Raw genomic sequence first — 57,671 nt, 5'->3', positions numbered from 1 at the left:
GTGCGCAGGGATAGCCGATTCCATATACGCCTCCGATGTTTCGTCAAATTGGGTCGAAGTCATTCACTATAGACGTCACCAGGCTCTCCCTTTCCGAGATGAAGGTAGTGCAGACCCCTTCTCCGTTTTCAGTTTGATCACTTCACCCGGTTCATGGCCGAAGAACGCAAAAACCGGGCAGACCCGGTTTTTGCTAAACGCTTGTGAATCAACCGCCTCAGGCTTGGAAGTCCGTGGACAGAGCCAGCTCTTTCCACTCAGCCAGTTCGGCCTCCACAAAGCGGTTCTTCTCGCCGATGCGCGCTACAGTGTCGCTGCCCAGTGCCAGACGCTGTGGCGGCTTCGGTGCGTTTACCAGGGCCAAAATCGCTTCCGCGAACTTAACCGGATCGCCAGGCTGTGCATGGTTCGCAGCTTCTGCGTGCTTGCGCATCACGCCTACGGTGTCGTCGTAATCCGACAACTCCAGAGCAGTCTTGATCAGTGACTGCTCATCGAGAAAATCGGTGCGGAAAAAGCCTGGTTCAACAACGGTCGCGTGAATACCCAGCGGCGCCAGTTCCTGGTGCATGGCTTCGGTAATGCCTTCCACCGCAAACTTGGTGGAACCGTAGACACCCCAGCCCATGTAAGCCTGGTAGCCGCCGATCGAAGAGATGTTGATGATGTGTCCACTGCGCTCACGACGCATGTGCGGCAGTACAGCGCGAGTGACATTCAGCACACCGAAAACGTTGGTGGCGAACAGACGTTCAGTTTCGCTGGCACTGGTTTCTTCTACTGCACCCAGCACACCGAAACCGGCATTGTTGACCACCACATCGATGCGGCCGAAACGCTTGATCCCTTCCGCTACCGCCTGCTGCGATTCTGTCTCGCTGGTGACATCCAGACGTACTGCCAGAAGGTTCGGGTGGCTGCCCAAACGATCCGTGATGTCTTGTGGGTTACGAGCGGTGGCAATCACTGCGTCGCCGGCACGCAGAGCGTGTTCTGCGATGAGGGTACCAAAACCACGGGAAGCTCCAGTAATGAACCAAGTACGCATTTCAACTCCTCCTGTCAGCGACCCGAGCGTTATTGCCGGGCCTTCTCGATGAGTTGACGCTACTTTAAATCTGCATTACTGATGTGATAATCCCAGGTATTTTGCATGACTTTGTGAAAGGTGCTCACAAATGAAATCCCCCTCTACCGCCGACCTGTCGATCTTTCTCTGCATAGCCCATCATCTGAATTTCAGCCGCGCGGCGGTGGAGCTAGGCCTTACTCCCTCAGCTCTGAGCCACTCCTTGCGAGCTCTGGAAAACCGACTGGGCGTGCGTTTGTTCAATCGCACCACACGTAGTGTTGCGATGACAGAAGCCGGGGAGCGTCTTTACACCCGGCTCAAACCGGCTTTTCGAGACATCGATGATGCGCTTGAAGATCTCAATAGCTTCCGCGACAAGCCATCAGGCAATCTGCGCCTCACGGCAGGCCGTCAGGCGTGCGAGCTGGTGCTGCTGCCGATTGTCAGCCAGTTTCTCCAGATGTATCCGGATATCCGGCTGGAAGTCGTAGATAGCGATGCGCTGGTGGACGTGGTGGCGGGCGGATTTGACGCTGGAGTTAGATTCGGTAATCGCCTGGAAGCAGATATGGTGTCGCTTCCCATAGGGCCAAACATGCGCTCAGTGGTCGTGGGAGCCCCGGCGTTTTTCGAACGGCACGCCGTACCACAAAAGCCAGAGGATCTTCATGGTATCCCGTGCATTCGCCATCGATTCCCCAGCGGCTCGATGTACCGCTGGGAATTTGAAAGAGGTGGAATTGCCCAGGAGATCGAAATCAACGGCCCGCTCACCCTTGGCGATGTGAGCCTGATGGTCGGCCCCGCGCAGCAGGGCCTCGGCCTGGCGTATGTTTTCGAAAACATGGTCACTGGCGCTCTGGCCGACGGTAGCTTGATCCAGGTTCTGGCGGATTGGTGCCCCTACTACCCGGGCCTGCACCTTTATTACCCAAGTCGCCGCCATGTTCCTGCACCGCTCAAAGCCTTCATAGATTTCGCCCGGTCTGCTCGTCAGCAGGCGACGTAGTTTCACGATCTGCTGGAAAGGGTCACTTCGAGCAACATCCGGTAAGAATCTATTGGGCGGCTGCTTTTGCAGCGCCAGGTGGATGGTGCTAAACGTTGTTTCTTGGCCACCGTGGTGGGAGAACAATCATGCGTCAGGATCACCTGGATGGATTGGTAACCTTCATGACGGTGGCTGAAGAAAAGGGCTTCTCAAACGCCGCTATAAAACTAGGTATTTCCCCTTCAGCTGTCAGCCAAAGCATTCGAGGGCTTGAACAGCGATTGGGGCTGGTGTTGTTCAATCGAACCACCCGCAGTGTCTGTCTGACCGAGATTGGTGAGCGATATTTGGAGCGAGTGCAACCTGCACTGGAACAACTCTCCTCTGCCTCACAAGAGCTCGGCCGGGAGGCCAGCCTTCCCGCAGGCCTGTTGCGTATCAATGTTCCGCGTGCCGCGTACTTGATTCTGCTGCAACCGATACTTCAACGTTTCATGACCATATACCCCGAAATCAATCTGGAAATACGTGTCGAGAATCAGTTGGTGGATATCGTCAGCCAGGGGTTCGACGCGGGTATCCGGTTTGGTAGCGCCGTCGAGAAAGATATGGTGGCCTTACCGATCGGCCCCGCCTTGAAGGCGCAGATCATAGCCGCTCCCGAATATGTAGCGCGATTTGGTCAGCCCGAACATCCCCGTGATTTATTGATGCACAATTGCATTGGCTTTCGACAATCCAGCACGGGGCAGATTGAGCGCTGGGAGTTCGATAACGGTGAAGAAAAAATCGACTTGCAGATCAAGGGTCGACTGATCCTCAACGACTCGGAGATCCTGGTTCGTTCTGCGATGGACGGATTAGGCATCGCTTACATGATCAATGGCTATATCGAGCCCTTCCTGCGGCAAGGACGGCTAGTAAGAGTGCTGGAGGAATGGTGCCCGGTCATTCCTTCCTTGCACCTTTACTATCCTGACCGACGCCGGGTACCCGCAAAGTTGCGCGTCCTGATCGACTTCCTACGCAGCGATTACGCTGCTCCACCACTCGAAAATCTGATTCTGTAACCCGCAGTCAAATGACACAACTGGCTGCGGTTTCGAATGCCGCCCCCTGCTCCAGCCAGAGCACTCTGTCCGCTGCAAGAATGGCCGCTGGACGATGAGCAATAACAATCCGTGTTTGCTGTGGCCGAAAAGCGACGATGCTAGCCAATACCCGTGCCTCGGTTTGCGTGTCCAGAGCCGAGGTGGCTTCGTCCAGTACCAGTACAGGAGCATCTGCCAATACTGCCCTGGCCAGCGCAATGCGCTGCCGCTGCCCACCTGACAACAACGCCCCATAACTACCGACATGGGTGTTATAGCCTTCGGGGAGGGCCATGATGAATTCATGCGCACACGCAGCAGTGGCGGCTGCGACAATTTCTTCCAGACTGGCGTTGGGTCTTGAATAGCTGATGTTGTCGCGTATGGAGCGACTCAACAGCACCGCGTCCTGTCCTACCATGGAAACGTTGCGCCGAAGCACGTCCAGGGGCAACGTCGAGATGTCACGTCCATCCAGCATGACCTGCCCACCGTGGGGTTCGTAGAAGCGCTGCAACAACTTGGATACCGTTGATTTTCCTGAACCACTGGCACCAGCAATGGCGACGGTCTCACCGGACAGCACGTGCAGACTGAACCCTTCCAGGACGGGTGCGTCCGTCCCTGGGTAAGTGAACCCGATGTTGTCGAACACCACCTCCCCGCGCCGGTCATCCACAATCGCCAGCGTTTCACTGGAGCCGGATTCCTCCTGGGGCAACCCGGTCAAGAACAGAGCGTCCGCAGCATCCTCAAGCCCCGACTGAGCCGCCCGAAGGTTTTCACCAAACCCACGCAGATAGCCTGCCATCAGTAGAAACGACGTGACGGCAAATGCAACGTCACCCGGGCGAGTGGCCCCTTTTGACCAGGCAAGCAGTGCGACGCCACTGAGCCCTGCAAGCAGTAACAACAGCAGCAGGTTCTGCATCAACCCCAAGTCGACAACACGCCGCCAAGCTTTCGAAGATGCCAGCCCCCACTCCTGCGCGACCTCTTCCATGCGTGCACGCTCGCGCGTCTCCGCTCTGAAACTCTTGATGGTTGTGGCAGCAGCCAGCACATCAGCGGCCAGTCCGCTCAACTGTCCGTCGTTAAAGTTTGCGTTCAGGTGAGCCGGGCGTATCCACTGCATGCCGACCACCAGGTTACTGACGATAAACGCGATCGCTACCAGCAAAGCAAACAGGCCAGCCAGTGGCTCACGCCAACCGATCATCACGACGAGTCCCAGCAACACCATCAAGGCCGGCCCCAAATGCACCGTGACCGCATCAGTTACCTTGTCATATCCCGACATCGACCGACGTAAGCGTCGCAACGTATCACCGGAGGACTGCACCGCATGCCAGTGGGCAGGTGCGGACAGCACATGTTCAAAACTTTTCAGCAAGACCGCCTGCATGTTTCGCGACGCCAGCGGAATCCACAAGCGATGGGCGAGATTACGGCTGATGGCGAATCCTGCGAAGGCGCCCAGGAGGATGAACCAGTTCTGCCACACGGTGGGCGCATCAGTATTCAAAGCGACGCTTTCGATCAGCCTTGCTGACGCCCAAGGCAACAACAGATCGAACCCTGTAGCGGCGAGAGTCAGCAAAGTACCCGAGATAAAAAAACCACGTCGCCGCATCCACATTCTGGCCACGAAGCCGAGCACCTGGCTGTAGGGGTAAGGACGAAATTGTTCATTCATCACGGCACCTTCACGTCCACGCCAACGCGGGCGAGGTCATCTTCAATAGCGTGGCACTCGGGAGACTCGAGTATCGGCAGATGCGGCGCATCGCTGTCTCCAAAGTGAGCGGGTAGTCGGAGCATTGCCGCTGAGATCAGGGCATGCACATGGTGAGTTTCCCGAAGGGTTCGAACAAGATGCCTCCCCCCCTCACCCTTTGAAGCTGCACTTACTAATCCAGCGGATTGACCACAAAAACGAAAAGGCCGCCCGTTTCGGGGCGGCCTTCGAGGACAATTTTACGTTTAACGCAGCGGTTGTCCCTTCATCTCAGACATTCGCAGGTAAACGATGCCGCTGATCAAACTGATCGCCGCCAGGTAAATCCAGAACAAATGGCCGTACCCACCGCCAGTCATTGCCGTCATCAGGTACGGAGAGGTACCGCCAAAGACAGTAACGGACAAAGCATATGGAAGTGCGATCCCGGTTACCCGAACCTCTGCCGGGAACTGCTCGGCCATGGTCACCGCTGAGGCTGCACCGAAGCCGGTCAGAATCACCATCGATACAGTTTGAATCATCGCCACTTCAGCCAGGCTGATGCCTTGATACAGCAAACCAAAACTCGGCCAGGCCCACAATGCTGCACTGAAAGCGAACACAATCAGGACAGGGCGACGACCGACACGGTCGGCCAGCATGCCAACGAAGGGCATGAGCAACAACGAGACCCCAACTGCAATGGATCCGGCCAGCAACGTGTCACGAATAGACATGCCAGTAATCAAATGCACTTGCGACGGATAACTCACCATCCACACGTAGTTCAGCAGATTGCCTGCCATCGCCACGCCGATCACGCGCAGCACATCCTTGCGGTGAGTGGTAAAGATCTCGCGCAGTGGGCTCTTTTTTACCGTTTTCTTGGCAACTCTGGACTGGAACACTTCAGTCTCACGGACAGAAAGACGAATCCACAAGGTCAACAACCCCATCAGAGCGGCGATCACAAAAGCCACGCGCCAGCCCCAATCCTCCAGAGCGGTGTCACTCCCGATCGATGCCAGCATATAACCCAACAGGAATGACACTAACGTACCGGCATTTATCGCAAACCATTGCCAGGAGCCTGCGAAAGCCCGGCGATTCGAGGGTGCGGACTCGATCAGGAAAGCCGAAGCAGAACCGAACTCGCCGCCGGCGGAAAAGCCTTGGGTGAGACGCGCAAGTACCAGGATGATCGGAGCAGCGATGCCGATGCTTTCGTAGTTGGGGCAGATACCGATAACGAGCGAGGCAAGCGACATCAGGAGGATGGACAGGGTCAGCCCTTTTTTCCGTCCGTAACGGTCAGCGAATGTTCCCAATACCGCACCGCCGATTGGTCGCATCAGAAATCCGACAGCGAATACAGCAAGTACCGACAGCAACGCAGTCAGGCTGTTGCCGCTGGGGAAAAACTGACGGGCCAGGATTGTGGAGAACGTCGCGTAAATCACCCAGTCGGTGTATTCCACAATCGTTCCGAGTGTGGCGGCCACCATGGCCTTACGCTCGGTTTTGCTTAACTTTCGTCCATTGGTGTTCGAACTGCTTTCCAGTTCGGGCAGGTGATGCAGGGCCGCATTACTCTCATTGTTCATAGCATTGTTCCCGTAAGCACATTTCTTGTTGTGACGGAAACGATGGCATCGCTTTTCTGCGCAGTGAAGCGAGTTTAATGCCCTACTCAGTTGACGTTTGATCAACCGGGTTCGAAATCCCATGCCGCAGGTGCTTGCGTTCCATAAGCTCAGCGTCAGCTGAGTTTTTCTCAAGCGAAGGACGCTGAAAACTCCCTTGAACAACCTATGCATAAAGGTCGAATCTGCCGCCAGTCATCAAAGTTCAGACAACAAGAGGCGCACCGACATTGTCTGTCGCGTGCACCGAGGAGACACCCGATGTTAAAAGTTGAAAGTTACATTGCCGGCGCCACCCTGCCACCGTGCACCGGTCACTTCGTGGACAAACTGGATCCGCGCAGCGGCGAAAAAATGGGCGAAGTCGCTAACAGTGGCCCGCAAGACGTCGAATTTGCCATCGAAAACGCTCACCAGGCCGTACCCGCCTGGCGCGATATGCGCCCTTCCGAACGTGGTCGTATTCTCATTGAGCTGGCCCGTATCGTGCGCACTGGCGTTAACCGTATTGGCACGCTGGAAAGTGCCGAGACCGGCAAGCCTGGCCAGGAAATGGCGGCCTTGATGGATCTGACCGCCCAGTACTTTGAATACTATGCCGGGCTGGTCAACGTCATGGACGGTGAAGTCATCAATCAGGGCCCTGACTATCACGTATACACCCGACGCGATCCGTTCGGTGTTATCGGCGTCATTCTGCCGTGGAACGCCCCGCTACATCAGGCCGCTCGCGCCATTGCGCCTGCGTTGGCTACCGGCAATACCGTGGTGGCCAAGCCGTCGGAACACACCTCCGCTTCGCTTGTAGAACTGGCAAGAATCGCCGTTGAAGAAGCGGGCCTGCCACCCGGTGTTTTCAACGTAATTGTGGGCAAGGGCAGCGTCATTGGCCCCGTCATGGCGCGTCACCCGCTGATGCGTAAAATTTCGTTCACCGGCGGCCTGACTGCCGGCCAGGAGCTGGGACGTATCGCAGCAGAACGCATCTTGCCGCTGACGCTGGAACTGGGTGGCAAGTCCGCCAACATCGTGTTTGACGATGCCGATCTGGCTGCCGCTGCCAAGGGTGCCACTCGCGCCTTTACCTGGAACAGCGGTCAGTGGTGTGCAGCTGGCACTCGCCTGCTGGTTCAGGAAAACATTCACGATCAGTTTGTTGAAAAATTCATCAGTGAAGTAGCGGCGCTGCGCGTGGGCCCAGACTTCGACTCCACCTCGGGGCCGATTACCACCAAGGCACAGTTCGAGAAAATCAAAAGCTATTTCGAAGTCGCAGAACGTGAAGGCCTCAAGCCTGCTATCGGCGGTAAGGTCGGTACTGGCGAGCATCTGGGTACGGGCTGGTACATCGAACCGACGGTATACACCGGTGTAACCAATGACATGACCTTGGCCAAGGAAGAGATTTTCGGGCCGATCGTCTGCGTGATCCCATTCAAAGATGAGGCGGATGCCCTGCGCATCGCCAACGACAGTGAGTTCGGCCTCGGCGCCGGTATCTGGAGCCGCGACATTGGTCGGGTTCACCGAGTCGCTGCTGGTCTTGAAGCCGGCCGAATCGTGGTCAACGAATACAGCGGCGGGTTCGTGCAGACGCCTTGCGGTGGATTTAAACAGAGCGGCTACGGGCGCGAGCAAGGCATCGATGCCTTGTCTCACTACACCCAGCTGAAGTCGGTCATCATCCGCCTCTGACGCGTCCCTCCCCTACCAACCCAAGCACCCTGCCGTGGATCAAACCGCGGCGGGGTGTTGGCGTTTGACAATCCGGCTCACTTGAGCTTTTGTCATCCTCATCCAGGGCCATTTATGTCGTACAAGAAGATCCCCATGAAGGACAGACTACCTCCACTCAACGCCATTCGCGCCTTCGAAGCTGTCGCGCGTCACTTGAGCATTACCTTGGCCGCCGAGGAACTGAATGTCACTCCAGGTGCTGTATCCAGGCAGATTCGCTCGCTGGAGGACTACATGGAGCAGCCCCTTTTCACGCGAGGCCATCGACAGGTCAGCCTCACGGCAGCCGGTGAACAATATTTCAATGCCGTGGCACGAATCATTGAAGAACTGCGCAGCGCTACACGGCAACTGAAGCGTCCAACTAAACGTCGGCAGATCAAGGTTCGCGCTTACACCACGTTTGCCATGCAGTGGCTGATCCCGCGCCTGGCAAGCTTTCACCATGAAAATCCAAAGATTGAGGTATTGCTCACCGCTTCCCTGGATCCGGTGGATTTTCAGAAAGAGGATCTGGATGCGGCGATTCGGCTTGGCGCAGGAGACTGGCCTAATTGCAACAGTTATGTACTGAGCGAGAACTTACTGGCCCCGGTGTGCAGCCCTGCTTTGTTGAACACTGAACCCGGCTTGCATTCGCCTGTCGACGTTGCCGAATACACCATGCTTCATTCCATAGCCCGCCCTGACGATTGGGCCTATTGGCTTGAGGAAACGGGCGTCATCAGTCAGGTCGATTCGCGCGCAGGCATGATTTATCAGAGCTCATCCATGGTCTATGCCGCCGCCATCGGTGGGCAAGGGATTGCCATGGCTCAGTTGTTTCTGGTGGGAAAGGAATTACGTGAAGGCACGCTGGTGCGCCCATTCGAGCAAACCGTTGACCGTGGTGCCTACACGTACTATTTACTGACGCCCAAGCATCGTCCCGAGCGAGAGGACATGACGATATTCCGCCAATGGATACTGGAACAGGCGCGACTGAGCCGCACAGCAGAATGAAAAAATCCCGGCCTGAGCCGGGATTGATTTTTACCTACCGAGGAGCTTTGGGCTCCCTGGATTCGCGGACAGCGCCGCCCTGCAAGTACCGGTCGATTTCTTCATCGCTGAACGCAAAGTCTCTCAAAACACTACGCGAATGCTCACCCAGATCGGGTGCCGGCCTGTAGGGCTCAGCCGCTGCGGCAGCGCTGTTGACCGGGAAACCAACCGTACGCAACGTGCCGTGTCGTGGATGTTCGATGCTCGCCAGCAATGCATTGTCAGCCAGTTGCGGATGCACCAGCAGGTCACTGTAGTCGGCGACCTTTGCACACAGGATGTCGGCTTTGCGCAGGGCTTCCAGCCAGTGCGTCGTAGGACGCGTGACAAAAACCGAATCGAGCATTGCCTGCATCAACGCCCGGTGCTTGACCCGATTACCCGAGCTGTCGAAACGCGGGTCCTGCACCCACTCCCCATGCCCGAGCACCGCGCACAAACGCTCCCAGCGATTGCCGTTGTAAGCCGCAACCATGATCCAGCCATCCTCAGTGCGGAAGGCTTCGTTGGGCGCCGCGTACGGCGCCGCGCTGCCGATAGGCTTGGGCAACTGCCCATCCTGCAGGTAGCTGGTGATGGAAGACTGCTGCAAAGCCAAGGCGCTGTTCATAAGACTGACGTCCAGATGACCGCCCTTGCCGTCGACATGACGCGCCTGCAGCTTTGCCAGAATCGACATGCTGGCCATGTAGCCCGTCACCACATCGACTACCGGTGCCTGCACCTTGCACGGCGGCGAGTCCGGCAAGCCAATCAGACTCATCAAACCTGAGTCCGCCTGCAGGATACCGTCCACACCTGCCCGCTCAGCGTAAGGGCCCTGCTGTCCGTAGGCGGAAATGGAGCAGTAAATCAGCTTCGGGTTAACCTCAGCCACCGCCTCATACCCGAGCCCCAGGCGCGCCATGACACCGGGACGCATGCTTTCAATGAGCACGTCAGCTTCGGCCACCATGCGCATCAAGATAGCCAGGCTATCGGGATGCTTGAGGTCGAGACAAACACCCAGTTTGCCACGGTTGAAGCCGTGGTAGAGCGCACTGTCTTCACCGACCCAGGCCGGGCCAAGGGTGCGCCCCAACTCGCCTTCCGGAGGCTCGACCTTGATGACCTGCGCCCCCATATCGGCGAGCAGCATGGTGCAGGTAGGGCCTGCAGCAATCTGGGTGAAGTCCAGCACCGTCAAGCCTTTCAATGCGTCACGCAACATGCTGTAGTCCTCCCGCTTTGAACGTGTCGGGATTTTTTATTGTCATGATGGCCTCCAGGCCTTAGCGGCCCTGGTACTGCGGTGAGCGCTTCTCGGAGAATGCCGCCCGCCCTTCAAGCCTGTCCTCGGTATCGCGCAGAACGCCCCAGTACAACTCGGTCAGCCGCTGCGCATCACGATCGGACAGGTGAGCGGTTTGCGTTGACAGAGATTGCAACGCCTGGATGGCCAAAGGTGCAGCGCAGGCGATGCGTTCAGCCAGCTCAAAAGAACGCTCGACCAGTTGCTCCTGGCTATCGACAACTTCCGACACCAGGCCGATCACCGACGCGTGCAGCGCATCAATGCGCTGTCCGGTCAGGGCCATCTGCATCGCATGAGCAGAAGGGACCGCCCGCAGCAACCGATGCAGGCCGGAAACTGCCGGGATCGAACCCACTACGGCTTCGGGCAAGCCGAAACTGGCATTGCTCGACGCGATGCGCAGACTGCACTGCAAGGCCAGCTCCAGGCCGCCGCCCAGGCAGTGGCCATTGACTGCAGCGATCAGCGGCTTACGCAGATCAAGATCACTCAGATCCATCAGGCGAATGTAGAGCCCTGCGTCGGCAGCCGCTTCGTTTTCCAGAAACAGCGATTCTGCATAGGAGGCCGACGATTCCCGGGTACTTTTCAGGTCGGCTCCGACGCAAAACGCCCGATTGCCGCCGCCGGTGATAATGGCTGTGCGAATTTCACGCCGGTCACGCACCTCCACCAGACAAGCACGCAGCACTCGCAGGGAATCCAGGTTCAGCGCATTCAAGGCTTCGGGGCGATCGAGCGTAATTCGCGCTACCGCCCCTTGAATTTCCATCGTTACTGGCATGGTAATTCCCTCAAACGCTGGCCGAAGACAGGCTTCGGCCACCGCAGACGTACAAGGTTTGTCCGGTGACGTAGCTGCTCGCCGGGTCGAGGAAAAACTCCACGGCATTAGCGATATCGTCTGGCGTGCCAATGCGTTTGACCGGCACGGTATCTTTCAGGCGCGCCTGAACAGCTTCCTCGAAACTCTGGAACAGCGGGGTGTCAACGATCCCGGGAGCAATCGTGTTGACCGTGATGCCTTTGGCGGCAAACTCGATGGCCAGGCTGCGGGTCAGACTGACCACACCACCTTTGGCAGCCGAGTAGTTCGCCTGACCAAAACCACCCAGCCAGGCGCGAGACGACAGGTTGACGATGCGCCCGAAGTTACGCTCCAGCATCAGTGGCAATGCAGCCTTGCAGCAGAGAAACTGCGCACGCAGGTTGGTGTTCACCACCAGATCCCAGTCTTCCTCGGTCATTTTCAGGAAGCGTTTGTCGCGCACCACACCGGCGTTGTTCACCAGAAAATCCAGGGCTCCATAAGCCTCGCCGATTTCGGCGAAAGCTCGTTCAACCGCCGAGGCTTCAGTCAGATCCAGCGCAATACCATGGACGGGCAAACCATCTGCGGTCAGGCGTTCAACAGCCTCGTTGAGCACTAGCTCGTCACGATCCAGCAAATAGGTGATGACGCCGGCCTCTGCCAGACGTTGTGCGATGCGCAAGCCGATACCACGCGCTGCGCCGGTGACCGCCGCAACCTGACCGCTTTGAAAACGTTGTGCAGACATGTCACACCCCCAGTACGTGAACGGACGACGCCGCGTGATCAACACCTGCGATGCCGCCGCCTGTGCACTGAGCGACGCCGATGCGCGGTGCGTTGGATTGACGCTTACCGGCGCGGCCCTGCAACTGCCACATCAACTCAACCATTTGCGCCACACCCGTGGCACCCAATGGATGACCTTTGGCGAGCAAGCCGCCGCTTGGGTTGACCGCCACGCGTCCACCGATTTGGGTAGCGCCGGACTTCAGCAAGGACACCGCCTCGCCGTGCGCAGCCAGTCCAAGGGCTTCGTAGTAGATCAACTCTGCGATGGTAAAGGCGTCGTGCAACTCAACCACACCGATGTCGCGTGGATCGATCCCTGCCTGTTCGTACGCTTGGCGCGCAGCACGTGCAGTAATTTCTGCGTCAAGAATGTCATCGCGGGCTCCTTCAGCCAGGCCCGATACTACGGTGGAGCCGAGAACACGCACATCTTTGGCATGAGGGCCGGCACGTTTGCTCAGAACCAGCGCTGCGGCGCCATCCACTTGAGATGGGCAGCACTGCAACAGCGTCAGAGGGTCGGCAATCATGCGAGAAGCCAACACTTCTTCCAGGGTCACGGTGGTTTGCTGCTGGGCAAATTCGTTCAGCGAGCCGTGGTAACGGTTCTTCACGGCAATCGCCGCAAGATCGGCTGGCTGAGCATCGCGCTCGTGCAGGAAACGAGTGCCGCGCATCGCGTAGATCGCTGGCAGCACCATGCCAGCCTGGGCGAAGAGGTCGGTTTTCTCATCATTGCGCTGCATCGGGATGGTGCCACCGCCCAGTTGGGTCAGTTGCTCAATCCCGAACACCAGGACAGTGTCGTACTGATCTGCCAACAAGGCATGGCGAGCCAAGTGAACAGCAGTGGCGCCACTGGCGCAGGCGTTTTCGATGTTGTAGACCGGAATACCCGCCAGACCGAGGTCACGCAGGATGACCTGTCCAAGAATCATCCCGCCCAGGACGTTGGCACAGTAGATGGCCTGGATATCCTTGAGCTCAACACCGGCATCGGCCACGGCCGCCAGGATCGCCTGTTGCGCCAGTTCCGGAGCCTTCACACCCGGGTGCTTGCCGAAGCGGGTCATCGCCCCGCCCATCACGTGCATGCTCGTCATTGCCCATCCTCCACCAGTTCAAATACATAGCCGTAGGTGTCATCTGGCAACACCCGGCAGACATCACCAATCACAGGTCGCCGTTGACCATTCACACGGCCGAACAAACGAGCCGGGCCAGGCAAATCCACATAGCCAAGGGCGAACGGCTGCAACCCGCTCTTCGGACTCGGATGGATGATGGTGTAGCTGTACAGAGCACCTTCATCGGCCAGGGTGACCGCGTCGTATTGCTCAGCCAGTGGGGAATGGACAGAAACAGGCGGGAAGACCAGCTCGCCCGATACACGATGTTGGGATGCGAGCAGACGCACAGGGGCCTCGCTGCTCCACAGGGACGTATTCATTGTTCGACCTCCAGTAACAGATGCCGCGATCGCGGCGCCATGGAGGTCATGTTCAACAGTCCATGCAAGCTGGACAAACGATATAAAAAAGCCTCTCCCTTGAGAAAAAATCAAAGAAAGAAACTCAGGAGGTTTCGAACGCCTGTCTGTACGGCTTCTGGAGGGGACTCGAAGATGAAATGAAGTCGTGTAGTGGAGTGACCACCACCACGCAGGTGACAGTCACTCTCTCTGGATCTCAGACTTTACGCAGCGCTTGCGGGTCAATCGGCAGGGTACGGAGTCGCTTTCCTGTTGCGGCAAATATCGCATTGACCACGGCCGGAGCGATCGTCACCGTCGAAACCTCTCCAAGCCCACCCGGCGCTTCTTTGCTATCCACTCGCCATGTGTCGATTTGTGGAACCTCATTGATGCGCAACACCCGATAGGTGTCGAAGTTTCCCTGCTCAACCTTGCCATCCTTGAACGTTATATTGCCGAATAACGCCGCGCTCAATCCGAACACTGTTCCGCCTTGTACCTGCGCAACGACACTGTCCGGGTTGATGGCAATACCGCAATCAACCACCGTGGTCACCTTGTGCACTTTCACATCACCACTGTCGCTGACACTGACTTCCGCCACTTGAGCTGCATAGGTGCTAAAACATGAAGTCAGCGCCAGACCGCGACCATGCCCAGGTGCCAGTGGCGTATCCCAACCGGATTTTTCCCTGAGCATTTGCAGTACCTTGATGGCTCGGGGATGTTTTTCCAGCAAAGGGTACCGATACTCAAACGGGTTCGAGTTGTTCAGTTGAGCGAGCTCATCAAGCAGACCTTCAACCATGAACGCGTTTTGAGTATGCCCAACCCCTCGCCAGAACGCGGGAGTGATGCCTGTCGGCGGTTCGTGACGAACGTATTGGACGTTCACATTGGGAAAAGCGTAGGGGCCGAATGCATCGCGAGTCGCATCACCGTCTATTCCATTCTTGAATACAGCCGGTGCCCATCGGGCGAGGATCGACCCACCCGTTACTTTGTGAGTCCAAGCGACAGGCTTGCCCGAGTCATCCAGCGCGGCACTGAGATGGTTGTAGTGAAACGGTCTGAGGGTACTGTGGCGAGTGTCTTCTTCCCGTGACCAAATCACCTTCAACGGATAATCGACCTGACGGGCGAGCTTCACAGCATCTTCAACGAAATCGACCTCCAGACGCCTGCCGAAACCTCCGCCGATCAAATGGTTATGCACCTGTATCGAATCTTCGGGAAGTCCGGTAATTTTTGCAGCAACCGCTTTAGCGCGTGCCGGCACCTGGATGCCCAACCACAGATCACAACTGTCCTTGCGCACATGCACCGTACAGTTGACGGGTTCGAGGCAGGCGTGGGCCAGAAACGGTACTTGATAGACCACCTCGACTTTCTTCCTGGCCTGAGCCATGGCCGCCGTCACGTCACCGTCGTTACGCACTTCAAGACCCGGCCCAAGGGATGCCTCTCTGATGTTTTTGAGCATCGACTCGCTGGAGACCGTGGCGTTGGCCCCGCCATTCCATTTGATTTGTAGCGCCGCCAGCCCCTTGCGCGCAGCTCCCATATGGTCGGCGACCACTGCAACCGAGTTGTCAGTACGTAATACCTGCCGCACACCCTTGACTGCCATGGCGGGTGCCGGGTCGACAGACTCCAATGTTCCCCCAACGACAGGGCTCAGCATTACAGCGGCCACTTTCAAACCTTCAGGACGCACATCTATTCCGAAGACTGCAGTGCCATTGACCTTGGAAGGCGAATCCGTGCGTTTGGCCGACGTTCCAATCAACTTGAATTGGCTCGGATCCTTCAAAGGGATGTTTTCCGGCAAGGGCAGTTTGGCCGCAGCGTCAACCAATTCGCCGTAGCCCAAGCGACGACCGCTTTCGGCGTGCAACACCACGCCCTTATCGGCGGTACAGCTGTTTGCAGGCACTTTCCATTGCTGGGCTGCGGCGCTGATCAGCAGGACTCGGGCGACGGCACCGGCTTCTCGAAGCGGTTTCCAGTTACCTGGCACTGATGTCGAGCCACCAGTTACCTGGAAGCCAAGCATGGGATTGGCATAACGTTTGTCATCGGCAGGAGCGTGTTCAATGACGACCTGATCTAGGCCGACCTCCAGCTCTTCAGCGATCAATGCCGGCATGGACGTGTAAGTCCCCTGCCCCATTTCCACCGGCTGAATAGTCAGGAAAATGCGTCCATCGCGATCAATACGAATATAGGCATTCGGGTTGAACCCGCTCTCTTGCGCCTGCGCCCCACGCATCGAAATTGGCAGTGCAAAACTGATCAACAAGCCACCACCAATAGCGGCGCCCGCCTTGATGAAACTCCGTCTGCTGATACCTTCAGACTCCTCCAATGAGCTTTTTGGTGGAGCGCAATGGGGAGTGTTCATGAAGATTGCTCCGCAGTGGAAGACGTCGCCTGACCTGAAGCAATCTTGATTGCCTCCCGTATCCTCACGTAGGTGCCGCAGCGACAGATGTTGCCTGACATTGCACCATCGATGGCCGCATCGTCGGGCTTCGCGTTGCTCGTCAGTAGCGCCGTGGCAGACATGATTTGTCCAGACTGGCAGTAACCACACTGCACCACTTCATGTGCCAGCCACGCCTCTTGAACACGCTTGCCAACATCGGTCGCGCCCACACCCTCTATGGTTGTTATCTTCGCCGTCGCCAAGGCGCTTATGGGCATCAAGCACGAACGTATGGCCGTTCCATCCATGAGTACCGTACAGGCTCCGCAGAGCGCCATACCGCAGCCAAACTTGGTACCGTACATTCCCAAGACATCGCGCAAGACCCATAAAAGTGGCGTGTCCGCTTCGACATCCACCTCGTAGATGGATCCATTGATATTGAGACTCTGGCTCATGTCTGCTCCTCGCCTTTACACGTTTTTGGTCACATGCTGGGAAGAAGGACTCAGCCTCCCGCCGATTGAATGCACGTTTGGCAGGCTAATGACTGGAGAGTATCCACTGGGTGACTGTCGCAAGATCCGCATCGTTGAGTTGCGCTTGGGGTGGCATCGGCACAGGCCCCCATTGACCCGTGCTGCCCTTCTTCACACTCTCGCCAAGTTCAGCAGCCGTTTTACTACCGTCCCGGTAGCGATTGGCGACGTCTTGCCATGACGGCCCTACCGTTTTGACCGTGGCCTGGTGACATGCGGTGCAAGCATTGCGCTGCAAAATCTGGAGCGTTGCAGCCTGATCAGCTTTGACCCCTTCCAGGGTGAACAACCCCAACACCGCTACTGCATAGTGAAGTTTGCGCATATGACGGTCTCAGATAATTTCTTTTCCCCAAGATTAGTCAGGGTATGCCATGGAATTAGCGCGATTTCATGCATGAGCTTTGAAGGAAAAGTTAAAACTGACGGCTTGGACAGGATCCGCAGCAGCATCACTCAACGACGATCCGTTCACGCCTCTACTGCGGCGTGGCGCAAATGATCAATGAGCAATCGAAGACGATTGGAAATGCTGCGACGATCCGGGAAATAGAGCATGTAGGGTGAAACAGTCGGACTCCAATCACTTAGCAAGCGGGTTAGTTGTCCCTTTTGAAGCAGGGCACTCAAGTGCCCATCCGGCATATAGGCGATTCCAAGACCATCAACAGCCGCTTGCATCAGCGCGATAGGACTGTTGTAAACCAATCGACTCTTCACCCTTATATGATGAGACTCTTGGCCATTCTCAAATGACCAGCGCTCCAGCGCTCCACGATCGCCGAGCCGATAACCAATGCAGTCGTGTTGATAAAGATCACTTGGATGATTTGGCGCGGTGCGACGAGCGAGATAATCCGGAGACGCAAATGCCCCCATTCGCAGTTCAGATCCAACGCTGACTGCCACAAGATCGCGCTCTACCTGCGCTGCCAAACCCAGCCCTGCATCAAAACCCTCCAGCACCAAATCAACTTTCGACTCACGTAAGACCACATCCACATCGATCGCGGGATAGAGCTTGAGGAAGCTGCTCAATGCTGGCCGCAGTACAGCCAAATAGGCTGATGTTGTCGCGATCAAACGCAGCTCGCCAGAGGGGACAGACGCGTTCTCGGAAATGTGTTGTGCCGCTTTTGCCAACTCCTCGACGAGAGGCTCTATCTGCCTGAGAAACTGCGCGCCCGCTTCCGTCAGATTGACACTTCGCGTTGTACGTTTGAACAACACCACACCAAGTTTGCGTTCCAGGCTTCTCACCACTTGACTGACAGCCGAAGGCGAAACGCCCAACTGCTGTGAAGCCCAGGTGAAACTGCGCTGTCTCGCTACCTGTACAAAGGTCACCAGACCATCCAGTTGATCCTGGCGCATAGCCTCGCTCCGAATGTCTGCTGACAATTGCCGCATTAGCCAAAAGATTGAAATGCAAAGATCAGTCTGCGGTGAATGCTCGACAAGCGAATAAAACGGACGACTGGGTTTCGTTTTAATCAATCCATCTTTTCAATGTCGAAAAGAAGTCTCTGACTCACAAAAGCCGCCCGAAGGCGGCATCGCACGAGTTCCTGGTGATATGAAAACGCGATTTATGCGGGCAGCAAGAACGTCCAGAGTTCATTAGACGAACTCTTTGCCGACTGCCCATAAGCGCTCAACATGATTTAGCGATCACCACAACGCCAGCGTGTAAGTCAGGATCAGACGATTCTCGTCGATGTCGTTGGTGAAGTTGCTGCGCATGGTGGCGTTCTTCCAGCGCAGACCGAGATTTTTCAGTGGGCCGCTCTGGATCACATAACCCAACTCGCTGTCACGCTCCCACTCTTGACCTACCCCGCTCCTTCCTCGCACCACAACATCGTCGCCAGAGATGTAGCGCGTCATGAAGGTCAATCCCGGGAGACCCAACGCAGCGAAGTTGTAGTCATAGCGGGCCTGCCATGACCTTTCCTCTTGATTACCGAAATCGTTGATCTGCACCAGGTTAATCAGGTAAGCGTCGGTACCGTTGATGTTGGCGAACCCCGTATCACCATCCATGCGTTGATAACCGAGTCCGAATGCATGTCCTCCCAGGCTGTAAGTAAACATTGCCTGCAGTGCGCGGTTGTCTACGTTACTGCCTCCATCATCGAGACTGCGCGCCCAGCGCAGATCGGACTTTAACGTTTGCCCCGCCGTGACGTTCCACACATGGTTGAGAGTCAGGTAATGCTGTTTGTAGATACCCTCCAGACCACCGTAGTAATAGCTGGTACTCAGATCCGGCAACCATTTGTACGTGGCGCCACCAAAGTCGAACTTGTCGCTGTCTGAATGCCGTCCCAATCGGATATTGCGAGACACGCCGTTGTAGACCGCCATGGGCTCATTGTCGGACGAGTTGCGCAGGTTGATTCGATCGAGTCTTCCCAGATCCACAGAAAGATCCTTGACCTGCGAGCTGTTCAACCAACCACCTCGAAAAGTCTGTGACAGCAGGCGGCTGTCGTTGGAGAGCGCTACCGGCAACTTCGGCATCAACGTGCCAACCTTCAGGGTGTTTTTTGACACTTTGAACTTACCTGTCACGCCCACCTCACCGTATTCATCCTCTGCCCGATGCGGCGCCTCTCGATCGGATTTGAGTAGACCTGTTCCCGTACGATCCGGGCTGGAGTCCAGCTTGATGCCCAGCAGGCCGATGGCATCCACCCCCACTCCAATAACCCCTTCGGTGTAGCCAGACTCATAACGCAATAACAGGCCTTGAGCCCACTCCTCCGCCTTGTTTTGAGCCGCGCCGGACTGCCTGAAATCGCGGTTGAAATAATAATTGCGCGCTTCCAGACTGGCCTTGCTGTCGCTGAGAAAATCGGCACTGGCGCTCTGCGAAACACCCGCCATAACACCGCAGATCAGCACTGGCCAAACCCGAACTGAATGGTGGATACGGTTGAATACAGGGAATTCCGGCCACGACGAAGCGTTGACCGGGATGATCGGATGGGACAATTTCATGACGTGCTCTCTTGTTCTTGTTGTGCCCGGTGCATTGACCGGATCGCTGTGTGCGGAGCTGATCGTAGAAATCGTCCAAAGCCACTGACAATCGATTAAAACGGTCGTCACGCCTGAGTTTTTATCAAATTGGGAGGGCCTCCAGAATCCTTGCGTATAGCGGAATACGCTTTGATTTTTTCTCAAGCCGGTGTGTCGAAAAAGTGCTTTGTTGCCCAGAGTCAGCTCTGCCTAGGATGTGCGCCTGTTCCTCGCAGAAGCCGAAAACAGTGGATCACCTGCCTTCACCTGTGCCGTGGTTAAGTGGCCGTAGCCTCTATTTCGTTCAGGGGACATTGGTCTCTGACCAAGGGGAGTTGCTCGCAACGGCCCAGGGAACGTTCAAACGCAGGTAGCCGCACGTTTGCTCACTACGTAACTCCATTCCCGGGACGAATTGTTTTTTGCAAGATTGTGTGACACAGACGCGCTGGTCTGTGGCCGCACAATCAGCTTAACTATTGCGAACCAATCATTGGGCTTGGGAGAGTGACCGCATGTCTTCCTCTACCGCTGCTAACGTCCTGCCTCAGGACGGTATCGACCTACGACGCACCGAACTGGCGACCCTGATCAAAAAATTCGCCCCGGATTTTGGTATTCACCCCACGGCGATCAAGAATTTAAACCTGATCCGCAGCGACCATCCGACTGAAGACTTGCATCAAATACTCAAGCCCGCATTGTGCGTGGTCATCGATGGCCGCAAAGAAGTACGCCTGGCCAACGAAACCTACATCTACGACCCGCTCAATTATCTAGTGGTCTCAGTGACGCTCCCCATCGTCGGCAAGGTAATTGAAGCCAGTCCGGAGCGCCCCTATCTATGCATGCGTCTCGACATTGATCCGGCGCAGATTTGTCGCTTGATCGCCGATGCCAGCCCGATCGGAGTGCCTGTCGCGCGAGACGGCGAACGAGGGTTGTTCCTGGAGCGCACCGACATATCCTTGCTGGATGCCGTACTGCGCTTGCTGAGGCTACTCGAAACTCCGGATGACATATCCGCCCTCGCCCCCTTCGCCATACAGGAAATTTTTTATCGGTTGTTGAAGGGGCAACAGGGGCAGCGTTTGCACGAAATCGCCATCCCGGACTCCCAAGCTCATCGCGTCAACCGCGCGATCGAGTGGCTGAACAATCATTACGCCGAGCCGTTGAGCATCGACAACCTGGCCCAGTTGATCAACCTCAGCGCATCAGCCCTCCATCATCGCTTCAAGTCTGTAACGGCCATGAGCCCACTGCAGTACCAGAAGCAATTACGTTTGCAGGAGGCACGACGGCTACTGCTCTCGGAAAAAAGTGACGTTTCATCAATCGGCTACAAGAAGGGCTATGAAAGTCTTTCTCAATTCAGCCGAGAATACAGCCGTCTATTTGGCGCTTCGCCGAGCAAAGACATGGCCCGCCTGCGTGCAAACGCTGGATAACGGTTGTGTGCAAGCAAACAGAATTGAGCAAATCGAGAACAGGAATCGACTAACTTCGGCGCAAGCCTCGGCCCTAATCTGAACCCATGCAGAAACACAACTGCACGGGTTAAGCAGATTGACGATGATCTGAACGACCCGGCCCTAAACCCTTGATTACGACCGGAGTCACCGCCATGAAAACTGTTAGCCAACTGATCGCCGTTGCCACTTTTGCTCTGAGCGCTACCGCATTCGCGGTACCGAGCAATCAGGAAGATCGCTTCTTTACCCAGGTTTCTGAACAACAGCACACCATTGCTGCAGACGGCTCGGATCGCACCCCAGGGATGCAAGTCGCTGCCGATGGCTCCGACCGCACCCCGGGCATGCAGGTCGCTGCCGATGGCTCCGACCGCACCCCGGGCATGCAAGTCGCCGCCGATGGCTCCGATCGTACTCTTGGCCGCAGACTGGCATGAATACATTTGGTGGTCATCGCCCGAATGGGCCTTAAGATCGAACAGATCAGCCCTGCAAAATTGAACCTTGCAGGGCTTTTTCTTTTTTCAAGGAGGGAAATCGCAAGCCCAACGCCCGGGTGTCCATGAAATCGCCTGCACCTGCTTCGGTCGTTTACGCGCCAGGGTGGGAGAGCACATCCTTGAGCGAGTCGACAATCGGCTTGATGTAGTTCAAGCGTCAGCCCGACCGCAGGGGCTCGTGGGACTCGCTTTCGAGCCTCACCATGCTTTGCCAATCCTATCGCCCCCCTTGCTGATACTCCCGAGGCGTACACCCGAACTCCCGCCGAAACACCGTGTGCAGATACTGCGCAGATTTAAACCCACACGCTCTCGCAACGTCGGCAATCGCCGTATCGCTATTCTTCAGGCCACTGGTAGCCGCCGCCAGTTTGAAGCGCAGGATCTCGTCGTGCACGCTGCAGCCGCGCTCGGTGCGGAAATGCGATTCCAGTGACGAGCGCGATATGCCGACATAGGCCGCGACCTGCGCCGTCTTGATGCCCTGGCAGGCGTATTGGCGGATGAACAGCAGCGCCTGCATGACATGGGGGTTGCCCAATGGCTGGTGCAAGCTGGACACCTGCACGTTGACGGCGTCAGGCGGAATCAGGATTTGCGTGCCGGTGGACGGCATGCCGTGGAGCATCTGGTGGAGTAATTGGGCGGCGGTTCGGCCCATGGTTTCAGTGCCCTGGATGACCGAACTCAAGGGTACGCGGGTCAGGCTGCGGGTCAGCGGGTCGTTGTCGATGCCAATCAGTGCCACCTGTTCCGGTACGGCAATGCCGGCGGTCAGGCAGGCTTGCAGCAACTGTCGAGCGCGGGCGTCACTGACCGCGATGATTCCGATGGGCTTGGGCAAGCTTTGCAACCAGGCGATCAACTGTTCGACGGCGCTGTCCCAGAGCGGCGCGCTGGTACCCATGCCGCGATAGATTTCGGCGTGCAGGCCGTCGCGCTGCATCAGTCTGCGAAAGGCTTTCTCCCGCTCTTGGGCCCAACGATTGGCCTGTGCTTCAGGCAGGCTGAAGCAGGCAAAACGCTGCAACCCCGCTTCGATCAGGTGCCTGTAAGCAAGGGTAATCAGTGCGTTGTTATCGGTAGCGACGTAGGGAATCGTTTTCGGATAGGCCCCCTTCTCCTCATATGACCCGCCTACCGCTACCACCGGCAACTTGATGTCGGCCAGCGCCTCGCCAATCAACGGATCATCGAAGTCGGCAATGATCCCGTCACCCTGCCAGCGCTCGATGCCTTTCAAGCGACACAGAAAGTCCTCCTCCAGGAACAAATCCCAGGACGCGCGCGTGCTGCTCAGGTAGTTGCCGATGCCGCTGATGATGCCGCGGTCGTAGATCTTGCTGCCGTTGAACAACAAGGCAATGCGGTGAACAGGCGGTACTGTTTTCATTGTTTTACGCAGGTTCGGGGCCTCTTCCACAGAGGCGATGTGCACAGACTAGGCCCGTGGGCGGCGAAGCTCAATACGCAAAATCGCACTCTGTGTTGGTGTTTTTCATAATCAGCAGGCAGGGAGCCGTTGCTAGTATCGGGACACCGCCAAGAACAACAAGGACATGGTCAATGCAGTACTTTCCCGAAGTCGATCCGATCCGCTACGAAGGTCCGAACAGCGATTCTCCCCTTGCCTTCCGTCATTACGATGCCGACAAAATCATCCTCGGCAAACCGATGCGCGAACATCTGCGCATGGCCGCCTGCTACTGGCACACCTTCGTCTGGCCAGGTTCCGATGTGTTCGGTGCCGGTACGTTCAAGCGCCCGTGGCATCACGCCGGCGACCCGATGGAACTCGCCATCGGCAAGGCGGCAGCCGCGTTCGAGTTCTTCTCCAAACTGGGTATCGATTACTACTGCTTTCACGACACGGACGTCGCCCCCGAAGGCAACTCGCTGAAGGAATATCGCAATAACTTCGCGCAGATGGTTGATCACCTGGAGCGACATCAGGAACAAAGCGGCCTCAAGCTGCTGTGGGGCACCGCCAACTGCTTCAGCAATCCGCGATTTGCGGCGGGTGCCGCGAGCAACCCGGATCCCGAAGTGTTCGCCTGCGCCGCAGCCCAGGTGTTCAGCGCCATGAACGCGACCCATCGCCTCAAAGGCTCCAACTACGTGTTGTGGGGCGGTCGCGAAGGCTACGAAACCTTGCTCAACACGGACTTGAAGCGCGAACGCGAGCAACTGGGCCGCTTCATGCGCATGGTGGTCGAACACAAGCACAAGATCGGTTTCACGGGCGATCTGCTGATCGAACCCAAACCGCAGGAGCCGACCAAGCACCAGTACGATTACGACAGCGCCACTGTGTTCGGTTTTCTCCAGCAATTCGGGCTGGAACACGAAATCAAGGTCAACATCGAGGCCAACCACGCCACCCTCGCCGGCCACAGTTTTCATCATGAGATCGCGACGGCAGCCTCGCTGGGCATTTTCGGCAGCATCGACGCCAACCGCGGTGACCCGCAAAACGGCTGGGACACCGATCAATTCCCCAACAGCGTCGAAGAAATGACCCTGGCCATCTATGAAATTCTCAAGGCCGGCGGGTTCAGCAATGGCGGATTCAACTTCGACTCCAAAGTTCGCCGCCAGAGCCTGGATCAGATCGACCTGTTCCATGGCCACGTCGGTGCCATGGACGTGCTCGCCCAGTCCCTGGAACGCGCAGCCGCCATGCTGCAGAACGACCCGTTGCAGAAGCTCAAGGATCAACGTTACGCCGGGTGGCAGCAGCCGTTAGGCCTGGCGATGCTGTCGGGTGAATTCACCCTTGAGTCACTGGCCGAGCACGCCTTCGTCAACGAACTGAACCCGCAGGCCGTCAGCGGCCGGCAGGAAATGCTCGAGAACATCGTCAACCGGTTCATCTATCGCTGATGACCCACGCAGCCTGCGAGCGCTGTGACATTTCTACGACAAAACAGTGCTTGCGGCGCCTGCGGTTTCTCTACAGTTTTACCCAGCCCGATACTCATCGTCAGGCCGTTTCTTCAAACAACAATAAAAGGACGCCCCACAATGAAGAACCTGAAACGTACGCTACTGGCCTCTGCCCTGGCCCTGCTGTCATTGCCGGTGATGGCTGACGCCGCCCACCCGAAAATCGGCTTTTCCATCGATGACCTGCGCCTGGAACGCTGGTCACGCGACCGTGATTACTTTGTCGCGGCGGCGGAAAAAATGGATGCCAAGGTGTTCGTGCAATCGGCGGATGCCAACGAACAGAAACAGATTTCGCAGATCGAAAACCTCATTTCCCGGGGCGTCGATGTCATCGTCATCGTGCCGTTCAACGCCACGGTTCTGACCAACGCGGTGGCCGAAGCGAAGAAAGCCGGGATCAAGGTCGTGTCCTATGATCGGCTGATCCTCAACGCAGACGTCGACGCCTACATTTCCTTCGACAACGAAAAAGTCGGCGAGATGCAGGCCGGCGGCGTGATGCAAGCAGCGCCCAAGGGCAATTACTTTTTGCTGGGCGGTGCACCCACCGACAACAACGCGAAGATCCTGCGCGAAGGCCAGATGAAAGTGCTGCAGCCGGCCATCGACAAGGGCGATATCAAAATCGTCGGCCAACAATGGGTCAAGGAATGGAACCCGACCGAAGCGCTGAGCATTGTTGAAAACGCCCTGACCCGCAACGACAACAAAATCGACGGCATCGTCGCCTCCAACGACGCAACCGCCGGCGGCGCGATCCAGGCACTGGCCGCTCAGCAACTGGCCGGCAAGGTGCCGATTTCGGGTCAGGACGCCGACCTCGCCGCAATCAAGCGAGTGATCGCCGGTACCCAGACCATGACCGTCTACAAGCCGCTGAAACTCATTGCCTCCGAGGCCGCCAAGCTCTCGGTGCAACTGGCGCGCAACGAAAAACCCGCCTACAGCTCGCAGTACGACAACGGCAGCAAAAAAGTCGACACCATCCTGCTCACGCCCACGGCGTTGACTAAGGACAACATCGACCTGCTCGAACAGGACGGCTTCTACACCAAGGCGCAAATTGCCGGTAAGTGATCAAGGCATCACTTTCTGGTCATGCGCAAAACCTTGTGGGAGCGAGCCTGCTCGCGAAAGCGTCAGCACATTCAAAAGCGATGCAAGCTGAACCACCGCCTTCGCGAGCAGGCTCGCTCCCACACCGGTTTCATGATGTCTGAGTTCCTGTTTTGCGAGCCTCTCCATGCCCGACTATCTGCTGCAAATGAACGCAATCGTCAAAACCTTCGGCGGTGTCAAAGCACTCAACGGCATCGATCTCAAGGTCAAACCAGGTGAATGCGTGGGACTGTGCGGCGAGAACGGCGCCGGCAAGTCCACGCTGATGAAAGTCCTCTCGGCGGTCTACCCGCATGGCACCTGGGACGGTGAAATCCTCTGGGACGGACAACCGCTCACGGCACAATCGATCAGCGAAACGGAAGCCGCCGGCATCGTCATCATTCACCAGGAGCTCGCGCTGGTTCCGGACTTGTCGGTGGCCGAAAACATCTTCATGGGCCATGAACTGACCCTGCCCGGCGGACGGATGAATTACCCGGCGATGATCCACCGCGCCGAAGCTCTGATGCGCGAACTGAAAGTCCCCGACATGAACGTATCGCTGCCGGTTTCGCAGTACGGCGGCGGTTATCAGCAATTGGTGGAAATCGCCAAGGCCCTGAACAAGAAAGCGCGCCTGCTGATCCTCGATGAGCCATCCTCGGCCTTGAGCCGTTCGGAAATCGAGGTGTTGCTGGACATCATCCGCGACCTCAAGGCCAAGGGCGTTGCCTGTGTCTACATCTCCCACAAGCTCGATGAAGTGGCCGCGGTATGCGACACCATTTCAGTGATCCGTGACGGCAAACACATCGCTACCACGGCCATGGCCGACATGGACATTGCACAGATCATCACCCAGATGGTCGGCCGGGAAATGAGCAACCTCTACCCGACGCAGCCCCACGACATTGGCGAAGTGATCTTCGAGGCCCGTCACATCACCTGTTACGACGTCGATAATCCCAGGCGCAAACGCGTCGACAACGTTTCGTTCGTCCTTAAGCGTGGCGAGATCCTCGGCATCGCCGGGCTGGTCGGCGCAGGCCGCACGGAACTGGTGACCGCGCTGTTCGGCGCCTACCCCGGTCGCCACGAGGGCGAAGTCTGGCTGGAGGGGCAACGCATCGACACCCGCACGCCCCTCAAAGCCATTCGTGCAGGTGTCTGCCTGGTGCCAGAAGACCGCAAGCGCCAAGGCATCATTCCGGACCTGGGGGTCGGCCAGAACATCACCTTGGCCGTGCTGGACAGCTATTCGAAACTGACCCGCATCGACGCCGAAGCCGAGCTGGGTAGCATCGATCGGGAAATCTCGCGGCTGCACCTCAAGACCGCCAGCCCTTTCCTGCCGATCACCAGCCTGTCGGGCGGCAATCAACAGAAAGCCGTTTTGGCGAAGATGCTGCTGGCTCAACCCCGGGTACTGATACTCGATGAGCCCACCCGGGGTGTGGATGTCGGCGCCAAGTACGAAATCTACAAGTTGATGGGCGCGCTGGCCGCTTCAGGCGTGTCGATCATCATGGTGTCGTCGGAGCTGGCCGAGGTGCTCGGCGTCTCCGACCGCGTGCTGGTGATCGGCGAAGGCAAGTTGCAGGGCGATTTCGTCAACCATGAACTCACGCAGGAGCAGGTGCTCGCCGCCGCCCTCAGCCAGCCTGGCAGCCATAACAATAATGATCGGAAATCCGCGTAAATGAATCAGGTTAAACAACTGTTCACCCGCTACAAGATGCTCGCGCTGGTGTTTGCCGTGGTGTTGATCTGGCTGTTTTTCAGCTGGCAGACCGAAGGCGGGTTTCTGACCCCGCGCAACCTTTCCAATCTGCTGCGCCAGATGTCCATCACCGGCATCCTCGCCTGTGGCATGGTGCTGGTGATCATCAGCGGCGAGATCGATTTGTCGGTCGGCTCATTGCTGGGTCTGCTCGGCGGGTTGGCGGCCATTCTCGATGTGATCTACCACGTTCCACTGCTGGCGAACCTGAGCCTGGTTGTCCTATGCGGGCTGTTGATCGGCCTGGCCAACGGCTACATGGCGGCATATCTGCGCATACCCTCCTTCATCGTCGGCCTGGGTGGCATGCTGGCTTTCCGCGGCATTTTGCTGGGGATCACCGGTGGCACGACCATCGCTCCGGTATCGCCGCCGCTGGTGTACATCGGTCAGGGTTATTTGCCCCACTCCATCGGCGCCGGCCTGGGCGTCGTGTTGTTCGCGCTGACGGTGTTCCTGACCTGGAAACAACGGCGCAATCGCGCTCTTCATGGTCTGGCGGCGCATTCCCTGGCACGTGACGTGATACGTGTGTTGTTGATCGGCGCCGTGCTGGCCGGCTTCGTCCAAACGCTCAACAGCTATGACGGCATTCCCGTGCCGGTTCTGCTACTGCTGATTCTGCTGGGCGTGTTCAGCTACGTTGCCAGTCAGACCGTCTTCGGTCGACGCATCTACGCCGTGGGCAGCAACATGGAAGCCACGCGCCTGTCCGGTATCAACGTGCAGGCCGTGAAACTGTGGATCTTCGGGATCATGGGCGTGATGTGCGCCCTCGCCGGCGTCGTCAATACCGCGCGCCTGGCCGCCGGTTCGCCTTCGGCCGGCAGCATGGGCGAACTCGACGCCATTGCCGCCTGTTTCATCGGCGGCACCTCCATGCGCGGCGGTTCCGGCACCGTCTACGGCGCCCTTCTCGGCGCGCTGGTCATCACCAGCCTGGACAACGGCATGTCCATGCTCGATGTCGACAGCTATTGGCAGATGATCGTCAAGGGCAGCATTCTGGTGCTGGCGGTGTGGGTGGATGTGAGTACGCGTACCGGGCGACGTTGAGCAGCGGCGCGGCCTATCTGCAGGAACAAAAGGGAGCCCGGAGCGATAAACACCGGGCTTTCTGTCCATATCGAATTTCAACGGCTGTAAACCCTCCAAAGTTGATCTACCCGAGTCGTGAAGCTCTGGCTCATCATCTCCCGGCGCATTCCCCAGTCGGGATCGCCCGGCACACTCGCCAGACGCATCGTCCCTCTGCCCCAGCGCTCATTGATTGAATCCAGAACGCCCATGACTTTCTCCGTCGCAACCGGTTGCGAAATCGAGAACAGGTCATCGGTGTATTCACCTTTCTGGCACAGGTTGACCAGCAGCACCTCAGCCTTGCTGTACTTGAAGCCCGGGCGGAAAACCCGGTTTACCGCTTCCATGGAAGCCTTTGTCATGAGCCGTACGTCATCGGTCGGGTATGGCAGCTCAACCAGCACGCCGTTGGCGTATTTCGCTTCCTCCGGATTGAACATGCCCGTGCGTATGCTCACGCGAATCTTTTTGCACAGTGATTGCTGTGCCCGCAGTTTCTCCGTGGCACGCATCATGTAGGTGGCCACCGCTTCCTTGATCGGTGCGATTTCAGTGAGACGTGTGCCGAACATTCGGCTGCAGCAAATCTCCTGCTTGGGCGGATCGGGCTCGTCGAGTTCAAGGCACGCTACGCCGGCCAGTTCACGCGCGGTCTTTTCGATCACCACGCTGAATTTTCTGCGCAGCGTCCAGGCATCGGCTTGCGCCAGATCCATGGCCGTGTTGATGCCCATGCCCTGCAAATGCGCTTTCATCCGCTTGCCGACGCCCCACACCTCTCCCACATCCGTGTTGCGCAGCGTCCAGTCGCGCTTGAATGGATCGCAGAGATCGACCACCCCGCCCGTTTTATCGAGCAGGCGCTTGGCGGTGTGGTTCGCAAGCTTGGCCAGGGTTTTGGTTCCGGCAATACCGACACCGACGGGAATGCCAGTGCGCTTGTAGATCGTTGCCCGCAATTTGCGACCGAAAACGGTCAGGTCGCCAGGGACTCCCGTGAGATCGGCGAACGCCTCGTCGATGTAAAGGAAAGGTGTCAACCCATGGACATAGGCTGGAGCGTAATGATCATGCGGTTTTAGAGTTGGTTTCGGATGTCCATAGAACACACGCGTTTTGCACGTAGATAGCCCACGTAAGTCCATGCCAAAAAAGCTCGTTTCATGTGCCAAACACTGCCTGCGTGACCCAAATGTGCGAAATTGCACTCCACCTGACCACTCTCTCACCTTCGACCTGACCAGCAATTTGCGTTCGTTCGGACCGCCGATTCCATCAGAATGTCCACCACGCTCAGTAGCCATGAACGACAGAGAGCGGCCGATTCTGTTGAAAAATTCGGTTTTTCCAGATTGGCCCTATGATGACGGCTGAAAAGGCTTTTTTTGCACGTCGCTACGCGAAATTTGAGCCCCGACTACTCTGCTCAAAGGAAAGATTTCAATCTCACGCGCGTACTTTTCTGTCGAGGAAACCATGGCCGACTTTTTCAACAGAGTCGGCCAGAAGCAGCCCTTCATACTAGCGGAGAAGGCTGCATCTCACTACGCTCGAGTAACCGCATGGAAGGAACAGTTTGAATGGATTACCTAATTCGGAATGCATTGAATGCGGATGCCCCAGCTATCAGTCGGGTCATCATTGATACCCTGCGAGAGTCCAATGCTCAGGACTATTCACCCGAAGTTATCAATCAAGTGGAGCAAAGCTTTTCTCCACAGGCGATCCTTCGTTTGTTGATGCAACGTCAGGTGTTAGTAGCAACACTCGGAAGTCATGTCGTTGCAACGGCCAGTCTTGAACAGGACGTTGTGCGAAGTGTGTTTGTCGACCCTGTCTATCAAGGGAGGGGCATCGGACGTCAGCTGATGACAAGAATTCAATCAATCGCCATATCCGGAAGAATCAACGAGCTGCGCATCCCCTCTTCTATCACTGCTGAAGGTTTTTATGCTTCGCTTGGCTTTAAAAAAGTTCGAGACGTATTTCACGAGTCCGAGCGTACGATCATCATGTCGAAGACATTGGCTCAGTAGTTTTACTGTCTGTATTTAGATGGCTGCTTTGGGTCGACTTCTGCCTGCCACGAAGGATGGGGGTCTACCCAAAGCTGACGTTATCCAAGAACTGCTATCGCCCAGAAATTGAGAAATCCAGACGATCAGCCGTAACATTCGGTGCCGGTCTGGTCGGCGCAGGCAGAACGGATGTCATCGAATGCTGGAACGTTCACTCTCCGAAGAGACCGTTAGCGTCTACGAGAGGCTCAGAGACAACCGCTGCCTCGTTGCTTTTGCCGCAAACAACATCGAGCGAATCCGCAACAAGCGCGTCGTCCGTGGCTGCGAGATCACCGAGCCGGGCGAGAAGAAAAGTGCGGACAATGTTTCCAGCTTGATCGACATGAAAGGCATAGAGGGGAGTGATTGATCGAGCTTCGCACCTAGCCATAGCCCATGTGACCGAATATTTTCGCCCAGTTTCTTTGTCTGAAAGCTTTGTGATAGATGTCTCCCGATACAACACATTCTGAGCATTGGAAGTAACCACTGATGCATAAACCGCTATAGCTGGACTGTATGAGACTCGATAGGTTGGAGCTAAAGGCGAGATATTTGGCGTGCTCTCTCTAAGTGCACTCAAGGTCAACTTGTCAAAGTCAGTGCGAGTTTTCCCTGATAGTGCGTTGGAAATCTCATCGATCACTACTTGGTCGAAGATAATTGATTCTTTTGGATGCTCAGGGCCAGCAGCAAGGGCGATTGGGGGCAGTCCAGCGAACAAGAATGCAGATAGTAATGTCAACAAACGCATTGGAAACTTCCTTGGATATTCAACAGTGGTTGAGTGGTTTGCGCTTCTTATCGCGATGTAGTGTTTTAGGGCTTCTTTGTCACTCCGTAAGTCCTTGCACGGCGCAGTAGTGTCTACGGCAAATGCGACAATGCTTAAAGAAGACCGTACTATGTGTGATGGCAAGGGCTGCTGCTCACTGATGAAGTTACTTATTTGCCATCACCGTGTCCACCGTCCACTTTTGGCCGATTTGTGCCGCTCACGACAGGCAGAAACCGGCCGAGAGTGTGTAAAAATACTTCTGCGAACCCTTGATATGATTTCTGAGGATTTCATCGTAGGGATCGCCCATGATGCGCTTTATCCAAGGTGAACACCGAGGCCAAGGCACCGTACTTCCCGAAAGCCTCGACGACTTCGTCAGCGATACTAATCCGGCGCACTCGTAGTGGCTGGCCAGCAAGTAGAGCTGGTGCTCCTACAGCCGCGCCTCTGCCCGCAACGGTGGAATGTTGATGCCAGCGTATCGGAGAGTTGGACTACGGCATTGTCGGTATCAACCACGGCGAGCCGTCGACATCTCAAGCACCGTATCACCGTTTGGTGGGCAGAAAATGAGTGGCCTGGGCCGTGAAGGTGGTGTCTGGGGCATTCAGGAGTGCCTCGATACCAAATTCATTTCCCCTGGCTCTGAAAGATCGGTAAGCCGACCCTGCAAAGCCTGCCATCGACAACTGGGAAACCGGTCGTCACGCTTTGTTCTAAACCTCTGTTGTGTTGACCCGCCCTTTCAGGTGCTTTCCCGATCCACCAGGGTAAACCCAGTATCAACTCGCACCGTCTTACCGCCGTCGGGATGCTTAAAACGCTCCAGCAGTGCACGGGCAACCTGGTCACCGATGCGCTTGCCGTCCACCCGCACGGTGGACAGCGCAGGATGCACATGAGCAGCGCTGCTCAGGTCGCCGAAGCCCATCACAGCGATATCCTCGGGAACGCGCATGCCTCGGCTGGCTGCTTCGGCGAGCACACCCTGTGCGACGGTGTCAGAGCTGCATACCACAACATCCGGGGCTTCACCGGCCTCCAGCAGTTGCTTTAGGCCCTGGCGGCCGACTTCCAGCGTGGCCGGCGGGGTCAACACCTGCATGGGCACGCTGGTAATACCGTGGCGTGCCAGTTCGCCAACCAGGCTGTTGCAGCGGCGCAGGCCGCGAGGGTCGCTGATGCTGACAACGGAGAAACGCTGGTAGCCTTTGCCGAGCAGGTGTTTGGCGATGGCCGCTCCGACGCCCTCATGGGAAAAACCAACCAGCATGTCGAGAGGGTCTTCACTCAGGTCCCAAGCTTCGACCACTGGAATGCCCGACTGGGCCAGGCGCAAGCGGCTGGATTCGGTGTGCAGTGTGCCGGTCAGCACGATGCCGTCCGGGCGTCGCCCCAGCACGGCTTCGAGCAGCTTCTCCTCCTGTTCGGCCGAATAGCCCGTCAGGCCCAGCAGGGTCTGATAACCGGCTTCGGTCAGGCGGTCCATGAGGGCCTGGACGGTGTCGGCGAAGATCGAGTTGGCGATGGTGGGCAGGAAAATTGCCACCAGGCGGGTTTTTTTGCTGGCCAGCGCGCCGGCCAGCATGTTGGAGACGTAGCCCGTCTGGCGCACCGCCGCGAGCACTTTTTCACGCATTTCTTCGCTGACCACCTCTGGGCGGTGCAAGGCACGCGACACGGTAATCGGGGATACACCCGCGACCTTGGCCACATCGACCAGTGTCGGGCTGCCCGCTTTTTTAACTGCCTGCGCATCGGCCGTCGACGACGGCTTCGCGATTTGTCTTGCCATGCTGATTCCGAGGCTATTCGACTGACCGAGTACGCGGCCCCAGGCAAGTATTGCCCCGGGCCGCACTGTGGGCAAGATACCCGGTAGGCCGGCGAACTGCCAGATCAGCGCTGCTTCTGCTATTGCCCGTCGATGGCAGCCGGCTGCCCGTCGAAGCATGCATGCAGGCTGGCCAGGACCATTTCACCCATTGCCAGGCGCGTCTGCTGCGTGGCGCTGCCGCGATGCGGCTGCAGCACTACGTTGTCCAGCTCGCGCAGGGCCTGCGGCACGTTTGGCTCGTCGACGAACACATCCAGCCCGGCGCCGGCTATCACTCGGTCGCGGAGCGCGGCCACCAGTGCCTGCTCATCGACCAGTTTGCCTCTCGCCACGTTGATCAGGTATCCCTGCGGCCCCAGGGCCTGCAGCACCTTGGCGGTGATGATCGCCTCGCCGTTGTCCGCCGACGCGGCCAGCACCAGAACATCGCTGCAGCGTGCCAGCGCCTCGATATCCCTGACATATTCATGACCGCTCTCAGGCTGCTCCTTGCGGTCGTGGTAACGGATGGTCATGCCGAATGCCTGCGCGCGATGGGCGATGGCGTGCCCGACCCGGCCCAGGCCGACAATGCCCAGCGAGATACCCGAGACTTTTCGAGCCAGAGGTTGCGGCGTCTTGCCCCAAGCGCCGGCACGTACGATTCGCTCGCCGGTGCCAAGCTCGCGCAGGGTCATGATCAGCAGGCCGATGGCCATGTCGGCGACGTCGTCAGTGAGCACGCCTGGCGTGGTGCTCACCTGCACGCCACGGCTGGCAGCATGGACAAGGTCCACAGCGTCGGTACCGATACCGCTGATGGCGATCAGGCGCAGCGCGGGCAGGCGGTCCATGACCGGGTTGGCCAGGCCCTTCGCGCCACCGGTCACCACTGCCTGGATGGACTTGCCATGGCAGGCCAGAAATGCGTTCGGGTCTGCTGCCTCGTAAAGCCGGTGGACGCTATAGCGTCGCAGCAGCTCGCGGTCGATGTCGTCGGGCACGGGTTGGGTCAGAAGAATGTTGATCATGGTGTTCATACCTCAGGGGCGTGATTGCAACGGAAGTGGGGGTCATGCACGTTCAAGTGCCAGCTTGCGCAGCGTGCCCATGCTCAGGAACGCCAGCGCGCCCAGCAGCGCGTGGCCTGCGACCACGTAAAGCGCGCCTTCGAACGAGCCCGTCGCATGCACGATGTAACCGATGATGATCGGCGTGATGATCCCCGAGATGTTGCCGAACATGTTGAACAGCCCGCCCGCCATGCCGGTAATCTGCTTGGGCGCGGTGTCGGACACCAGGGTCCAGTCCACCGCCACCACGCCCTTGCCGAAGATCGCCAGGGACATCAGCAGGGTGACAATCCAGATCGAGTCGGTGAAGTTGCACAGCACCAAGGTGACGCCGATGCTCATCCCGCACACCAGCGGGATCTTGCGCGCCAGGGTCAGCGAGAAACCACGACGCAGCAGGAAGTCGCATACGGCGCCTCCGCACAGCGCACCGAGCAGGCCGCAGATGCCGGGGATTGCTGCAATCGCACCAGCCTCCATGATGTTCAGCCCGCGGCCCTTGACCAGATAGATGGGGAACCAGGTCAGGAAGAAATATTGCAGCGAGGTGTCGCAGTATTTGCCCAGGTAGATCGACCACATCATCGGGCTGCGCAACAGCACCTTGAGATCGGAGAAGCGTGGTTGGAACGCGCCTTTCTCCCGCGCCTTGTCCATGTCGATCTCGGCACCGCCGCTGCGGATATGTTCAAGCTCCGCATCGTTGACCAGGCCATGCTCGGCTGGGGCCTTGACGAACTTGAACCATAGCGCGCTGATCGCGATACCAAGCCCGCCCATGAACCAGTAGACATGCTCCCAGCCGAAACGGTGGGCGATAAAGCCCATCAACGGCGCCAGCAGGACCACCGACAAGTACTGCGACGAGTTGTAGATTACCGTTGCCAGGCCTCGCTCCTGCATGGGGAACCAGGCTGCGACAATGCGGTTGTTGGCCGGGTATACGGGGGCTTCGATCACCCCCAGCAGGAAACGCAGCACGAACAGCGTGGCGACCGCGACCGGTACCGAGAGGAAGCCGGTCATGCCTTGCGCCACGGTGATGCTCGACCACAGGAATAGCGAAATGCCGTACACCCGCGCCGAACCGAACTTGTCCAGCAGCCAGCCGCCGGGCAACTGGCCCATGACATAGGCCCAGGCGAAGGCCGAGAACATGTAGCCCAGTGTCACCGTGTCGATGCTTAGCACTTCCATCAGCGCGGAGCCGGTGATCGACAGCGTTGCCCGGTCGCCGACGTTGATCGCGGTGACGATGAACAGCATGGCGAGAATGTAGTAGCGGACATGGGTCCGTTTCTGGCTGGTGGGAGCTGCGCTCGCCGCTGCAGCGGTTGTCAATTGATCCACGTACGTAACCCTCTTATTGTCTTTTTTATGTCGATCGGACCCGTAGGCGCTGTCATCAGCGCCCGGGCCTTGTGGTTCACGATTTTTTCCGGTCGTACAGTTGCAGCAGGGCCTGGCCGGCCCTTGGTCTTACGGGCGTGTGCCGACCTCGACGACTTGCGCGGTCCAGGGCTGTACCTGCTCGCTGAGGGAAAGGCCCAGGCCCGGACGGGTCGGTACCAGCATTCGCCCGTCGCGGGTTTCGAGACGCTCGTTGAACAGCGGCTCCAGCCATTCGAAATGTTCGACCCATGGCTCAGTTGGGTACGCTGCTGCCAGGTGTACGTGCAGCTCCATGGCAAAGTGTGGTGCCAGCATCACGCCGGCCTGTTCCGCCATTGCGGCTACCTTGAGGTACGGGGTGATGCCGCCTACCCGTGGCGCGTCGGGCATCAGGAAATCCGCACTGCGCAGTTTGATGAACTCGGCGTGCTCGGCAACGCTGGTCAGCATTTCGCCGGTGGCAATAGGCGTGTCGAACTGCTGCGCCAAGGCGGCATGCCCTTCGGCGTCGTAGCAGTCCAGCGGCTCCTCGATCCATACCAGATTGAACTCTTCGAAGCGCCGGCACATGCGCTGCGCAGTCGGCCGGTCCCATTGCTGGTTGGCGTCGACCATCAGTGGGAAGTTTTCACCCAGGTGCTCGCGCACGGTGCTGACGCGGTGCAGGTCGATCGCGCAATCGGGTTGGCCAACCTTGAGCTTGATCCCGCCAATGCCTTTCTCGCGGGACAGGTCGGTGTTCTTAAGCAACTGGTCGAGAGGCGTGTGCAGAAAACCGCCTGAGGTGTTGTAGCAGCGTACCGAATCGCGCTGGGCGCCGAGCAGGCGAGCCAGCGAGAGGTTGGCGCGCTTGGCCTTGAGGTCCCACAGGGCCACGTCGAAGGCACCGATGGCCTGAGTCGACAGGCCACTGCGACCTACCGAGGCGCCCGCCCAGCACAGCTTGGTCCACAGCTTGGCGATGTCGCTGGGGTTTTCGCCGATCAGCGCCGGGGCAATTTCTTTGGCATGGGCGAACTGGCCCGGGCCGCCGGCGCGTTTTGAATAGCTGAAGCCCAGCCCGCGGTGTCCATCGACCGTTTCGATCTCGGCGAACAGAATGGCGATCTCGGTCATCGGCTTCTGGCGACCGGTCAATACCTTGGCGTCGCTGATCGGGTTCGCCAGCGGCAGAAACACCGATGAAACCTTGATGTAGGCAATTCGGTCGTTGTCAGCGCACTGCAGGTTTTGCGGTTGTTGTGGCATTTGAGGCTTCCTTCGGATTGGCGGTTTTATTTTGATGATTGCGCAATCATTCGCTCGTAAAAAAATACCCGAGGAGGCTTGGGCTCCTCAGGGCATAGGGAGAGATTACACTGATTGCGCAATCATTCAAGTTCCAATTTGCTCTTGGTTGGGCGCCGAGCTCGACCCTTCTGGCGGGCGTTTAGGTGCAGCTGGAGGCTGCCCGGTGCCCCTCCCCCGCAAAAAACACATCCCCCGCTTCACACCCGACTCCCGATAATGCATATCCACAACAGGTTCTGCGTCGAGATTCATGAGACACGCGCATAACAGCATTGGCGAAAAACACAGAACGTTTCAGTCAACCCCAGGGTCAGTCTTAGGAGGGCAGCGAAAGCGCCGCAGTGCGCTGCTCTCCCAAAACCTGCAAAGGAATTGACCTGATGACGATTTCCCGACGCACCTTTCTGATCGTTGGAGCCGTGACCGCCGCCAGCGTTGCGCTACCGCCCTTCATTTGCGCACAGGCCAGCGCCGCCAACGCCGCCCGTCCGATCAAGGCCAAGGTGTCGATCGAGGTGAACGGCCAACAGCACGCCCTGGACCTCGACACTCGCACCACCCTGCTCGATGCGCTGCGCGAACAGCTGCATCTGACCGGCACCAAGAAAGGTTGCGATCATGGCCAGTGCGGCGCCTGCACAGTGATCGCCGACGGCCGGCGCATCAATTCCTGCCTGACCCTGGCGGTGATGCACGAAGGTTCGAAAATCACCACCATCGAGGGCCTCGGCACGCCGCAACAGTTGCACCCGATGCAGGCCGCTTTCATCAAGCACGACGGTTATCAATGCGGGTATTGCACACCGGGGCAGATTTGCTCGGCGGTGGCGGTACTGGGGGAAATCCGTGATGGCATTCCCAGCCACGCCAGCCCCGACCTGACCGAACCACCGAAGCTGATTGCCGGTGAAATCCAGGAACGCATGAGCGGCAACATCTGCCGCTGCGGCGCCTACTCCAACATCATCGAGGCGATCAGCGAAGTCGCAGAGGCCAGCGCATGAAACCCTTTACGTACCTGCGGGCCAAATCACCCGCCGACGCCGCCGCCCTCGCCGCCCAGGCCAACGGGTCGCGCTTCATTGCCGGCGGCACCAACCTGCTCGACCTGATGAAGCTGGAAATCGAAACGCCCTCGCATCTGATCGACGTCAACGGTGCCGGCCTGGACCGGATCGAAGCCACGGCCGATGGCGGCCTGCGCATCGGTGCGCTGGTGCGCAACACCGACCTCGCGGCCGACACGCGGGTGCGCAAAGACTATGGGGTGCTGGCGCGGGCCCTGCTCGCCGGCGCGTCCGGCCAGTTACGCAACATGGCGACCACCGCCGGCAACCTGCTGCAACGCACCCGCTGCCCGTATTTCTACGACCCCAACCAGGCCTGCAACAAACGCCAGCCCGGCAGCGGCTGCTCGGCCATCGACGGCGTCAGTCGGCAACTGGGCATCATCGGTGTCAGCAACGCCTGCATCGCCACCCATCCCAGCGACATGACCGTGGCCATGCGCTTGCTAGATGCCCAGATCGAGACGGTGAAACCCGACGGCAGCACCCGGGTCATTCCCATTGCCGATTTGCATAGGCTGCCCGGTACCACACCCAACATCGAAACCAGCCTGACCGCCAATGAGTTGATCACCGCTGTCACGCTGCCACCGCCCCTTGGCGGTACGCACCTCTACCAGAAGGTTCGAGATCGGTCGTCTTACGCCTTCGCCCTGGTATCCGTGGCCGCCGTGATCCAGAAGGATGGCAGCGGTCGAATCGCCCTTGGCGGCGTCGCGCCCAAGCCCTGGCGCGCGGAGGATGCCGAAGCCCGGATGGCCCAAGGCGCCAAAGCGGTGGCCGGGCAACTGCTCGCCGGCGCCACCCCCACCCATGACAACGCCTTCAAACTGACCCTGGTCGAGCGCACGCTGGCTGCGGTAATGGCCCAAGCGAGGGAACAGGCATGAAATTCGATACCCCGGCCAGCACCAATCCCATCGATCAATTACAGGTCGTGGGCAAGGCCACCACCCGCATCGAAGGCCCATTGAAAACCACCGGCACTGCTCATTACGCCTACGAGCATCACGACGTCGCGCCGAACCAGGCCTATGGCGTGGTGATCGGTTCGGCCATCGCCAAGGGGCGCATCGCCTCGATGAATCTGGAGGCTGCCCAGGCCGCGCCCGGAGTGCTGGCCATCGTAACGGCGGCCAACGCCGGCAAGCTCGGCAAAGGCAAATACAACACGGCGAAGCTGCTGGGCGGGCCGGACATCCAGCACTACCACCAGGCCGTCGCGCTGGTGGTGGCGGATACCTTTGAGCAGGCCCGCACCGCCGCGCAGATGGTCGACATTCGCTACGAGCGCGCCGAGGGCGTGTTTGATCTGGCGGCCACCCGCGAATCTGGCAAGGAAGACAAGGAGCAGATGCCCGATACCCTGCACGGGGATTTCGAGGGAGCATTCGCCGCCGCGCCGGTGCAACTGGACGCCACTTACACCACACCGGATCAGGCCCACGCCATGATGGAGCCGTTCGCCTCAATGGCAGCCTGGGACGGCAAAAAACTGACTCTGTGGACCTCGAACCAAATGATCGACTGGTCCGTGACCGACCTTGCGACCACCCTCGGCATCGACAAACAGAATGTACGTTTGATCTCGCCCTACATTGGCGGTGGCTTCGGCGGCAAGCTGTTCCTGCGCGCCGACGCGGTGCTGGCGGCGCTCGGCGCACGCATGGCCAAACGGCCGGTGAAAGTCGCCCTCGCCCGGCCCTTGATGTTCAACAACTCGACCCACCGCCCCGCCACTATTCAGCGCATTCGTATCGGATGCACCGCCGAAGGCAAGATCATCGCCTCGGCTCACGAAGGCTGGAACGGCGGCTTGCCCGACGGCAAGGTCGAGTTGGCGGCGCAACCGAGCAAATTGCTGTACGCGGGGGAGAACCGTCTGGTGACCATGCGCCTGTCGACCCTCGACCTCCCCGAAGGCAACGCCATGCGCGCGCCGGGGGAAGCGCCAGGGATGATGGCCCTGGAAATCGCCATGGATGAAATGGCGCACAAACTGAAGTTGGACCCGGTGGAGTTTCGCATCCTCAATGACACCCAGGTCGATCCGGTCGACCCCAAGCGCCCCTTCTCCCAGCGCCACCTGACCGAATGCCTGCGCACTGGCGCAGAACGGTTCGGCTGGAACAAGCGCGCGGCGCAGCCGGGTACGCAGCGTGAGGGCCGCTGGTTGCTCGGCATGGGAGTGGCGGTGGCGTTCCGCAACAACCTGCTGGTCAAGTCTGGCGCGCGGGTGCGGTTGAATCAGCAAGGCATCGTCACCGTCGAAACCGACATGACCGATATCGGCACCGGTAGCTACACGATCATCGGTCAAACCGCGGCCGAGATGATGGGCGTCAGCCTGGACAAGGTGGTAGTGCGCCTTGGCGATTCGAGCTTTCCGGTGTCGGCGGGGTCCGGCGGGCAGTTTGGCGGCAATTGCTCGACGGCCGGGGTGTATGCGGCTTGCGTCAAGTTGCGTGAAGCCGTCGCGCAGCGCTTGGGTGTGAAGGTGGACGATGCGACGTTTGCCGAGGGCGAAGTACGGACTGGCGATAAACGCATACCGCTGCAAGACGCCGCGCAAGCCGGGGAGTTGGTGGCCGAAGACTCGATCGAGTTCGCCGAGCTGAGCAAAAAATTCCAGCAATCGACCTTCGGCGCGCACTTCGTCGAAGTTGCGGTGGACAGCGCCACGGGCGAAACCCGAGTGCGGCGCATGCTCGCGGTGTGCGCAGCCGGACGCATCCTCAACCCGACCTCGGCCCGCAGCCAAGTGATCGGCGCGATGACCATGGGTGTGGGAGCGGCGTTGATGGAAGAGCTGGCGGTGGACAAGCGCCTGGGCTATTTCGTCAATCACGACCTGGCGGGCTACGAAGTGCCGGTGCATGCCGACATTCCCCATCAGGAAGTGATCTTCCTCGACGAAACCGACCCGGTGTCCTCGCCGATGAAGGCCAAGGGTGTTGGTGAGCTGGGTATCTGCGGCGTCAGCGCGGCGATTGCCAATGCGATCTACAACGCGACAGGGATTCGGGTTCGTGAGTACCCGATTACTTTGGACAAGATGCTGGATCGATTGCCGCCGATGATTTGATGGGTTCTGTGTCGAACCACAACGCTGACTTTTTGATCCAACGATGACGCTGGTGGCCTGACACCCTGCGGTGTCTGCGCCTCCATCGCGAGCAAGCTCGCTCCTACAGGTCCCGCGTCGATCACAAATGCCGCGCACGACACCAATCCACTGTGGGAGCGGGCTTGCTCGCGAAGGCATCAGGCCGACCAACATCGATGTTGAATGTGCCGGCCTCTTCGCGGGCAAGCCTCGCTCCTACAACCAACATCAAAAGGGGACAGATTTATTTATGAAAAATAGATCTGTCCCCTTTTGGTGCTGAGCAGATCAGCGCTTGGGCAACTACCCAATCTCCACTTCGGATCGATAGCCCATCCCTCCTGAAGCTTCAGTTGATTAGTTACCCCATGTATTAACTGATATTTCAGATCGTCCGTTTATCTTCATGATGATCATAAATATAGTGACCCCATCGTTCTCCAGAAGCACAGCCAAGTTCAACATTCCATTAAAACCGGCGATGTTGGCTGGCCGGCGAAAGGGGTCGAGAAGTTGAGCATCAACCTGACCACATCGCGCCTATATTTTCCAAGCGGTACTGCTAATTCGAGCATCAACTGGTGCTCGTGGTCCTGAACAAAACTCAGGTCAATCCAACGCTGTTCATCCATAACATTGGAGCTCCACCATTATGAAATCACAACGTATCGTAAGCGCCACTCTCGCCTTTAGCATGCTGTTGGGTGGGAGCTTCATCGCAGGTCAAGCCCTTGCCGCCGACGCTGCTGCCAGCCCCCCAAAATCTGCCAGTTCCGCCCCCAACCAGTTTCTGATTAATAAGGTCAGCCCGGAATACTGGCGAGTGCAGATCAACAACCCGCCTTTCAACATATATGGTCCGGATTCAACCTTACAGTTCGAGAAGGTGGTCAGCGCGATAGAAAGCGACGCCAAACTCAAGGTGGTGGTTTTTGAAAGCAAGGTGCCTGGCTTTTTCCTGACCCACTACGACTTCGCGGAGCCCCTGGAGCGGACACTGGAAATGCCCAACGGGAAGACCGGCCTGCCGCCCCTTCCGGACATGTTGGTACGCCTGAGCAAGTCCCCAGTGGTTTCCATCGCCATGATCAACGGCCGCGCCTCTGGCGTGGGCAGCGAACTGGCACTGGCCAGCGATATGCGTTTTGCCAGCGACAAGGCAGTGCTTTCCCAATTTGAAATTGGCGCCGGCTTTGTTCCAGGCGGAGGCCCAATGGCGCGCCTGCCACGCCTTATCGGCCGCGGCCGTGCATTAGAAGTCCTGCTAAGCGGTAACGACATCGACGGCAAGCTGGCCGAGCGTTATGGGTACGTAAACCGCAGCTTTCCCGAAAACGAGCTGAACGGCTTCGTCGATGCACTGGCGCGCCGCATCGCCACCTTCGACAAGCAATCTCTGGGCGAGATCAAGGATCTGGTGAACGTAGCTTCCCTCCCTTCAAACGAAGACGTCGGGAAGGAATGGCCCGCTTTTCTCAACTCTGTTCGACGCCCTGCCGCCCAACACCATATCGGCCGCCTGATGGAACTAGGCCTGCAACAAAAAGCTGATGTGGAAATCAATCTGCCCAAGTACACCGGCCAGGTCAGTGCCGAGAAAAACTGAGGCGCAGAAGGCTGCAACAGTGCGGGTTATACAGGGGCTGGGCCAAGCTTGGCCCCTTCATTCCAGCAAGATATCTCTTATGAAAGGCGAAATTTTTGTGCCTGAAAGCTGAGGCCAAAAGGGGGACAGATTTTAGATCTGTCCCCCTTTTTGTCTTGTCCAGAGGACATGAACTTTTTCGTCCAGGGAGATAGGCGACCAGGATCTTTGAGGGTTGCAGGAAAAATATCTGCACGATACCCTCCCACCCGTCGCTGCCAAATCAGCGACCGGGTGTGGAAACCCGTGTAATTCAAGGCGCAACAGCGCCCCCATCACGTCTGCCGGCGCTTTTTTTATGCCAGCAGCGTGCTCTATGGCGGCTGTGCGTGGGACGTCTTCGGACGTGCCGGTTTCCTTGATTCCCGGTTTTCCACCCTGCGCACAGCTGTCACCCATTCGTGTGGAAACGAACGTGACAGCTCCGGTAATCAAGGAGTTAGATCATGTGCACTAGAAATCCGTACCAAACCTGGCCTTCCCCTCTACGCAATCCCCAATCGCGTAACCCCCTCCTCCATTGCCTCTCCCGCACCGGAGGTGGCCAATGACCGAACAACCCGAACTCAAAACCATCGGCCTGACACCCGCGATCTATTGCGCGGATCAACCGCTGTTCCATGTCACCCGCGACGTTCCGCTCGGTGATGCGTTGAGCATGGCTTCCGATTTTCTGTTTCTTGCCAAGGCGCTGACCAAGGACTCGGCTTTTATCAGGGACACGGATTATCACGCCTGGGCGGCGCATTATTTGACGGCGATGAGTAAGGCGTTGGTCGATGATGCGGTGAAGGTTTTGACGCGGGATCGGACGGTTGTGCCCAAGCCTCAGCGGACGGAGGAGACTGAGGTGTAGGTTCTGGTTTAAGCGTCAGGCGTGCTTCTTGTAGAGGCGGGTTGGGTTTCGGTGGGCGTGGGTATCCAGCAGGCGACGCGGGTGTCTTGCGTTCTTCGCGAGCAAGCTCGCTCCTACAAGGGGCGGGTTCCAGAAACAAGAAGGCCCGAACGCAAGGCCGGACCAAGACAGCACCAGGAAAAATGGAACAGATTTACTTATTAGGATCACTGCCGGCTTCTAGCCGTTTTCTGCCTTTCACTACCGGCTGAAATCAACCCCGAGCAGGCGTCAGTCGTTGAGAAAGCCGTTTGTAGCTCGTGGGAGTTGAAATGTGAGCAAGGCCTCAAGTGGCGATGCGAGGGTTAATCCCGAGGCCATGACCTCACCAGTTCGCGCAATCACATCAAGAGTCTCGTCTTTAAACGTAACGACCCAATGTCTAGCACTTGAATATGGGCGGCTGACGGTTTCTTCTGAGCCAATAAGTTCGTTGAACGAGTAAGGCTGAAGGCCTGCACGCACATAGGGGTGGCGTCCTAACCCCTCGTCCCCTATAGGCATAAGACGATGATCAATGAGCCCGGAAAAACGCACAATCGCAAGGCTTTCGTTCAAAGCCTGGAAGTAAGCGAGCCAAAGGTTGCCCGATTCAACCAGAAGAACTGGTGATTCAGGGATGCCTAACTCGGGAGCAACGGCCCAGATTAAGGACTTAGCTCTATTCATGATTTCTCAGAAGCCTTAGAAAAGAAGTGGACGATACCATTGTGGTGCAATGACCGCTTCTGGCCGTTCTCAGCCGGTCGTGACAGGCAACAATCGGCCAGAAGCATCCGTTCCGGCATACTTCGACGCATTACAGCTGTTGAAAGCAGCTACGAAACATTGAGCAATTCGTCAATTGTTTGATCGCGTTTTGTTTCGAATTGTGAGTTAGATCCTCTAAGTTCAGCATCCCGGTGCCTAGCTTTGGGGGGGCATCACTGGACTAAATCGAATGCATTTTTGATCCAGTTCTATGCCGTTGCGAATGCCGACCCTGGATGCAAGTGGGCACCCTAGCCACGATTTCCTTCGAGGTGGGTGCCTTCTAACTACCTATTGCAGCGCAATGTGAGAAATGTTTAGTTTGTTTTAACGCTAAAAAAGCCTTTGAATGAGATAAGCATAGTTCGTAAGATTTATCATATTCTTGGAAGCAAATACAACTAAGATCCTTATACATTCTCCTCGGACTTCAAGTCCAGGAATTCTTGATAGCGCTCTGTTGGCCATTCGTCATCGTCTGCTGCTAGGCTAATCGCTTTCTCGAACATTTTAACTGCCTCATCGTGCTTGTCGCTTACTTCCCCAAGATATATAGCGTAGTTAACCATTATCCAGTTGTTCTCAGGCTCGTACCCTAGTGCGCTTGCATATAGAGACCCAAGTAGATCATGGTTCTCTTCATGGTCTAGGTGGTTGCGGATAAAGTTGGCGTAGGTACATGTAAGCCATCCGCTGTCTGGGTGCTCACTCACCAACTGCTTAAATAGCTGTTCAGCCTCGGCGACTTTGCCTCTGATGTTGGCTAAAAATTCGGCGTAACTGCCCACATGAACTTGGTTTTCAGGGCTTAGATGGATAGATTTTTTGAAGTATTCTTCTGCAAGATCGTAATCTTCTGTAACCGAACTTAGGTGGACGGCGTAATCATTGAGAAGATTTGCGTTGTGGGGGGCTATTTCAATGGCCTTCTTGTATTCAATATCAGCCTGCTCATTCTCATCACAGTCAACTGACAAAAAGAATGCATAGTTCCCGATTAGCTCTGCACTGGCCGGGAAGTGCTTAAGTCCTTCAAGATAAACACTACGCCGAGATTCGATATCCGTTTCAGCCTTTGCTTTCATATCCCAAGCCCACCAGCTCTGATCTGAACGCACTGATTGGCTTAATACCTCTCCGCCTCTCCGCTCGGCAGGTGACCCGTGCATAGAGGTGTCACGAAGTTGAATTGCCTGCTCCCGATAGCGACGTGCCCGTTCTTGCCCCAGCTCAGCAGTTCGCTCTGCAATGGCGGCGACATCGAATTCGGTGACCAATTGCGCAGCCAATCGCAGCATGAATTGGTCAAATCCGGGAACTTTTACCAATAAGCCATTATGCTTTCTAAGGACATTTAAAGCCTTCTCAGGTGGCGGGGAGCCTTCTCGATAGCACCATACCATACGCCCAGAAATATCTCCTGGTTCCAGATCCATGAGCATATCCATTAAGCTGCCGTCGTTTCCCCCATAACCAACTACAATGGGCGTAAAATACTGAAATAGCCTCTTTAAAGCGAGCTTCCAACCTTTCTCCATTTTTGAAACGCCAGCCGGATCATTTATTGGATTGAGGTATAAATCACGATGAATCTTAGCTACCAATGGGCGACGCATTTGTGGGCGCACAAAACCAGCGAGAGATTCATGCGCTACGACTAATGGCGACTGGTGCGCATGCATCGCAAGTGCATCGGCGACCAAGTTGTCAAAATTTGTGGTTACAACAACTTTGTGCCTGGTATTTTGTATGATTTCAGCCAGTAAAGAGTAGCCGAGACTTGGAAGTTTTCCTTCCATGGCAGCCTCTAGTTCTGCATACCCTGCTTCTTTGTCGCAGCGAAAACGATGCTCAAAAATTTCCGGATAAAACTCGCCAGAGTTTTCTATCGTTAATTTTTCATTAATTATCTTTGTCTCGTACAACCACTCGTGTAAGGGGCGTTCATCGAGGCATTCCCTCAAATGAATATCCTCAATCCATCTTTTCGCTAGCTCTTGTCCAGTGGGAATTCCGGATGTTCGTGAGGCACCAGCTCCTAGAATGAATGCGAACTGTCGATCTTTCATTGTTAGATCAATACGCCTCATATCATCAAGAACGCCATCTAGTGACCATTCCGTAACCAGGTTATCCATGTCCCACCATCCTAAAAGCTGCGTATTTGCACGAAAATTAAGTAATTCTAGTGAAGGTGATAGCGTTTTGCCAGTCAGCGCAATGCTCTGTTGCGAACATTCTTAGTCAACTGCGAAGCGCGTCCCCTAGGTCGTTTTAGAAAAGCTTCCGGCCAATCGGTGTCCTCCGCGACGGGTAGCAATGGGGCGATAACCATCATTGATGAACGACTGCTAATGGTCGATTTCAGCCCTTCATAGTAACCACCAATCCCCCCACCAACCTCAAACACTCCCCTCCCGCTCCACAACCAAAACCCTCACCTCCCCCCGAGGATGCGCCACATGCTCACACCCCTCCCCCGCAAAAAACACATCCCCTACCTCCAACGTCACAACCCGCTCCACACCCGACTCCCGATAGTGCATATCCACCACCCCATCCAGCACCGCAAACACCTCTTCCCCATCATTCACATGCCACTTGTAAGGCTGGTCAGTCCAGTGCAGGCGCACGGTGGTGCCGCCCATGTTGGAGATGTCGTCGGCGCCCCAGGCGCGGGAGGCGGTGAAGTCTTTGCTGCGGATGATTCTCATGGTGGGCGGGTCTCGGGCAGGACGTTGAGTGGCTGCAATCTACCAGAGTCGAACGCCTCTGCAGGTAACGGGCACCGTCGCGCCTGGGCGGCGACGGTGCCTCGTAGATTACCCTGCTACGGCGCGGCAGCCGGCGGTGGCGCAGGCTCATCGCTGACCCGCAACAACCCCCAAATCCCTCCCAGATTCCCGAACGCCGCATAGTCCCGGTACAGATAATCCCCCGGCACCGCATTCGCCCCGCCCGCACTGGGGAACATGAAGCTGAAGTGCGCGGCCGGGAGCACGCTTTCCTGGGCGCCGATGTACATGGCCATGGGGTTGTAGCCAAAGCGCACCGAGCCGATGCCTGCGTTTTTCATGGGGTAGCCCCAGGTGTCGAGCTTTTCGGCCTGGAACGGGTTGAACGCCCAGACATGGCCGTCGAGCTGGAAGGTCGCGCCACGGCTGCCGCCCGACGGCATCAGAACGTGGGTGCGGAACGGCTGCCCGGGTTTGGCCCGCAGTATCGGTGTGACCGGATCGCCGCCGACCAGCGCATTGCTGTAGGCCATGTGCGCATTGGGCACTGCGCCCAGGCCATTGCCGGCCGCCTGGCCGAACGGTGCGTTCGGCGCGCGGGCGAAGCGGTACCACAGGGGCTCGCTCTTGTAGTTGATGGCCATGTCCGAGTTGTCTTTGGGGTCGTTGGGAACGCCCGGGCCTTCGGACGACATGTTCTCCACCGGCAGGCCGTTGGCCCAGCGCATGTTCAGGGATTTTTGCCAGATCATCATGAAGTCGCGATAGCTGCTGGTGCCCGTCGGCTGCACGGTGGCCGATGCCCTTGAAGCGGCATCCTCCTGCCAGGTGGCGCCCGGCGGCACCACTGACATGGCCCCGACCAGGCCTTTTTGCGGTTGCTTGATCGGGTCGGACGGCATCAGGTTCAGGCCACCGAACTCGATGGGGGTCGCTTCGATCATGTCGACGTTGCGCCCCAATTGAGACGCCACCGGCTGACCGGCGCGCTCCAGGTGCCCGGCGTAGTACTGATAGGTCCGGCTTGGCCATGCACCGGTGCTGCCGGCCCGTGGCGCCACGGTCTGCACCGGGTTGCTGCCGACGTTGAAGCCATCCGATTTGCTGACGTCGTAGGTCAGCAGCTGGGCGTGCAGGCCAACGTGGCTGGAGGGCCGCATCAGGTTGTTGTTGAAGGTGGTCGAGCCCTGCGCGCTGGAGCGGTCGCGCTTGACCGTGCCTTGCATCACCGCGTAATTCGGCAGGTCCGGCATCATCAGGGGCAGGCGGTTCTCCAAGGTGATGTTGATGCAATCCCCGGCGGCGGCGCGCAGCGTCAGCGGCTCGACGGGCACCCCGGGCTTGAGCTTGCCGCTGACCGGATCCAGATCGGCCTTGCGCACATACAGGATGGCCGTCGGGTCGTGCAACGGACCGGACTGCCCTCCGATGGTGAAGGTCTCGCCATCTTCAGGATCGAAGATCGTCACCTGCGGCACCGTCACCGGCCTCGGGTTGTAGACCAGGGTGCCGCCGAGCGGATTGAGCGGACCGCCGACATGCTGGCCAGCGCCTGCCGGGTCGCCGATGGTCAGGCCCAACGGGTTGGCGAGGATGTCGTTGGCCAGCGCCGCGACCACTTCGTAGTTGCGCTGCACCGTCGGCCGGGTGCCGATGCCGGTGGGATTGGGGCTGATGCGCGGGCACACGCCATTGAAATTGACGGTGTTGCGCGCGGCCACCGGCCTTGGGTTGTTGGGCAGCGGGAACAGGTCGCTGCGGCTCTGCGAGTAGTTACGCATGATGCCCCACAACCCACTCCAGTAGCCTTCCAGAGAGGCATCCATGGAATACAGGTAATCGCCGGTCTCGCTCGCCGCGCTGGACATCATCGCCACCGGCGCCATGAAGCCGAACTGCTCGGAAATCGCCACCATCTGCGACGCCTTCCAGCCGGTGTTGGAGCTGTTGCCGAAGCCGCTGCCCGAATGCAGCCACTTCACGCCGTGCACCGTCACGTTGTGCTCCTCTTCGTGGCCGCCGGCATTGACCCGCAGGCGCACGTTGTCGCCGGTGTAGGTGCGCAACGTCGGCGTGAACGGATCACCCGGCAAGTCGCCCCGGTTGATGTGTTTGGGCAACAGGGTCACGCCGCCGGTAGGGCCGGTCGCCGCGGTGATTGCGCTGGGGGCCAGGTTCAGTGCAGGGATCGCCCGATCGGTGCGGCTTTGCAGCGCGTACGACAGGTCACCGGCCAGGCCATCAGCCTGCATGCCACGCTTGCCGTCCGGCGCCATTTTGTTCGGGTCGTAAATGCGCAAGCCCAAGGGCTCGTGGCGGTAGTTGACGACAAAGATGCCGGGGTCCGATGCCGAGATCGCTTGCGGGCACGGCCGCGACGGGCACGTCAGCAGTTGGCCACTGGCGACTTCCACCACCGACTCCAGCAGGTTGGCGGCCGACTTGCGCGCCGGCGGGTTGATCGCGTAGCGGAAGCTGTCCGCCGTGGCCGGGAAGGCTGCGGCATTGGGCACACCATCGGGGCCTGCGCCGACGTAGACGCCGGCCTCATAGGCGTGCTGGAAGTCGCTGAACTCGAGGAAGAACTCGCGGAAGCTGTCGTTGCGGTTGTCGCCATCGAGATCGCCGGTCTCGATCACCGCTTGCCAGGAAGTCGGGCCACCGTCCTGGCGCCCGCCACCGTTGTACAGAGGCTCGCCGGTCTCGGCGTGATACCACTTGGAACCGGCAGGCTCGGCCAGCACCGTGGCGTACATGCCCACTTGCTGGTGGGTCGAAGGGCCGAGGTGGTCGTGGGTAAAGATATTGCCCAGGCCGCGATCGATGTTGTGCACGTTCAGCACCGGGTCGGCGAACCAGCGTTGCAGCGTGGTGCGCGCGCCCAGCCAGTCAGCGCGATTGAATCGCCCGAAGTACGGATGCTGCTTGGCCACCGGACAATCCCCGGTGCCTTCCCGTGGGTCGCCGTCCCGGCAATCGTTGAAGCGGCGAATGGCGTGGATGCGCTCGACCACGGTGGACGGCGAAAGCACGCCATCCTCGTAGTTCCAGCCGTTGGCCGAGCCGTCGGCGGACGTCAGGTCCCACTTCGGCAGGTGAATGTGCTGGCCGATGACGTCGGTTGGCGTGCGCACCTGGTAGTCGTCGAGTTCATAGACGGAAGGCACGAGGTTGGTGTGCTGGTACATGGTGCAGTCGAAGGTGTTCATGCGCATCACCAGCGGTTCAGGTGGGCGCTGCTTGTTGATCACCGGCCACGCATCCTCCCACAGGGTGAGGATTCGGGTTTGCGGGAAGTGGTAGCCGATCTTGTTGAACACGGCGTCGAACTGGATATTGGCGCCCTTGTAGACGCGCGGGTGATCGGCCGTGAACAACGAAGCGCCGGTGAACGACTGAGCGTCCAGACGCTCACCGCTGTTGAAATAGCCGGCTCCGGCGGCGCGGGTCAGGCGCTTCTGCCGGTCGTCCATGCAGGGTTCGAAAAACGGCGCGCCGGCCACCGGTGGGGCGCCGTTGGTGAGGAAGTCGCGCGGTTGCAATTGACCATTGGGCAACACGGCGAAGCTGGCATGTGAGGGCTTGGCGTGGAAGGCCATGCCCGACTGTTCGACCTCGGTGCCCTCCTCCGGGAAATACACCGGTTTGGCGCGCTCAAGACCCTTGCTCATGTCCACCAACGTGGTGGTCACCTGCGCCTCGCCGCCAGCCGCCCAGCCATCCAGGCCGTGACGCGGCAGGCCGCCATCCCAACCACCGGCCTGCGCCGGGTCCAGCGCCGACCAAAGTTCCTTGCCGCTGCCTTTGAGTGCCGTGGCCGTTTGCGCATCGAGCATGTCCAGCGGTGGCGTTGGCGGCCGTTGGCCGACGGTGCTTTCGATGCCGCCGATCCAGAACGGGTAGCCGGGATTTTTCAGGCTGCCATCGGCATTGCGGTTGGCTTCACTGCGATCGACCAGGGCCAGGGAGCCGACGACTTTAGGTGCAGGCGGTGCTTCGCTGTCATCACCGGGCTCGTGCTCGGCGGTCAGTGTCTCGCCGCTCAATTTCGGAATCACTACCACCTTGCCCGGCATCGGCGGCAAGGCTTTGCCCGGCAGGGGCACGATCGCCGGGATGGGCGTGCCGGCGACGATCTCGCCATCGGGCAAAGCCCGGGCGCCGGCGGCCGGCAAGCCACTGCGCAAGGCAAACGGCTGGGCGTGAAACTCGTTGTCGCCCTCCTGGCTGACCGCCAGGCGCGTGCCTTCCTCGAACACATCATGGATGCGCCACATGGCCCACATGCCCTGGGCGAAATGCGGATAGAAATGGCAGTGATAGATCGCGTCGCCGACCACCCGATTGCGGTTGCCGGAACCACCGTTGGCGATCTCGTAGGTGTAACCCGAGCCCGGGCCGACGCCTTGGGCATCCATGTAATCGGAGTTGTCATCGTTGGGGTTGAACAGCCATTGGTGACCGTGCAGATGGAAAACGTGCTGCTCGTAACCCACGCTGATATTGCGAAACTTCACCGCATCGCCCAGGTAGCTGTGGGCGACGTTGGACGGCTCGGCTGGATACAGCGCCATGCTGGCCTTGATGCCGACACTGTCGGCCGGCGGCACCTGGCCGGGCGCCAGTTGTTCGAGGCCGATGTTGGCCGGCACGTCCACCTGCATCGCGATGTCGCCGGTGGTGTGGGCGCTGAGGAAGAATTCCTCGTAGGCGCAGGACAGGCAATCGTGCATGGGGCCGACACCGACCCGGTTGGCGATCACCTCGGCGCCCATGCCACCGGAACCGTAGTTGACCATGAAGGCGTCGCGGGTCGGATCGAGCATCTGACCGAACGCCAGATCGCCCCAGAATCCTGGAAACGCCTGGATGACCGCGGACTGGTCGTGGAACACCGCGGCGAAATCGCGGAACGGTTCCAGGCGATTGGGCAGGCTGGGGTTGCGCTTGCCCTGGCTTTCAAGGGGATAGGTGCTGGGCGGGAAACTGCCGTCGGCATTGGGACCCATGATCACCGCGTCGGCATTGCTGGCAATGATCTCGCTGCCGTCGACCATGCTCAGGATCGGTTTGCCGGCCTTGCCTTCGGCGATCCAGGGTTCAAGCATCGGGTAGCGCGCCTGGTAGTCGATGATCGGCTGACCGGCCGGTGTGCGCCCGCGCGTTGCCAGGCGCATGTCTTCTTCGGTGACCGTGTTGTGATAGGCCCGCCCGCCTTTGGGCAACACCACGACCTGGCCGAACAGGCCGTTGCCGACGTTGCCGGAAGAACCCTCGCTGCCGAACGTGGCGCCATAACTGGTCGCCACGAAAGTGCCTTCGCGTTCGGCGTAGAGGGTGTAGCTGCGGCTTTGACCGGGCGCCAGCAGGGTGTTGTCGTTACGCCCGCTGTTGGCGGAAATATCGTTGATCGAGCCAAACGCCTGCAGGCCGTTGACCTGGAATCCCACATGGCGGTCGGCGACTTGAGCGTCGACGTGCAACTCGCCGTTGGCACCGTTCTCGTGGTCACCGCCCTGGCCATTGGGGTTGGCCTGGAACGCCAGCAGGTTTTGCAGGTTGACCGTCAGACAATCCCCGGCCGCCACCCGCAGCACCAATGGGCGCGGACGTTTGTCCGGGCGCAAGGTGACTTGACCGGGTGTGGCGCTGCCGCCCTGGGTGATCAACACCCCGTTGGTGTCGACCACATCCGCGCGCAGGGCGAACATCATGCCGTTGGGGTTGTGTGCGCCGAGCCGGTTGAACATCAACGGCTGGTCCATGGCCACGACATTGGCGACCAGGGTTCGCTGGCACTGCACCGCAGCCTCGGCCAATTCGCCACCGGCGAGCCATACGCCGGCGAGCAAGGCCAAGCCTTGCGGTCTCTTTAACCAGCGACGGATGCCATCTAGTTCGATGTGAGAGTGCAGTTGCGCGCGGGTCATTTGGATAGGCCTCCAAGTCAGCACAAACATGGTTGGGCTTGTGCACCGCAAATATCGCGCCAGATGCAAATCAAGTTTGAATTCAACTAGTTGAGAACTAACTGCCCATAATCGGGGAAATACCACCTCTCTTGCTTAGTTCCCCACTTCCCCCAAACCTATTTCAAAGTGTGTATGAGAAACCTGCATGACTCCCGCACGCGCGATTAACTGTCACGGAGACGCTCTCGATAAGAAAAATTCGGGGATTTAGTTGTCGACCGCAAATGACAGTATCAATAGTGAAACAACTTGGACCCTATAAAGATGTGACCTACAGTTCAATTCGAGTTCCCCACCAGTGGGTGATTTCCCCCACCAGCCTCTAGTTCGACAAACACGAAGTTCCCCCAGATCTTGAAATTAAATGAATTCCGCACCCCTCGACATACTTTGTCACACTTCTATCTAGGCACCGTTTCCGCCCAATAAAACGGGAACACAGGATCGAAATCGTCTTATGAAAAACCAGATCTCTTCATTATTCCCGGAGCACAGCCCAGCACCCTGACACCGCCGATTCCATTACCCAAGCCGACGCCTGACCAACTAATTTCGACTTGGTTAATCCATTCATGACATTTTCAAGACAACTTCCAGAGGATTAAACAGGCACGAACGTTGCTGATGTCGATTCAGAACCCTTCGACCGAGCTGCACCCCCAGCCTGCGTCACTTCAAGAGGACTGAATCATGCACAACAGATTGACCCTACTGGCAAGTTCGATCCTGCTGGCGTCACTCGGTGGCGGGACGGCGCAGGCGGCACTTTACGCCGTGGACCCGGGCGTCCCTGGAGAACGCCCCTACCCCCTCGATAGCGGTAACAAGACCGGATACGCCGCCTGGTATCAGGACACCCATGGCCGAGCCCTGGACCTGTGCCTGAGCAAAGCAGTCAGCTCTCGCACAGCACCCACCCCCGGGGCGCCGGCCTACATGTGCGTCCTCAACCCGGCACCCGGCGAGTTCGATGACACCCAACCCGTCGTCTTCCCGACCAACTATCCCGATGAGACCTTCTGGTACGCCGCAGACGGCGCCATCACCGACGCCGCCAGTGGCATCGACCTGGACTACGTTGCAGCCATCGAAGCGGCATTCAACGGCGAGGTCGCGGACGGTCACCAACTGAGCTTCGCCCGTATCCGCATTCGTGTGGATGTGCCCGTCGCCGGCGTCTACACGGTCACTCACCCCTATGGCGTGGAAGTGTTCAACGTCACGCCCGAAGAGTTCGCCGACACCGGCGGCACCCGGGCGATCAACATGACCCGCGATATCGGCATCGGTCCATCAGGGGACTATACCGGCGCGCTGAAGGGCGACATCGGCCCGTTCCTGCGCAGCGTCAATGGCCCTTACACCGAGACCAATCCGGAGACCGGCCAGCAGGAGAAATACATCGGCGACCCGAATCTGGAGGAGCTGGTGACCGGCAGCCCGTTCAACACCAACTACCTGCGTATCCAGGGTCCCAACGGCATCGATACCCGCAGCGACACCTTCTCCGTGTCCGGCAAGCTCAGCACCGTGGATCTGCCGGCCCCGGCCATGGTCAAGCGCGCCAGCTACTCGCGGGGCAACTCCGGCGGTGACGTGGTCGCGCATCAGGATGTGTTCACCATGGCTCCGCCGCCGCCCGGGACGGTCAACTTCCTGGACAGTTCGGGCGCGACCGTGACCATGACCGAAGCCAACTCGACCGGCAGCTGGTACGGCCAGTCGACCGTCAACCCGTCAGTACCGTCGACGCTGCAAGTGACCGCCGACAACCACCTGGCGATCCCTACCCTCCTTGCCCCAACCACTGTCGCCGTGCAACTGACCGATCTGGTCACCATCAGCCGCGCCGAATACAGCCGCAGCACCGGTCGACTGACCATCGAGGCCTCGACCAGCGACCGCATCACGCCGCCCAATCTGACCGCCTACGCGGGCAAGAGCGGAGCGCTGATCGGTGAGCTGTCGGGCGGTGCCGACAAGTCCCTGTCGCCCAACGCCGGCACCGTGCCGCCAGCGACCATCCGGGTGACGTCGGCCAACGGCGGCAGCGATACAGAAGAAGTGGTCATCGTCCAGTGACCCATCCGAATTCGGATCAAGAGCCAGGAGGTAACATGAACAAGTGGCCACGTTTCATCTTCAACACACTGAGCCTGTCCATTGCCGTGGCAGGCAGTGCCCACGCAGCGCTGCAGAGTTTCGACCCGGGTCCGTACACCCTTTCCACCGGCCGGTTCCCGATGTGGTACCAGGACTTCAACAACGTGAAGCTGGAGCTCTGCCTCTCCAAGACCACCAGCTCCCGCGCGCCGGGTACCCCTGACGCCCCGGGCTATATGTGCACCATTCCCGCCGAAGGCGGCTTCAATCCCGCAGAGCCCATCGTCTTCCCCAACAACTGGCCAGGCGAAAGCTTCTGGTTCACTGCAGACGCCAGCGTCGGCGACCGAACCTTCGGCATCGAGCAGTACGTCGCCGCGCTGGAAGCGGTGGCCGGTGAAGGCGAGATCATCGATGGCGAGCAGCACAACTTCGCCCGTATCCGGATCCGCGCCGCAGTGCCTTCCGCGGGCATGTACACCGTGCGCCATCCGTACGGGACCAAGGTGTATGTCGTTGCCACGCCCGGACGGCGGGCCATCAACGACACCAGTGACATCGGCATCGCCACGCTCAACTATTCAGGGGCTTTGCAGGGTGCCATCGGGCCGTACCTGTACAGCGCGTCGGCCCCCAATAGCCTGACCAACGAAGCCGGCAACGAAATCGCCCGTTACTTCACCGAGACCAACCCCGAAACCGGCCTGCAGGAGAAATTCGTCGGCGACCCGAACATCGCCGAGCAGGTGCGCGGCAGTCCGGTCCTCGATGACCAGGGCAATCCGCAGAACTACATCGAGATCTCCGGTCCCGCCGGCACTCTGCGCACCAACCTGTTCTCGATCTCGGGCAAGATCTACGACGACCGCACCCAGACACCAGTGGAAGTAGAGCGCGTCACCTACCAGCGCGACAGCAACGGCTCGCTGGTCGAAGTATTTGCCGACTCGTTCCGTACCAACAGCACTACCCAGGCCGTGACGCCGGCCGCCTCGACGGTGTGCTACCGCACTACCCTCACCCTCACCGGAACGCCACCGGGCCCGTGCCTGCCTGGCGCGAATCTGCTCACCGACAACAACGGCTACTTCCACACCCACTTTGCGACAGCGGGCGCCCCGCCATCGGTGGTGGTGCTGACCGCCAGCGAACTGGGTGGCGCGAACAAACCCACCTCGGTATCGCGCACGCCAGTCGATGTGGTGAAAGTCAGCACCGCTCGATACGACCCGGCCAACCACCGCCTGACCATCACCGCCACTTCCAGCGACAAGGTCGTCAACCCAGGCCTGGTCGCCCAGGGCTACGGCCCTCTGCCGGTCAGCGGAACCCTGGTGGTCAATGATGTGGCCCAGCCACCGGAAAGCGTTACGGTGAAATCGGCTGCCGGCGGTTCGGACAGCGAACCGGTGACTGTCGCCGGCATCGTCGATGTCCCCGGCGACAACGAGAAACCGCTGGCCGTGGCGGATACCGCCAGCACCAGCTCGGGCGTACCGATCACCATTAACGTGCTGGCCAACGACAGCGATCCGGACAACAACACGCCGCTGACCATCGGCAGCTTCGTACCACCGGCGGCCGGCCAGGGTACGGTGGCGCTCAACGGCACCACCAGCCTGACCTACACGCCACCGGCAACCAACGTTGCGCTGCAGGCGACCTTCAGCTACATCGCACTGGACAACAAAGGCCTCGCGTCGGATCCGGCAACGGTCACCGTCAACGTCAGCCCCAACCTGCCACCTGTCGCCAACAACGACACCGCGGCCACCCAGGGCGGAACGCTGACGCTCAACGTGTTGCTCAACGACGCCGACCCCGAAGGCAACGCGCCCCTGAGCGTGATCATCCTGTCCCAGCCGGCGGCTGGCCAGGGTAGTGTCAGCACCGACGGCACCGTGGTGACCTACACCGCACCGCAGAACTTCACCAGTGCCTTCACCACCACCTTCACCTACCAGGTCCGCGATTCGCTAGGCGCGCTCTCGGCACCGGCCACCGTCACCGTGCAAGTCACCCCTCAGGTCAACCAGGAAAACCTGGTGGTGACCACCGCCGAAGCACGGGCACGCTCCAACAACCGCTTCACCTGGGACCTCTCCGGGACAACCTCGGCGGTGGTCGGCAACACCATCACCGTTCAGGTCTCCACCGCCAGTGGACTGGTCACACTGGGCACCGCGACCGTTCCGGTCACCGGTCGCTGGAGACTGTCGGCGACGACCACGACCATCGTGCCGAGCGCGAACAACCCGACGGTTACCATCCGGTCATCGCTTGGGACCGTGAGGACGGCGCCGTTGGTGGTTCAGTAACGCAAACGCCCCGCCTTCGCTAGCGGAGGTGGGGCGTATCGTTTGATGGCGTGTTGATGTGGATCTGAATGCCGAACCCATACCTGTGGCGAGGGGGCTTGCCCCCGTTGGGCTGCGAGGCGG

44 protein-coding genes and 1 pseudogene (1 of these 45 running past the window's edge) are annotated in these 57,671 nt (G+C 58.6%); 20 read left to right on the top strand and 25 right to left on the bottom strand.

From position 1 onward, the window contains the following. Together K9857_RS07585 and K9857_RS07580 are read right to left on the bottom strand one after the other, a co-directional pair. A protein-coding gene (locus tag K9857_RS07585) for a phenylacetaldoxime dehydratase family protein (RefSeq protein WP_224534357.1) crosses the window boundary here: on the bottom strand, nt 1–24 show its beginning. It extends 1,011 nt beyond the left edge of the window; the window shows 24 of its 1,035 coding nt (coding positions 1–24); it begins with the start codon at nt 22–24; its stop codon lies off the left edge, out of view. 193 nt (nt 25–217) lie between these two features. Then, complete coding sequence (locus K9857_RS07580; RefSeq protein ID WP_224534354.1) at nt 218–1,048, bottom strand: oxidoreductase; 831 nt, start codon at nt 1,046–1,048, stop codon at nt 218–220. 130 nt (nt 1,049–1,178) lie between these two features. Between K9857_RS07580 and K9857_RS07575 the strand changes: the two genes are divergently transcribed. Both K9857_RS07575 and K9857_RS07570 read left to right on the top strand, forming a co-directional pair. Then, complete coding sequence (locus K9857_RS07575) at nt 1,179–2,081, top strand: LysR family transcriptional regulator (protein WP_224534352.1); 903 nt, start codon at nt 1,179–1,181, stop codon at nt 2,079–2,081. A gap of 128 nt (nt 2,082–2,209) precedes the next feature. Beyond that, a complete protein-coding gene (locus K9857_RS07570; RefSeq protein WP_224534350.1) occupies nt 2,210–3,133 on the top strand; it encodes a LysR family transcriptional regulator in 924 nt (307 codons plus the stop codon). 7 nt (nt 3,134–3,140) lie between these two features. Here the strand turns inward: K9857_RS07570 and K9857_RS07565 are convergent, their stop codons facing one another. After that, the gene (locus tag K9857_RS07565; RefSeq protein WP_224534348.1) at nt 3,141–4,850 is read right to left on the bottom strand and encodes an ABC transporter ATP-binding protein; all 1,710 of its coding nucleotides are present in this window, start codon (nt 4,848–4,850) and stop codon (nt 3,141–3,143) included. 287 nt (nt 4,851–5,137) lie between these two features. Beyond that, nucleotides 5,138–6,478 (bottom strand): MFS transporter, encoded by a 1,341-nt coding sequence (locus K9857_RS07560; RefSeq protein ID WP_224534346.1) that lies wholly within the window; start codon nt 6,476–6,478, stop codon nt 5,138–5,140. 300 nt (nt 6,479–6,778) lie between these two features. Between K9857_RS07560 and K9857_RS07555 the strand changes: the two genes are divergently transcribed. After that, nucleotides 6,779–8,212, top strand: a complete 1,434-nt coding sequence (locus K9857_RS07555; protein ID WP_224534344.1) for an aldehyde dehydrogenase family protein — start codon at nt 6,779–6,781, stop codon at nt 8,210–8,212. A 135-nt stretch (nt 8,213–8,347) separates the two neighbouring features. After that, complete coding sequence (gene gcvA, locus K9857_RS07550; protein WP_224534334.1) at nt 8,348–9,256, top strand: transcriptional regulator GcvA; 909 nt, start codon at nt 8,348–8,350, stop codon at nt 9,254–9,256. A 34-nt stretch (nt 9,257–9,290) separates the two neighbouring features. On the opposite strand, the gene K9857_RS07545 is transcribed toward gcvA, so the two are convergent. From K9857_RS07545 to K9857_RS07500, 10 genes are all read right to left on the bottom strand, one after another. Continuing rightward, nucleotides 9,291–10,508 (bottom strand): CaiB/BaiF CoA transferase family protein, encoded by a 1,218-nt coding sequence (locus tag K9857_RS07545; RefSeq protein WP_224534333.1) that lies wholly within the window; start codon nt 10,506–10,508, stop codon nt 9,291–9,293. Between the two features lie 61 nt (nt 10,509–10,569). Next, nucleotides 10,570–11,376 carry an enoyl-CoA hydratase/isomerase family protein gene (locus K9857_RS07540; RefSeq protein WP_224534330.1) on the bottom strand — a complete coding sequence of 269 codons (807 nt, stop codon included), beginning with the start codon at nt 11,374–11,376 and terminating at the stop codon, nt 10,570–10,572. Between the two features lie 10 nt (nt 11,377–11,386). Beyond that, nucleotides 11,387–12,151: an SDR family NAD(P)-dependent oxidoreductase gene (locus K9857_RS07535; RefSeq protein WP_224534322.1), complete on the bottom strand. Its 765-nt coding sequence runs from the start codon at nt 12,149–12,151 to the stop codon at nt 11,387–11,389. Nucleotide 12,152: 1 nt separating this feature from the next. Next, nucleotides 12,153–13,298: a thiolase family protein gene (locus K9857_RS07530; RefSeq protein WP_224534320.1), complete on the bottom strand. Its 1,146-nt coding sequence runs from the start codon at nt 13,296–13,298 to the stop codon at nt 12,153–12,155. Then, entirely contained in the window at nt 13,295–13,645 is a 351-nt protein-coding gene (locus K9857_RS07525; protein ID WP_224534318.1) for a Zn-ribbon domain-containing OB-fold protein, read from the bottom strand. Before K9857_RS07525 ends, K9857_RS07530 begins: the two co-directional genes overlap by 4 nt. A 238-nt stretch (nt 13,646–13,883) precedes the next feature. Continuing rightward, the gene (locus tag K9857_RS07520; RefSeq protein WP_224534316.1) at nt 13,884–16,073 is read right to left on the bottom strand and encodes a xanthine dehydrogenase family protein molybdopterin-binding subunit; all 2,190 of its coding nucleotides are present in this window, start codon (nt 16,071–16,073) and stop codon (nt 13,884–13,886) included. Further along, nucleotides 16,070–16,555: a (2Fe-2S)-binding protein gene (locus K9857_RS07515; protein ID WP_224534314.1), complete on the bottom strand. Its 486-nt coding sequence runs from the start codon at nt 16,553–16,555 to the stop codon at nt 16,070–16,072. Before K9857_RS07515 ends, K9857_RS07520 begins: the two co-directional genes overlap by 4 nt. Before the next feature lie 85 nt (nt 16,556–16,640). Next, nucleotides 16,641–16,961 carry a c-type cytochrome gene (locus tag K9857_RS07510; RefSeq protein ID WP_224534312.1) on the bottom strand — a complete coding sequence of 107 codons (321 nt, stop codon included), beginning with the start codon at nt 16,959–16,961 and terminating at the stop codon, nt 16,641–16,643. A gap of 146 nt (nt 16,962–17,107) precedes the next feature. Next, nucleotides 17,108–18,010 (bottom strand): LysR substrate-binding domain-containing protein, encoded by a 903-nt coding sequence (locus K9857_RS07505; RefSeq protein ID WP_224534310.1) that lies wholly within the window; start codon nt 18,008–18,010, stop codon nt 17,108–17,110. Between the two features lie 297 nt (nt 18,011–18,307). Next, nucleotides 18,308–19,525, bottom strand: a complete 1,218-nt coding sequence (locus K9857_RS07500) for an OprD family porin (RefSeq protein WP_224534366.1) — start codon at nt 19,523–19,525, stop codon at nt 18,308–18,310. Between the two features lie 650 nt (nt 19,526–20,175). Between K9857_RS07500 and K9857_RS07495 the strand changes: the two genes are divergently transcribed. Continuing rightward, nucleotides 20,176–21,111, top strand: a complete 936-nt coding sequence (locus tag K9857_RS07495) for an AraC family transcriptional regulator (protein WP_224534308.1) — start codon at nt 20,176–20,178, stop codon at nt 21,109–21,111. A gap of 176 nt (nt 21,112–21,287) precedes the next feature. Then, nucleotides 21,288–21,572, top strand: a complete 285-nt coding sequence (locus K9857_RS07490) for a hypothetical protein (protein ID WP_224534306.1) — start codon at nt 21,288–21,290, stop codon at nt 21,570–21,572. 280 nt (nt 21,573–21,852) lie between these two features. Here the strand turns inward: K9857_RS07490 and K9857_RS07485 are convergent, their stop codons facing one another. Then, entirely contained in the window at nt 21,853–23,028 is a 1,176-nt protein-coding gene (locus K9857_RS07485; protein WP_224534304.1) for a XylR family transcriptional regulator, read from the bottom strand. Nucleotides 23,029–23,201: 173 nt separating this feature from the next. Between K9857_RS07485 and xylA the strand changes: the two genes are divergently transcribed. The 4 genes from xylA to K9857_RS07465 all read left to right on the top strand — a co-directional run bounded on the left by xylA (nt 23,202) and on the right by K9857_RS07465 (nt 28,521). Then, nucleotides 23,202–24,518, top strand: coding sequence for a xylose isomerase (gene xylA, locus K9857_RS07480; protein ID WP_224534302.1), 1,317 nt, complete (start codon nt 23,202–23,204; stop codon nt 24,516–24,518). A 141-nt stretch (nt 24,519–24,659) separates the two neighbouring features. Continuing rightward, nucleotides 24,660–25,661 carry a D-xylose ABC transporter substrate-binding protein gene (gene xylF, locus K9857_RS07475; protein ID WP_224534300.1) on the top strand — a complete coding sequence of 334 codons (1,002 nt, stop codon included), beginning with the start codon at nt 24,660–24,662 and terminating at the stop codon, nt 25,659–25,661. Between the two features lie 166 nt (nt 25,662–25,827). Next, nucleotides 25,828–27,384 (top strand): D-xylose ABC transporter ATP-binding protein, encoded by a 1,557-nt coding sequence (xylG, locus tag K9857_RS07470; protein ID WP_224534292.1) that lies wholly within the window; start codon nt 25,828–25,830, stop codon nt 27,382–27,384. Further along, nucleotides 27,385–28,521 (top strand): sugar ABC transporter permease, encoded by a 1,137-nt coding sequence (locus tag K9857_RS07465; RefSeq protein ID WP_224534290.1) that lies wholly within the window; start codon nt 27,385–27,387, stop codon nt 28,519–28,521. A 77-nt stretch (nt 28,522–28,598) separates the two neighbouring features. Here K9857_RS07465 and K9857_RS07460 read toward each other — a convergent pair whose 3' ends face one another. Further along, nucleotides 28,599–29,690 carry a DUF4113 domain-containing protein gene (locus tag K9857_RS07460; RefSeq protein WP_224534288.1) on the bottom strand — a complete coding sequence of 364 codons (1,092 nt, stop codon included), beginning with the start codon at nt 29,688–29,690 and terminating at the stop codon, nt 28,599–28,601. Nucleotides 29,691–30,125: 435 nt separating this feature from the next. Between K9857_RS07460 and K9857_RS07455 the strand changes: the two genes are divergently transcribed. The 3 genes and pseudogenes from K9857_RS07455 to K9857_RS07445 all read left to right on the top strand — a co-directional run. Then, nucleotides 30,126–30,581, top strand: a complete 456-nt coding sequence (locus K9857_RS07455; RefSeq protein WP_224534285.1) for a GNAT family N-acetyltransferase — start codon at nt 30,126–30,128, stop codon at nt 30,579–30,581. Nucleotides 30,582–30,762: 181 nt separating this feature from the next. Then, a complete protein-coding gene (locus tag K9857_RS07450; RefSeq protein ID WP_224534283.1) occupies nt 30,763–30,975 on the top strand; it encodes a hypothetical protein in 213 nt (70 codons plus the stop codon). Between the two features lie 716 nt (nt 30,976–31,691). Next, nucleotides 31,692–31,778, top strand: a pseudogene (locus K9857_RS07445) (hypothetical protein); the annotation flags it as partial. 353 nt (nt 31,779–32,131) lie between these two features. On the opposite strand, the gene K9857_RS07435 reads toward K9857_RS07445, so the two are convergent. The 4 genes from K9857_RS07435 to K9857_RS07420 all read right to left on the bottom strand — a co-directional run bounded on the left by K9857_RS07435 (nt 32,132) and on the right by K9857_RS07420 (nt 36,915). Continuing rightward, entirely contained in the window at nt 32,132–33,181 is a 1,050-nt protein-coding gene (locus K9857_RS07435; protein ID WP_224534281.1) for a LacI family DNA-binding transcriptional regulator, read from the bottom strand. Nucleotides 33,182–33,300: 119 nt separating this feature from the next. Further along, entirely contained in the window at nt 33,301–34,233 is a 933-nt protein-coding gene (locus K9857_RS07430; RefSeq protein ID WP_224534279.1) for a 2-hydroxyacid dehydrogenase, read from the bottom strand. Nucleotides 34,234–34,275: 42 nt separating this feature from the next. Next, nucleotides 34,276–35,541 (bottom strand): MFS transporter, encoded by a 1,266-nt coding sequence (locus K9857_RS07425; RefSeq protein ID WP_224534364.1) that lies wholly within the window; start codon nt 35,539–35,541, stop codon nt 34,276–34,278. A 213-nt stretch (nt 35,542–35,754) separates the two neighbouring features. Continuing rightward, nucleotides 35,755–36,915 (bottom strand): L-talarate/galactarate dehydratase, encoded by a 1,161-nt coding sequence (locus K9857_RS07420; RefSeq protein ID WP_224534278.1) that lies wholly within the window; start codon nt 36,913–36,915, stop codon nt 35,755–35,757. 422 nt (nt 36,916–37,337) lie between these two features. On the opposite strand from K9857_RS07420, the gene paoA reads away from it, so the two are divergent. From paoA to paoC, 3 genes are read left to right on the top strand one after another with little or no spacing between them, the layout of a single operon-like run. Continuing rightward, a complete protein-coding gene (paoA, locus tag K9857_RS07415) occupies nt 37,338–37,961 on the top strand; it encodes an aldehyde dehydrogenase iron-sulfur subunit PaoA (RefSeq protein ID WP_224534276.1) in 624 nt (207 codons plus the stop codon). Further along, nucleotides 37,958–38,914, top strand: a complete 957-nt coding sequence (locus K9857_RS07410) for an FAD binding domain-containing protein (RefSeq protein WP_224534274.1) — start codon at nt 37,958–37,960, stop codon at nt 38,912–38,914. Before paoA ends, K9857_RS07410 begins: the two co-directional genes overlap by 4 nt. Continuing rightward, nucleotides 38,911–41,109, top strand: a complete 2,199-nt coding sequence (gene paoC / locus K9857_RS07405) for an aldehyde oxidoreductase molybdenum-binding subunit PaoC (RefSeq protein WP_224534272.1) — start codon at nt 38,911–38,913, stop codon at nt 41,107–41,109. Before K9857_RS07410 ends, paoC begins: the two co-directional genes overlap by 4 nt. A 479-nt stretch (nt 41,110–41,588) precedes the next feature. Here paoC and K9857_RS07400 read toward each other — a convergent pair whose 3' ends face one another. After that, entirely contained in the window at nt 41,589–41,762 is a 174-nt protein-coding gene (locus K9857_RS07400; RefSeq protein ID WP_224534270.1) for a hypothetical protein, read from the bottom strand. Between the two features lie 20 nt (nt 41,763–41,782). On the opposite strand from K9857_RS07400, the gene K9857_RS07395 reads away from it, so the two are divergent. Both K9857_RS07395 and K9857_RS07390 read left to right on the top strand, forming a co-directional pair. Further along, nucleotides 41,783–42,736 carry an enoyl-CoA hydratase/isomerase family protein gene (locus K9857_RS07395; RefSeq protein ID WP_224534268.1) on the top strand — a complete coding sequence of 318 codons (954 nt, stop codon included), beginning with the start codon at nt 41,783–41,785 and terminating at the stop codon, nt 42,734–42,736. A 586-nt stretch (nt 42,737–43,322) separates the two neighbouring features. Next, on the top strand, nt 43,323–43,631 hold the full coding sequence (locus K9857_RS07390; RefSeq protein ID WP_224534266.1) for a DUF3077 domain-containing protein: 309 nt from the start codon (nt 43,323–43,325) through the stop codon (nt 43,629–43,631). Nucleotides 43,632–43,901: 270 nt separating this feature from the next. On the opposite strand, the gene K9857_RS07385 is transcribed toward K9857_RS07390, so the two are convergent. The 4 genes from K9857_RS07385 to mnxG form a co-directional block, all read right to left on the bottom strand. After that, nucleotides 43,902–44,339 (bottom strand): hypothetical protein, encoded by a 438-nt coding sequence (locus tag K9857_RS07385; protein WP_224534264.1) that lies wholly within the window; start codon nt 44,337–44,339, stop codon nt 43,902–43,904. 491 nt (nt 44,340–44,830) lie between these two features. Next, nucleotides 44,831–46,558, bottom strand: a complete 1,728-nt coding sequence (locus K9857_RS07380; RefSeq protein WP_224534262.1) for a hypothetical protein — start codon at nt 46,556–46,558, stop codon at nt 44,831–44,833. Nucleotides 46,559–46,822: 264 nt separating this feature from the next. Beyond that, entirely contained in the window at nt 46,823–47,134 is a 312-nt protein-coding gene (locus K9857_RS07375; protein WP_224534260.1) for a cupin, read from the bottom strand. A 116-nt stretch (nt 47,135–47,250) separates the two neighbouring features. Continuing rightward, the gene (gene mnxG / locus K9857_RS07370) at nt 47,251–53,085 is read right to left on the bottom strand and encodes a manganese-oxidizing multicopper oxidase MnxG (RefSeq protein WP_224534258.1); all 5,835 of its coding nucleotides are present in this window, start codon (nt 53,083–53,085) and stop codon (nt 47,251–47,253) included. Between the two features lie 732 nt (nt 53,086–53,817). Here mnxG and K9857_RS07365 point away from each other — a divergent pair. Beyond that, nucleotides 53,818–55,209: a hypothetical protein gene (locus K9857_RS07365; RefSeq protein WP_224534256.1), complete on the top strand. Its 1,392-nt coding sequence runs from the start codon at nt 53,818–53,820 to the stop codon at nt 55,207–55,209. A 35-nt stretch (nt 55,210–55,244) separates the two neighbouring features. After that, nucleotides 55,245–57,548: an Ig-like domain-containing protein gene (locus K9857_RS07360; protein ID WP_224534255.1), complete on the top strand. Its 2,304-nt coding sequence runs from the start codon at nt 55,245–55,247 to the stop codon at nt 57,546–57,548. Nucleotides 57,549–57,671: the final 123 nt, after the last annotated feature.

Origin of the sequence: Pseudomonas sp. REP124, from assembly GCF_020164475.1 — a bacterium.
Lineage (GTDB): Bacteria > Pseudomonadota > Gammaproteobacteria > Pseudomonadales > Pseudomonadaceae > Aquipseudomonas.
The sequence above is the reverse complement of the archived record's forward strand: the minus strand, read 5'-3'. Positions and strand labels throughout refer to the sequence as shown.

Bases quoted from the DNA above. Each gene is read 5' to 3' on its own strand.
- K9857_RS07575 (WP_224534352.1), top strand. From the start codon at position 1,179: ATGAAATCCCCCTCTACCGCCGACCTGTCGATCTTTCTCTGCATAGCC.
- K9857_RS07495 (WP_224534308.1), top strand. From the start codon at position 20,176: ATGTCTTCCTCTACCGCTGCTAACGTCCTGCCTCAGGACGGTATCGAC.
- K9857_RS07500 (WP_224534366.1), bottom strand. From the start codon at position 19,525: ATGGCGGGTGTTTCGCAGAGCGCCAGTGCCGATTTTCTCAGCGACAGC.
- K9857_RS07520 (WP_224534316.1), bottom strand. From the start codon at position 16,073: ATGAACACTCCCCATTGCGCTCCACCAAAAAGCTCATTGGAGGAGTCT.
- xylA (WP_224534302.1), top strand. From the start codon at position 23,202: ATGCAGTACTTTCCCGAAGTCGATCCGATCCGCTACGAAGGTCCGAAC.
- K9857_RS07510 (WP_224534312.1), bottom strand. From the start codon at position 16,961: ATGCGCAAACTTCACTATGCAGTAGCGGTGTTGGGGTTGTTCACCCTG.
- K9857_RS07365 (WP_224534256.1), top strand. From the start codon at position 53,818: ATGCACAACAGATTGACCCTACTGGCAAGTTCGATCCTGCTGGCGTCA.
- mnxG (WP_224534258.1), bottom strand. From the start codon at position 53,085: ATGACCCGCGCGCAACTGCACTCTCACATCGAACTAGATGGCATCCGT.
- K9857_RS07410 (WP_224534274.1), top strand. From the start codon at position 37,958: ATGAAACCCTTTACGTACCTGCGGGCCAAATCACCCGCCGACGCCGCC.
- paoA (WP_224534276.1), top strand. From the start codon at position 37,338: ATGACGATTTCCCGACGCACCTTTCTGATCGTTGGAGCCGTGACCGCC.
- K9857_RS07565 (WP_224534348.1), bottom strand. From the start codon at position 4,850: ATGAATGAACAATTTCGTCCTTACCCCTACAGCCAGGTGCTCGGCTTC.
- K9857_RS07450 (WP_224534283.1), top strand. From the start codon at position 30,763: ATGCTGGAACGTTCACTCTCCGAAGAGACCGTTAGCGTCTACGAGAGG.
- K9857_RS07430 (WP_224534279.1), bottom strand. From the start codon at position 34,233: ATGATCAACATTCTTCTGACCCAACCCGTGCCCGACGACATCGACCGC.
- xylF (WP_224534300.1), top strand. From the start codon at position 24,660: ATGAAGAACCTGAAACGTACGCTACTGGCCTCTGCCCTGGCCCTGCTG.
- K9857_RS07395 (WP_224534268.1), top strand. From the start codon at position 41,783: ATGAAATCACAACGTATCGTAAGCGCCACTCTCGCCTTTAGCATGCTG.
- K9857_RS07425 (WP_224534364.1), bottom strand. From the start codon at position 35,541: ATGCTGTTCATCGTCACCGCGATCAACGTCGGCGACCGGGCAACGCTG.
- gcvA (WP_224534334.1), top strand. From the start codon at position 8,348: ATGAAGGACAGACTACCTCCACTCAACGCCATTCGCGCCTTCGAAGCT.
- xylG (WP_224534292.1), top strand. From the start codon at position 25,828: ATGCCCGACTATCTGCTGCAAATGAACGCAATCGTCAAAACCTTCGGC.
- K9857_RS07400 (WP_224534270.1), bottom strand. From the start codon at position 41,762: ATGGATGAACAGCGTTGGATTGACCTGAGTTTTGTTCAGGACCACGAG.
- K9857_RS07560 (WP_224534346.1), bottom strand. From the start codon at position 6,478: ATGAACAATGAGAGTAATGCGGCCCTGCATCACCTGCCCGAACTGGAA.
- K9857_RS07525 (WP_224534318.1), bottom strand. From the start codon at position 13,645: ATGAATACGTCCCTGTGGAGCAGCGAGGCCCCTGTGCGTCTGCTCGCA.
- K9857_RS07465 (WP_224534290.1), top strand. From the start codon at position 27,385: ATGAATCAGGTTAAACAACTGTTCACCCGCTACAAGATGCTCGCGCTG.
- K9857_RS07420 (WP_224534278.1), bottom strand. From the start codon at position 36,915: ATGCCACAACAACCGCAAAACCTGCAGTGCGCTGACAACGACCGAATT.
- K9857_RS07490 (WP_224534306.1), top strand. From the start codon at position 21,288: ATGAAAACTGTTAGCCAACTGATCGCCGTTGCCACTTTTGCTCTGAGC.
- K9857_RS07570 (WP_224534350.1), top strand. From the start codon at position 2,210: ATGCGTCAGGATCACCTGGATGGATTGGTAACCTTCATGACGGTGGCT.
- K9857_RS07390 (WP_224534266.1), top strand. From the start codon at position 43,323: ATGACCGAACAACCCGAACTCAAAACCATCGGCCTGACACCCGCGATC.
- K9857_RS07540 (WP_224534330.1), bottom strand. From the start codon at position 11,376: ATGCCAGTAACGATGGAAATTCAAGGGGCGGTAGCGCGAATTACGCTC.
- K9857_RS07555 (WP_224534344.1), top strand. From the start codon at position 6,779: ATGTTAAAAGTTGAAAGTTACATTGCCGGCGCCACCCTGCCACCGTGC.
- K9857_RS07375 (WP_224534260.1), bottom strand. From the start codon at position 47,134: ATGAGAATCATCCGCAGCAAAGACTTCACCGCCTCCCGCGCCTGGGGC.
- K9857_RS07435 (WP_224534281.1), bottom strand. From the start codon at position 33,181: ATGGCAAGACAAATCGCGAAGCCGTCGTCGACGGCCGATGCGCAGGCA.
- K9857_RS07530 (WP_224534320.1), bottom strand. From the start codon at position 13,298: ATGACGAGCATGCACGTGATGGGCGGGGCGATGACCCGCTTCGGCAAG.
- K9857_RS07545 (WP_224534333.1), bottom strand. From the start codon at position 10,508: ATGTTGCGTGACGCATTGAAAGGCTTGACGGTGCTGGACTTCACCCAG.
- K9857_RS07385 (WP_224534264.1), bottom strand. From the start codon at position 44,339: ATGAATAGAGCTAAGTCCTTAATCTGGGCCGTTGCTCCCGAGTTAGGC.
- K9857_RS07505 (WP_224534310.1), bottom strand. From the start codon at position 18,010: ATGCGCCAGGATCAACTGGATGGTCTGGTGACCTTTGTACAGGTAGCG.
- K9857_RS07360 (WP_224534255.1), top strand. From the start codon at position 55,245: ATGAACAAGTGGCCACGTTTCATCTTCAACACACTGAGCCTGTCCATT.
- K9857_RS07535 (WP_224534322.1), bottom strand. From the start codon at position 12,151: ATGTCTGCACAACGTTTTCAAAGCGGTCAGGTTGCGGCGGTCACCGGC.
- K9857_RS07460 (WP_224534288.1), bottom strand. From the start codon at position 29,690: ATGGACTTACGTGGGCTATCTACGTGCAAAACGCGTGTGTTCTATGGA.
- paoC (WP_224534272.1), top strand. From the start codon at position 38,911: ATGAAATTCGATACCCCGGCCAGCACCAATCCCATCGATCAATTACAG.
- K9857_RS07580 (WP_224534354.1), bottom strand. From the start codon at position 1,048: ATGCGTACTTGGTTCATTACTGGAGCTTCCCGTGGTTTTGGTACCCTC.
- K9857_RS07515 (WP_224534314.1), bottom strand. From the start codon at position 16,555: ATGAGCCAGAGTCTCAATATCAATGGATCCATCTACGAGGTGGATGTC.
- K9857_RS07455 (WP_224534285.1), top strand. From the start codon at position 30,126: ATGGATTACCTAATTCGGAATGCATTGAATGCGGATGCCCCAGCTATC.
- K9857_RS07380 (WP_224534262.1), bottom strand. From the start codon at position 46,558: ATGGATAACCTGGTTACGGAATGGTCACTAGATGGCGTTCTTGATGAT.
- K9857_RS07485 (WP_224534304.1), bottom strand. From the start codon at position 23,028: ATGAAAACAGTACCGCCTGTTCACCGCATTGCCTTGTTGTTCAACGGC.